General features: G+C 48.0%; 33 protein-coding genes, 11 tRNA genes and 2 rRNA genes (2 of these 46 only partly in view). 11 read left to right on the forward strand and 35 right to left on the reverse strand.

Annotated elements, in window-relative coordinates:
- A protein-coding gene (locus ACEN86_RS17205) for an alkaline phosphatase (RefSeq protein WP_495631761.1) crosses the window boundary here: on the forward strand, positions 1–364 show its final stretch. It extends 1013 nt beyond the left edge of the window; the window shows 364 of its 1377 coding nt (coding positions 1014–1377); its start codon lies beyond the left edge, outside the window; the stop codon is at positions 362–364.
- A 555-nt stretch (positions 365–919) separates the two neighbouring features.
- Positions 920–1315 carry a MerR family transcriptional regulator gene (locus tag ACEN86_RS17210; protein WP_495631762.1) on the forward strand — a complete coding sequence of 132 codons (396 nt, stop codon included), beginning with the start codon at positions 920–922 and terminating at the stop codon, positions 1313–1315.
- A gap of 19 nt (positions 1316–1334) precedes the next feature.
- On the opposite strand, the gene ACEN86_RS17215 is transcribed toward ACEN86_RS17210, so the two are convergent.
- The 3 genes from ACEN86_RS17215 to ACEN86_RS17225 all read right to left on the reverse strand — a co-directional run bounded on the left by ACEN86_RS17215 (position 1335) and on the right by ACEN86_RS17225 (position 6340).
- The gene (locus tag ACEN86_RS17215; RefSeq protein ID WP_495631763.1) at positions 1335–3020 is read right to left on the reverse strand and encodes a methyl-accepting chemotaxis protein; all 1686 of its coding nucleotides are present in this window, start codon (positions 3018–3020) and stop codon (positions 1335–1337) included.
- 203 nt (positions 3021–3223) lie between these two features.
- On the reverse strand, positions 3224–5803 hold the full coding sequence (locus ACEN86_RS17220) for a cadherin-like beta sandwich domain-containing protein (protein ID WP_495631764.1): 2580 nt from the start codon (positions 5801–5803) through the stop codon (positions 3224–3226).
- Positions 5804–5908: 105 nt separating this feature from the next.
- A complete protein-coding gene (locus ACEN86_RS17225; RefSeq protein WP_495631765.1) occupies positions 5909–6340 on the reverse strand; it encodes a MarR family transcriptional regulator in 432 nt (143 codons plus the stop codon).
- Between the two features lie 122 nt (positions 6341–6462).
- On the opposite strand from ACEN86_RS17225, the gene ACEN86_RS17230 reads away from it, so the two are divergent.
- Together ACEN86_RS17230 and ACEN86_RS17235 are read left to right on the forward strand one after the other, a co-directional pair.
- Positions 6463–7050 carry an NAD(P)H-dependent oxidoreductase gene (locus ACEN86_RS17230; protein WP_495631766.1) on the forward strand — a complete coding sequence of 196 codons (588 nt, stop codon included), beginning with the start codon at positions 6463–6465 and terminating at the stop codon, positions 7048–7050.
- 421 nt (positions 7051–7471) lie between these two features.
- The gene (locus ACEN86_RS17235) at positions 7472–7639 is read left to right on the forward strand and encodes a hypothetical protein (RefSeq protein ID WP_495631767.1); all 168 of its coding nucleotides are present in this window, start codon (positions 7472–7474) and stop codon (positions 7637–7639) included.
- A gap of 77 nt (positions 7640–7716) precedes the next feature.
- On the opposite strand, the gene ACEN86_RS17240 is transcribed toward ACEN86_RS17235, so the two are convergent.
- The 4 genes from ACEN86_RS17240 to ACEN86_RS17255 all read right to left on the reverse strand — a co-directional run bounded on the left by ACEN86_RS17240 (position 7717) and on the right by ACEN86_RS17255 (position 17990).
- Positions 7717–13422, reverse strand: coding sequence for a fibronectin type III domain-containing protein (locus tag ACEN86_RS17240; protein ID WP_495631768.1), 5706 nt, complete (start codon positions 13420–13422; stop codon positions 7717–7719).
- 242 nt (positions 13423–13664) lie between these two features.
- Positions 13665–16040 (reverse strand): carbohydrate-binding protein, encoded by a 2376-nt coding sequence (locus tag ACEN86_RS17245; protein WP_495631769.1) that lies wholly within the window; start codon positions 16038–16040, stop codon positions 13665–13667.
- A gap of 285 nt (positions 16041–16325) precedes the next feature.
- A complete protein-coding gene (locus ACEN86_RS17250) occupies positions 16326–17318 on the reverse strand; it encodes a YiiG family protein (RefSeq protein WP_495631770.1) in 993 nt (330 codons plus the stop codon).
- A 72-nt stretch (positions 17319–17390) separates the two neighbouring features.
- Positions 17391–17990, reverse strand: coding sequence for a TetR/AcrR family transcriptional regulator (locus ACEN86_RS17255; RefSeq protein WP_495631771.1), 600 nt, complete (start codon positions 17988–17990; stop codon positions 17391–17393).
- A 136-nt stretch (positions 17991–18126) separates the two neighbouring features.
- Between ACEN86_RS17255 and ACEN86_RS17260 the strand changes: the two genes are divergently transcribed.
- The 3 genes from ACEN86_RS17260 to bglS (ACEN86_RS17270) all read left to right on the forward strand — a co-directional run bounded on the left by ACEN86_RS17260 (position 18127) and on the right by bglS (ACEN86_RS17270) (position 21377).
- Positions 18127–18849: an MBL fold metallo-hydrolase gene (locus tag ACEN86_RS17260; protein ID WP_495631772.1), complete on the forward strand. Its 723-nt coding sequence runs from the start codon at positions 18127–18129 to the stop codon at positions 18847–18849.
- A 139-nt stretch (positions 18850–18988) separates the two neighbouring features.
- Complete coding sequence (locus tag ACEN86_RS17265) at positions 18989–20551, forward strand: extracellular solute-binding protein (protein WP_495631773.1); 1563 nt, start codon at positions 18989–18991, stop codon at positions 20549–20551.
- Between the two features lie 88 nt (positions 20552–20639).
- Complete coding sequence (gene bglS / locus ACEN86_RS17270; RefSeq protein ID WP_495631774.1) at positions 20640–21377, forward strand: beta-glucanase; 738 nt, start codon at positions 20640–20642, stop codon at positions 21375–21377.
- A gap of 130 nt (positions 21378–21507) precedes the next feature.
- Here the strand turns inward: bglS (ACEN86_RS17270) and ACEN86_RS17275 are convergent, their stop codons facing one another.
- The 5 genes from ACEN86_RS17275 to ACEN86_RS17295 all read right to left on the reverse strand — a co-directional run bounded on the left by ACEN86_RS17275 (position 21508) and on the right by ACEN86_RS17295 (position 28449).
- Positions 21508–22365, reverse strand: coding sequence for a carbohydrate ABC transporter permease (locus tag ACEN86_RS17275; RefSeq protein WP_495631775.1), 858 nt, complete (start codon positions 22363–22365; stop codon positions 21508–21510).
- On the reverse strand, positions 22362–23339 hold the full coding sequence (locus ACEN86_RS17280; protein ID WP_495631776.1) for a carbohydrate ABC transporter permease: 978 nt from the start codon (positions 23337–23339) through the stop codon (positions 22362–22364). Before ACEN86_RS17280 ends, ACEN86_RS17275 begins: the two co-directional genes overlap by 4 nt.
- Before the next feature lie 81 nt (positions 23340–23420).
- A complete protein-coding gene (locus ACEN86_RS17285; RefSeq protein ID WP_495631777.1) occupies positions 23421–24794 on the reverse strand; it encodes a sugar ABC transporter substrate-binding protein in 1374 nt (457 codons plus the stop codon).
- A gap of 348 nt (positions 24795–25142) precedes the next feature.
- Positions 25143–26753, reverse strand: a complete 1611-nt coding sequence (locus tag ACEN86_RS17290) for a response regulator (RefSeq protein WP_495631778.1) — start codon at positions 26751–26753, stop codon at positions 25143–25145.
- Complete coding sequence (locus tag ACEN86_RS17295; RefSeq protein WP_495631779.1) at positions 26731–28449, reverse strand: sensor histidine kinase; 1719 nt, start codon at positions 28447–28449, stop codon at positions 26731–26733. Before ACEN86_RS17295 ends, ACEN86_RS17290 begins: the two co-directional genes overlap by 23 nt.
- A gap of 271 nt (positions 28450–28720) precedes the next feature.
- Here ACEN86_RS17295 and bglS (ACEN86_RS17300) point away from each other — a divergent pair, with 271 nt between their 5' ends.
- On the forward strand, positions 28721–29449 hold the full coding sequence (gene bglS / locus ACEN86_RS17300) for a beta-glucanase (protein ID WP_495631780.1): 729 nt from the start codon (positions 28721–28723) through the stop codon (positions 29447–29449).
- A 133-nt stretch (positions 29450–29582) separates the two neighbouring features.
- Here bglS (ACEN86_RS17300) and ACEN86_RS17305 read toward each other — a convergent pair whose 3' ends face one another.
- From ACEN86_RS17305 to ACEN86_RS17315, 3 genes are all read right to left on the reverse strand, one after another.
- Positions 29583–30188 carry a carboxymuconolactone decarboxylase family protein gene (locus tag ACEN86_RS17305; protein ID WP_495631781.1) on the reverse strand — a complete coding sequence of 202 codons (606 nt, stop codon included), beginning with the start codon at positions 30186–30188 and terminating at the stop codon, positions 29583–29585.
- A 138-nt stretch (positions 30189–30326) separates the two neighbouring features.
- Entirely contained in the window at positions 30327–31004 is a 678-nt protein-coding gene (locus ACEN86_RS17310) for a CGNR zinc finger domain-containing protein (RefSeq protein ID WP_495631782.1), read from the reverse strand.
- Positions 31005–31315: 311 nt separating this feature from the next.
- The gene (locus ACEN86_RS17315) at positions 31316–31642 is read right to left on the reverse strand and encodes a hypothetical protein (RefSeq protein ID WP_495634341.1); all 327 of its coding nucleotides are present in this window, start codon (positions 31640–31642) and stop codon (positions 31316–31318) included.
- Between the two features lie 232 nt (positions 31643–31874).
- Here ACEN86_RS17315 and ACEN86_RS17320 point away from each other — a divergent pair, with 232 nt between their 5' ends.
- The 3 genes from ACEN86_RS17320 to ACEN86_RS17330 are packed head-to-tail and all read left to right on the forward strand — an operon-like array spanning position 31875 to position 34939.
- Positions 31875–32597, forward strand: a complete 723-nt coding sequence (locus tag ACEN86_RS17320) for a response regulator transcription factor (RefSeq protein ID WP_495631783.1) — start codon at positions 31875–31877, stop codon at positions 32595–32597.
- Complete coding sequence (locus ACEN86_RS17325; RefSeq protein WP_495631784.1) at positions 32594–33679, forward strand: sensor histidine kinase; 1086 nt, start codon at positions 32594–32596, stop codon at positions 33677–33679. The genes ACEN86_RS17320 and ACEN86_RS17325 overlap by 4 nt, the downstream gene beginning before the upstream one ends.
- A gap of 18 nt (positions 33680–33697) precedes the next feature.
- A complete protein-coding gene (locus ACEN86_RS17330) occupies positions 33698–34939 on the forward strand; it encodes a molybdopterin-dependent oxidoreductase (protein ID WP_495631785.1) in 1242 nt (413 codons plus the stop codon).
- A gap of 338 nt (positions 34940–35277) precedes the next feature.
- Here ACEN86_RS17330 and glmS read toward each other — a convergent pair whose 3' ends face one another.
- From glmS to ACEN86_RS17430, 20 genes are all read right to left on the reverse strand, one after another.
- On the reverse strand, positions 35278–37110 hold the full coding sequence (gene glmS, locus ACEN86_RS17335; RefSeq protein WP_495631786.1) for a glutamine--fructose-6-phosphate transaminase (isomerizing): 1833 nt from the start codon (positions 37108–37110) through the stop codon (positions 35278–35280).
- A gap of 614 nt (positions 37111–37724) precedes the next feature.
- Positions 37725–39065 carry a phosphoglucosamine mutase gene (gene glmM / locus ACEN86_RS17340; protein ID WP_495631787.1) on the reverse strand — a complete coding sequence of 447 codons (1341 nt, stop codon included), beginning with the start codon at positions 39063–39065 and terminating at the stop codon, positions 37725–37727.
- 79 nt (positions 39066–39144) lie between these two features.
- Complete coding sequence (locus tag ACEN86_RS17345; RefSeq protein WP_495631788.1) at positions 39145–40521, reverse strand: CdaR family protein; 1377 nt, start codon at positions 40519–40521, stop codon at positions 39145–39147.
- Complete coding sequence (cdaA, locus tag ACEN86_RS17350; RefSeq protein WP_495631789.1) at positions 40514–41344, reverse strand: diadenylate cyclase CdaA; 831 nt, start codon at positions 41342–41344, stop codon at positions 40514–40516. The genes ACEN86_RS17345 and cdaA overlap by 8 nt, the downstream gene beginning before the upstream one ends.
- Before the next feature lie 196 nt (positions 41345–41540).
- Positions 41541–42158, reverse strand: a complete 618-nt coding sequence (locus tag ACEN86_RS17355) for a zf-HC2 domain-containing protein (RefSeq protein WP_495631790.1) — start codon at positions 42156–42158, stop codon at positions 41541–41543.
- 163 nt (positions 42159–42321) lie between these two features.
- The gene (gene sigW, locus ACEN86_RS17360) at positions 42322–42894 is read right to left on the reverse strand and encodes an RNA polymerase sigma factor SigW (protein ID WP_495631791.1); all 573 of its coding nucleotides are present in this window, start codon (positions 42892–42894) and stop codon (positions 42322–42324) included.
- Positions 42895–43146: 252 nt separating this feature from the next.
- A complete protein-coding gene (ppc, locus tag ACEN86_RS17365; RefSeq protein WP_495631792.1) occupies positions 43147–45942 on the reverse strand; it encodes a phosphoenolpyruvate carboxylase in 2796 nt (931 codons plus the stop codon).
- Between the two features lie 376 nt (positions 45943–46318).
- Positions 46319–46392, reverse strand: a tRNA-Gly gene (locus ACEN86_RS17370).
- Positions 46393–46406: 14 nt separating this feature from the next.
- Positions 46407–46483 (reverse strand) — tRNA-Pro (locus tag ACEN86_RS17375).
- Positions 46484–46529: 46 nt separating this feature from the next.
- Positions 46530–46606: transfer RNA gene (locus tag ACEN86_RS17380), tRNA-Arg, on the reverse strand.
- Positions 46607–46612: 6 nt separating this feature from the next.
- Positions 46613–46687: transfer RNA gene (locus ACEN86_RS17385), tRNA-Gly, on the reverse strand.
- Between the two features lie 3 nt (positions 46688–46690).
- Positions 46691–46774, reverse strand: a tRNA-Leu gene (locus ACEN86_RS17390).
- A gap of 36 nt (positions 46775–46810) precedes the next feature.
- Positions 46811–46886 (reverse strand) — tRNA-Lys (locus ACEN86_RS17395).
- A 4-nt stretch (positions 46887–46890) separates the two neighbouring features.
- Positions 46891–46965, reverse strand: a tRNA-Gln gene (locus ACEN86_RS17400).
- 43 nt (positions 46966–47008) lie between these two features.
- A tRNA-Val gene (locus tag ACEN86_RS17405) sits at positions 47009–47084 on the reverse strand.
- 215 nt (positions 47085–47299) lie between these two features.
- A tRNA-Glu gene (locus ACEN86_RS17410) sits at positions 47300–47374 on the reverse strand.
- Positions 47375–47414: 40 nt separating this feature from the next.
- Positions 47415–47490, reverse strand: a tRNA-Thr gene (locus tag ACEN86_RS17415).
- 2 nt (positions 47491–47492) lie between these two features.
- Positions 47493–47568, reverse strand: a tRNA-Asn gene (locus ACEN86_RS17420).
- 12 nt (positions 47569–47580) lie between these two features.
- Positions 47581–47697: ribosomal RNA gene (gene rrf, locus ACEN86_RS17425) — 5S ribosomal RNA — on the reverse strand.
- A gap of 88 nt (positions 47698–47785) precedes the next feature.
- A 23S ribosomal RNA gene (locus ACEN86_RS17430) occupies positions 47786–49658 on the reverse strand (it continues 1054 nt past the right edge of the window).

The following is a 49658-nucleotide window of genomic DNA, read 5'->3' on the forward strand; positions in this document are numbered from 1 at the left end:
CTATGACGCCAGCCCGATCAAAGCTGCCAAACGCACACCTGACTTCATGGCAGCTCAAATCTTCGGTGGCGCTGATGTAGAAGCAACTCTGAAGCAGTACATCGCTCTGGATCTGACTGCTGAAGAGATTCAAGCTGTTAAAGATGCGGCAGCTAAGAAGGATAAGGATGCTACCGGCATTGATAACGCGATTGAAGCCATCTTCAATGCAAGAACGAATACAGGCTGGACTACAGGCGGCCACACCGGTGAGGACGTACCTGTCTACGCCTTCGGCCCGGGCAAAGAGAGATTCGCCGGCCTGATCGACAATACCGACAATGCCAAGATTATTTTCCAAATCCTCAAGAACGGCAAAAAATAAACTATACTATATAATCTCCAGAATCATTTCATACTCTTGCCTATAAGTAATTCTTTAAATCCAACTTATATATTCACACAACAACAACAACAACAACAACAGCGGCAGCCTGGACGATTATGTCCAAGGCTGCCGCTGTCTTTATTAAAGCAGGTCCCAGCTATGTGTGATCCCGCATTAGAGATACAGATAGCTTGTCACCTCTCTATTTTGCGGTTCAGCTCTACATCAAGCTCCTTTCGTACTGCACGAATTACAGGTGCAGCCTGTTGTAGCGCAGGACGATCTTGTGACCTTTCGTCTTTGGTATAGGACGACTCCTATGATTATGAACATCAGAGCAAGCCCCGCCAGAACGAGCGGATTCAAGAAGATGGACGATACGCCTAGAATAGTAATTCCTCCAAGCAAAGGCAGTGCGCAGCATAAAGCACATGCTCCCAATAATCCGAGACCTGTCAGCCATTCCCCTTTTTTCATTTACATCACCTTCCAATTGAATTTATAATCTTATCATAGAACTTAAAGTTAACTTTAAGTCAAGGAGGTGTTGTGATGTCAGGTCTAAGCATTGGTCAGCTTGCGGACAAGGCTGAAGTGAACGCGTCTACGCTGCGGTTTTATGAATCTGTCGGCCTGCTGCCAGCTCCAGAGCGGAAGAATGGCCGACGCCAATATGATGAGCGAATTCTGGATCGCATCCATTTTATCAAGATTGCTCAGCAAACCGGCTTTAGTATCCAGGAAATTATTATTTTGCTGGAAGGCTTTGAACCAGGCGATTCACTTTCGGATCGCTGGGAGCAGATGGCAAGGCAGAAACGCTCCGAACTGCAAGAACGTAAGAAACAGCTTAATTCCATGATCCGAATACTAGAAAGCGGGCTTAGCTGCAAGTGCATGACTTGGTCGGAATGCAAGACTCGAATAGAAACGGATGGCTCGTGTTAGGAGAGAATGCGGATCTCTCCTATATTTTAAATTTATCCACCTGGGACTGCAGGTCCTCTGATAATGCCGCGAGGGCATCAGCTGAACTGGATACCTGCTCCACCATAGCCAACTGCTCCTCAGAGGCTGAGGATATGGTCTGGGTTCCTCCTGCTGCCTGCTCGGCCAGCTGCGCAACATACTGGATGGAGGTCACGATCTCTTCAGCGCTCGCCGACATCTCTTCTACAGCCGCAGATACCTCCTCTACCTGGGAAGCGACTCCATTTACCGACTGTTCAATACTCTCGAACGAGGCTCCCGCCTGGGATATGATAACCGAGCCCTCCTGTACATCCCGAATGCTCAATTCCATGGAGTGAATGGCCTCCGACGTGTCTGACTGGATGGCTCTGACGAGTTCCGTGATTTGTCCCGCAGAGATTCTGGATTGCTCAGCCAGCTTCTTAACCTCATCTGCCACTACCGAGAATCCAGATCCGTGCTCTCCAGCCCGGGCCGCTTCAATCCCCGCATTAAGTGCCAGCAGATTCGTCTGTGAAGCGATCTCGGTCATAACGGAGATAATCTTATCAATCTCGCCCGAACGGGCATCCAGCCCCTTCACCACTTCAGATAGACTGTGAATAGACTGGGTGATGGAATCCATTTGCCTAATAGCACTTTGAATCGATAAGCTACCTTCTGAAGCCAGCGATAAGGAAATATTCGAAGACTGGGACACGCTCTGTGTATTCATCGCGATCTGCTTGATTCCTGTCGACATTTCACTCATTGTTGCCAGGTTATGCTGAAGTGCACTCACCTGCTTCTCCGTCCCCTCAGCCACCTCCTCAAAGAAATACGTAATCTGCTTCGCAGCCTCCCGGGTCTGATTGGAGCCTGACTTCAATTCTTCCGAAGAAGCTGCAACTTGATAGGTCGAGGCACCAACCTGTCCAATTAACGAGCGCAGATTCCCAAGCATCAGATTGAAATATCGGGCGAGCTCGCCAATCTCATCCTTCGAGGTAACCTGAATCGTCTGGGTCAAATCGGCTTCTCCCTCTGCAATTTCCTTGAGTTGCTTGTTCACCTGCTTAATGGTTCTGGCCATTTTACCCGAGATAAAAGTAGCGATGAGAAATCCAAGTACCGTTGTGATGATGGTTACGGATATAGTCAATTTGGAAGTGAGGCTGAATTCGCTGTCCATCTCATCCTCTAGCTTCGCAATGCTCGCCGCTGTACTCTGGTGCAGTGCCGCCAGTGAAGAGATATCTACGGATGCCTTGGTGTAAGCCGCTTGTGCCCCTGTCACGTCGCCCTGCTTATAAGCTGACATCATTTGATCGATCTGATCAAGATAGAGATTCCACTGCTTTTTGAATTTGTTGATTACCTGCTTCTCGCTCTCAGAGGCAGTCTTTTCAGTAGTGCTCATTACTTCTGACATCTTGGTCACATTATTCTGATACTGCTCTAGAAGATTGTCGCTAGTCTGAGTATCCTTACTAAGCAAATAAGCCGCCGCACTTTGCTGGGTACTAAAGATGGATAATCCCAAGGATTCTACAGTCACCAGATTAGACTTTTGCTGACTTAACGTCTCACTCAGGGTATTCAGCTGGGTCTGACCATAGGTCTGGCCCATAATAGCTACAAGGAACAAGGCAATAATTACAGCTATACTTGTGAACAACTTCATACGGATTGACTTTCTCATTATGTATTCTCCTTCGGTGTGTGCGTCATTTAGTTACCCGCTAAATGCTGATAGACCGAGTATAGTTGTCCAAGCTGAATGCTTACTGAGGGGAAGCTGAGTGAACGTTGAAAGTGGCGAAGGGGCTGAGGCATCAATAATTCTATTGAGCACAAAAAAACAAGGCTGCTTTGAATTTAACTTCAAAACAGCCTTGTATAGGATTACTTCTGCTTGCTCATATGAGCCTGCAATTTAAGAAGAACGGTTACAGCCTCTGCTCTTGTTGTTCGATCAGCCGGAGCGAATTCATTGAGGCCTTTGCCTTGAATAAGGTTAAGCTGTTTCAGTGACGCCACTGCGCCTTTCGCCCAAGCGGGAATGTCCTTGTCATCCGCGAACCCCGTGGATGAGACAGCTTCGCCAGATAGACCTAATACTTTCGCGACCATCGCGGCCATTTCCGGACGTGTAATTACGGCATCCGCACGGAATGTGCCATCCTCATAGCCGCTCACAATACCTGCCTGCACTGCTTGCGCGACTGCTTGCTGTGCCCAGACGCTGATCTTTCCGGCATCCGTGAACGTCAGCGGCACACCTTCTCCTTGCGGCTTCAACATATTCATCAGCATAACTGCAAATTCCGCACGCGTCACGGCTTGATTCGGCTTAAAGGTCCCATCCTGGTAACCACGTACAATTCCGCTGTCTACCGCTTGCTGGATATTGGTTTCAGCCCAGTGACCCGAGATATCTCTTAGCTTGACCGTCCCTGATGTTTGAGTTACAGCCAATACCGCAAATTTTGTAAAATGATTGACCTCTACGGTAATCTGATTACCGTCTACCTTGCCGCCAACTTCTACCCATTTCTTCTGGGACTCATCATAATAAAACACAGACGGCTTTGCTCCATTCAAGCTTGCCGGATTGAACGAGAAGCTTAAAGTTACCGGCTTGCTGAAATTCTCCGGGAAGTTCTTCATGAGCTCATAGACCGGAGTAGCCAGAACCTCGCTACCCTTCAGCAGGGCCGCTGTGTTCCATACTTTCTCGATCGTTAACTTCAATTCTTTGTCAGCAGCGCCTGCCGGAACAGCGACAGAGATCGCATTGTCCAAACTGACCAATCCGCTCTTCCCAGCAGGGAGGGTTAGCTTGCCATCGGTGGAGACGACTGGCGCGCTGTCGCTTGGCGCTGTCACGGGTGATGAACTTCCCCCGCTGCTTTCAGGTGCTCGCGTTACTGTAATCGTGTAGGTCTTCGTTGTACCATCTTGTGCCGTCACAACGATGGAAATCACGTTATTGCCCACATTCAAGTTGATGGCTTGGCTTGCATGACCACTGGCAACCATGGCTCCATTCACAGTCGTTGTAGCGTGGCTGTCTGCAGTGCTCGGCGTTACCTTAATGCTGGACACTTGGTAAGCCGCTGCAGCGCTATAAGAGGTTCCCCCCGGTGTGAACACGGGAGTCAGCGTGCAGCCCTGATCCAATGCCAAGTCTGACAGATTGGCATTGGTAGAATGCCACTGGGCATAAAGTGTAATATTACTCATGCCTACCGGGAATGTTGCGTCCGGATTATAACGGGTTCCGATGCCATCCGCCGTCGTACTCCAGCCGGCGAACGTGTAACCTGGCTTGATCAAATTCCCGGTGTTGCCGGCCACAGTAACCGATGCTCCTTCTTCATAACTATTACTGTCTGTCGGTACACTGCCACTGGTCGCCCCATTTCCATCATAGGTTATGGAGTAGACCGATTTGGTAGTAATAGACTGCATGGTATAAGCGGTTTTATTCCCGTCTGTATCCTTGACGATTACATTGAAGTAATAGGTAGTTCCCGGTTCAAGTCCTGCCACCTGGTATGTGCCAATATCCGCCGTAGAGCCTCCGAGTTCAGTTCCGTTCAATTCTATATTGCTCACTGTATCTATGTTGGGGCTGGCTGAGCGATACACCTGATACTGCAGGCTGCTGCTCAGGCTAAGGTTATCGGTTGCTTTTACCCAGTTCAAAGTCACGCCGTGGGTGGTTAAAGAGTCAGCATTAATCGTTCCGCTGCTAAGCGTAGGACCTGTAAGATCCTTATCCCGAGTTATATTGACTATGTACTGCTTGGGATTCGTGCTGATGCTGGAGAGTGTATCAATCTTTACCACATTACTGCCCACATCCAAAGGGATTGCCGCACTGTCCGTACCGCTTCCTGTCGTCACCCCTTTCACCTGCATGGAGCCTGCCCCATCGTTCAGCTTGGCCTTTATTGTCAAAGAGGACGTAGTATAGGGCACGTGGACTTCATAGGAATAGGTATCCTTGTCAAAGGCAGGTGACAGCGTACCCGCCGAAGGTGCCAAATGCCTCAGATCTGAATCCGAGGGTAGCGGAGAATGGACATGCAAGTTAATGATCCGGGATGCTGAACCATCAGGCGAAGTAATTCGAATTTCTACCAGGTTGGTTGTTCCCTGATTAATGAGGAAGTAACCAGAAGAAGTCCAGTCCCCAATATTAATCCAACCACCTCCATTAACCTGATAGGCCCTGGTTTGATTCGGATCCTGAGACATCACTGCGAGATAGTACATATTGGAAGCACTCGAATCCATGTACACATTATAGTCATTAGTCTCATTTGAAAACTCGGGAGAGTGCTCCGTTCCCGTTGGAAAATTTAAAGCCAAGATATTCACGTTGTTATTCACAGCTTCCGCATTAGCTACTCTCCCTAAAGAGACGGGCAATAGCAGACATACCGCAATAAGAATCAAGCCTACTTTTTTCAACATTTGATTTCAACTCCAGGAAAGCAGAATAGGATACTATTATTATTTCAATAACAAATGTATCACAAATGTTGATATTGTCGGATAATTATATGACAAAAATTTTCCTCAGCGAAAAATCGTAGATTCCAGAACCCCCATCGCTTCCGAAATCTTGACAAGCTCTGTATCGGACACCTGCTCGATCCTTTGCATAAATATCTTCCTCATATGCTCATAGGCCGCCGAAATCCGTTCCTCTCCTAATGAGGATAACCTGATATACTGCTTTCTTCGATCTTCGGCATCCTCAGTTCCTTCGCAAAGCCCTTTTAACCGCAGCTTTCGGATTTCCCGGCTCATATTGGGCATGGAGATGCCTTTGCACTCGCTGAGCTCACTTATAGTGATGGGCTGCTTCACAGACAAGAGCTCCAGAATTTCGTACTGTAGCGGGGTAATGTCGTCCATCGGTATATCCTTCGTGAAATCGTAGTGCAGTTGATGGGTTGAGGCAATAAGAGAAGCCAACTGCTGAAACAATACTTCTTTGCTCACCATAAGACCCGTCCTCCTTTGGCAGGTATATATCCTCTTAATTATTATCAAAATACAATTATCATTTGACAAGTATTTTCGGTCTGTGCTAACTTATTATCAAATGATAACAAAGTAGGTGCGATATGAAAATCCTGATTATCTACACTCACCCGAACCATCAAAGCTTATCCTATTCTTTTCTCCAGTCCGCAATTCAAGGCTTGGGCAACAACCCGAACAAACACGACATTGAAGTAGTGGATTTATACGCCGAGGCATTCGATCCGCTTCTCGTGTTCAATGAACACAAACGGAGAAGAGATATGCATCTCGATCCCAACCTGGAGAAATACCGCAACCAGCTGCTTTGGGCCGAGAAAATCGTGTTCATCTACCCGATCTGGTGGGGGCGCCCTCCTGCTATGCTGCTTGGCTATATTGACCAAATGTTTGCTTCAAATTTTGCTTATCGCGACAAGGGAGGTCTTCTCCCGGAAGGATTACTTAAAGGTAAATCTGTCGTCTGTATCTCGGCCATGAAGGGACCCGCCCTTTATCCGCTATTCTGGCTTAATAATGCCCACAAAACTCTGATGAGAAAAGCGTTATTCCGCTTTGTCGGAATTAAGAAAGTCAAATTCTTTGAGTTTGGAGGCATGGAGAAGACTGGTGGTAAGCAGGCGAAAAAGCTCGAGCAAGTTCATCGGTATTTCCAGACTATCACACAATGAAATGGAGAGTAAATGCGCAGTGACAACCGGAAATAAGCTATTCTCACAAGGAAGAATCGCTGTCTTTCTATTTTCTCTGGCCATACTTGCTATGCTCGTCATAAACTTGTTACCCCTACCGAATTCTGTGTCTTATATTCAAAGGGTATCCCATTCCGGGGCCTCTCTCCCCGATACGTTATTCTATTATAACAGTCATCGGCTGTATGGAGTCCTTGACTCCCTTGGAGCCTCAGGCAGGGCTGCTTACCGGACCTTCTTACTAACCTTAGATACCGGATTCCCCCTCCTCTACTCCAGTGCTTTAGCACTGAGTATCCGGGTGCTCCTCCGCCTCGCTGCACCCAAGTTAGCCCGCGCGTCCATTCTTTATCTGCTCCCCCTACTTGCCGGGCTTTTGGATTACATGGAGAACGTCTCCATGCTGCTAGTATTGTCCAACTACCCAGGACGCTTAGACACTATAGCCGCAATCGCAGGCTGCTTAACATCAGGGAAATGGTCCCTGTCCTTCATCTCGTTAACGATTCTAGCCATAGCCGCCGTTATGGCGTTATGGAGAAGGCGGGGTCAACTATTTAATTACTAATTTAATGTACCCAACACAAACATGGCTCTCCGGTTTATACGGAGAGCCATGTTGTACTTTCATTAACTTATGCGGGGTTACAGGAACCCGATATATTGCAGCAGCCTTCTAATCAAAGTGACTGCTTCCGCTCTGGAAGCATCCGCCCGTGGATGAAATTCACCATTTGGGTAGCCCTGCATCAAATGGGCATTTACCAACCCAGCAGCTGCAGTGGTGAACGAATCCATAATCTGATCCGCATCCTTAAAGCGTCCCAGACCGGATAAACTTGTATCCAGGTTAATCTCTGGGAATTGCCCCTTAATCACTCTAAATATCATGGCGGTCATTTCTTCCCGGCTTATACTCTGGTTCGGTTTGAAAATCCCTTTCCCATATCCCTCTATAATACCGGATAGAGCCGCCGACTGAATCTCTTCATAATACCATTCGCCTGAGGACACATCCTGAAATTGCTGCTCCGGCGAAGCCTCATCCACCAGACCAAAGATACGTACCAGCAAAGCTGCAAATTCCGCTCTCGTTACAGACTTATCCGGACTGAATATATTCTCATCCTCACCAATCACGATTAACTTCGATGCCATGTTTTCAATATCGCTTTTGCCCCAACTGGTGCGGATGTCATCAAAAGTTTTCGTGTACTGAATCACGCCGGAAATGCTGTTATTGCGCGATATGAACAAGTGGTAGGAGTCCGATCCCGGTGCTGTCATACGCCATGGCGCATAACTCAAATGACCTTTTAAAGTTAATACTGCCCCGGTCGTTTGAACGAACTGTCCCTTTACTGCGGGTGAAGCCAGTCTCAGGACTCCTTTTCCAGTCTCAAAACGGTATAGGATACGTTTCTGCTGTACGTCCGTATAAATGGAGAACTGTGTAAACGGTTGAGTCACGGTGAAGTCTTTTGCCTGCCGTTCGGAAGATATCGCCTTGTTCTCTTGATCATTTGTAGTCCGGATGTGATACGTCAAATTATTCGCAGAATCGGCTCCAAGTCTACGATTAATCTGGGAATCGGAAACAATACCCCATGGGATTTGGTAGCGCTGATCTGTCATCTTGATCTCGAAGTTTATTCTCTGCTGTATACTGTAATGCCGTACTATGGACCAGGGAATTTGGATATTGTACTCGTCTGCTTTCACAACGATATCAAATATAATTTGATCATATCCTTCCTCTCTTAGAACCTTATCAAGTTGATCGTCCAGCACATTCGTCCCCAAAGTAACTTCAACCGCCCGGCGGGACTGGTTGAGACATCCATCAATGATAATGCGATTGGCATCCCTGTATACTTTGCAGTTCGCATTAGCTGGACTCTGCGGGTTATCGGCCGGCAATGTAGGCCCTGGAAGTCCAATTGGCGGTGCTGACGGAGTACCGGTTGGACTTGCTGTATCCAAGGTTCTTACCTGATAAATCGGACTAGGCAACGACCAATTCCCTACCGCGTCCCCTGCCCGGACTCTCATGCTGTAGATTGTCGACGGCGACAGGCCGCTTACGTTCATGCTCGTTCCGCTTACCTTACCAAGCGATACGCCGTCTCGGTATACCTCATACTGCGTTACTCCAACGTTGTCCGTCGATGCGTCCCAACTTAAGATGAATCCACTGTCGGTGATGCTCGAAGCATGCAGACCGCTCGGGATGCTCGGGCCGCTTGAGTCGCTAGTTGGGACCTGCGTGCCTGGATCGGACGGAGTGCTCGGAATGCTCGGGACGGGCGGATCGCTTGGGATGACCGGAGTGCTTGGAGTGCTTGGGCCAGACGGATCGCTTGGAGCGACCGGGTCGGACGCATTCGCCGGGTCAGGACTTGACGCGGCATCTGCTGCTGTCACCGGATAACCGCTGCTCTGTAACGACCAATTTCCTGCCGAATCCCCCGCTCGCACTGTCATGCTGTAGATTGTAGACGGCGACAGGCCGCTTACGCTCATGCTCGTTCCGCTGACCGTTCCGAGCGATACTCCATCTCGGAACACCTCGTACTGCGTCACTCCGATGTTGTCCGTAGAGGCATCCCAACTTAGGACGAATCCGGTGTCTGTGATGTTCATTGCATTCAGACCGGACGGAATGCTTGGGGAGCTTGAGTCACCCGGAGTGCTTGGAGTGCTTGGGCCAGACGGATCGCTTGCGACGACAGGGTCGGACGGATTCGCCGGGTCAGGACTTGATGTGGCATCTGCTGTTGTCACCAGATAACCGCTGCTCTGTAATGACCAATTTCCCGCCGCATCCCCCGCTCGCACTGTCATGCTGTAGATTGTAGACGGCGACAGGCCGCTTACGCTCATGCTCGTTCCACTTACCGTTCCAAGCGATACGCCGTCTCGGAATACCTCGTACTGCGTCACTCCGACGTTGTCCGTAGATGCGTCCCAACTTAGGACGAATCCGCTGTCGGTGATGTCCGTTGCATTCAGTCCGGACGGAACACTTGGGGCGCTTGAGTCACCCGGAGTGCTTGGAGTGCTTGGGCCAGACGGATCGCTTGGGACGACAGGGTCGGTCGGATTCGCCGGGTCAGGATTTGACGCGGCATCTACTGTTGTCACCGGATAACCGCTGCTCTGTAATGACCAATTTCCCGCCGCATCCCCCGCTCGCACTGTCATGCTGTAGATTGTAGACGGCGACAGGCCGCTTACGCTCATGCTCGTTCCACTTACCGTTCCAAGCGATACGCCGTCTCGGAATACCTCGTACTGCGTCACTCCGACGTTGTCCGTAGATGCGTCCCAACTTAGGACGAATCCGCTGTCGGTGATGTCCGTTGCATTCAGTCCGGACGGAACACTTGGGGCGCTTGAGTCACCCGGAGTGCTTGGAGTGCTTGGGCCAGACGGATCGCTTGGGACGACAGGGTCGGTCGGATTCGCCGGGTCAGGATTTAATGACGCGGCATCTACTGTTGTCACCGGATAACCGCTGCTCTGTAATGACCAATTTCCCGCCGCATCCCCCGCTCGCACTGTCATGCTGTAGATTGTAGACGGCGACAGGCCGCTTACGCTCATGCTCGTTCCACTTACCGTTCCAAGCGATACGCCGTTTCGGAATACCTCGTACTGCGTCACTCCGATGTTGTCCGTGGATGCGTCCCAGTTCAAGGTAAATCCGCTGTCGGTAATGCCGGTTGCATTCAACCCCGTGGGTACACTTGGCGATGTGCTATCTGCCAGCGTCTTCACAGTCACCGCACTGCTCTCAGCCGACCAGTTCCCTGCGGCATCTACCGCCCTCACCGTAATATTATAGCTGGTCGATGGCTCCAGACCGCTTACGTTCATGCTCGTTCCACTTACCGTCCCAAGCGATACGCCATCTCGGAATACCTCGTACTGCGTCACTCCGACGTTGTCCGTCGCTGCGTCCCAACTTAGGACGAAACCGCTGTCGGTAATGTCCGACGCATTCAACCCCGTGGGTACACTTGGCGATGTGCTATCTGCCAGCGTCTTCACAATCACCGCACTGCTCTCAGCCGACCAGTTCCCTGCAGCATCTACCGCCCTCACCGTCATACTGTAGCTGGTCGACGGCGATAGTCCGCTTACGTTCATGCTCGTTCCACTTACCGTTCCGAGCGATACGCCGTCTCGGATTACCTCGTACTGCGTCACTCCGACGTTGTCCGTCGCTGCGTCCCAGTTCAAGGTAAATCCACTGTCCGTAATGCCCGACGCATTCAACCCCGTGGGTACACTTGGCGATGTGCTATCTGCCAGTGTCTTCACAATCACCGCACTGCTCTCAGCCGACCAGTTCCCTGCGGCATCCACCGCCCTCACCGTCACGCTGTAGCTGGTCGACGGCGATAGTCCGCTTACGTTCATGCTCGTTCCGCTGACTGTTCCAAGCGATACGCCGTCTCGAAATACCTCGTACTGCGTCACTCCGACGTTGTCCGTCGCTGCGTCCCAACTCAGGACGAATCCACTGTCGGTAATGCCCGTTGCATCTAACCCCGTGGGTACACTTGGCGATGTGCTATCTGCCAGCGTCTTCACAGTCACCGCACTGCTCTCAGCCGACCAGTTCCCCGCGGCATCTCCGGCTCGCACCGTCACGCTGTAGCTGGTCGACGGCGACAGACCCGATATATTCATACTCGTCCCCGCTACCGTTCCGAGTGACACTCCATCTCGAAATACCTCATACCGCGTCACCCCGACATTGTCCGTGGATGCATCCCAGTTCAAGATAAATCCACTGTCGGTAATGCCCGACGCAATCAACCCCGTGGGTACACTTGGCGATGTGCTATCTGCCAGCGTCTTCACAGTCACCGCACTGCTCTCAGCCGACCAGTTCCCTGCGGCATCTACCGCCCTCACCGTCATGCTGTAGCTGGTCGACGGCGATAGACCACTTACGTTCATGCTCGTTCCGCTTACCGTTCCAAGCGATACTCCATCTCGGAATACTTCGTACTGCGTCACTCCGACGTTGTCCGTAGAGGCGTTCCAGTTCAGCTTGAAGCTGCTTACCGTAAGGTTAGAAGCACTCACCCCCGAAGGCACAGACGGACGTGTTATGTCGCTTGTCGTTGTTACGTCTACTTGATTGGAATTTCCCGAATTGCTGCCGCCAGTTACAACCAATCGGAAATGGTAGGCCGTGCTCGGTGTCAAGCCGGTGACAGTCGCACTAACCGCATTACTGGCAATTGCCCCTGTATTAGCAGGTGCCCAGTTCACACCATCACTCGACTGCTCAATCATAATGTTTGTAGCCCCGCTAACCGCAGGCCAAGTGAATCCTATACTTGTATCCTGAATCGTATTTGCAGCAAAACTGCTCACTGGTACCGAACTAGACGTAGTAACAGTCTGAATGGAAGACGATCCCGCATTGGTTCCCCCAGTAACAACTAATCGGAATTTATAGGTGGTGGCAGGAGTGAGCCCCGTAACCTTGGCCGCAGTGGAAGATCCCGTTATCGACGAAGCTGTGGTCGAATTGGTCCAGGTCGATCCTCCATCTGTAGATTGTTGTATCTTCACGGAAGCTGCATCCGGGCTGCTGTTAAAAGAAAAACTTGCCGTATTCCCTGTAACTGCTGTGTTCTTGAAATTATAGTCTACTTGCGCCAAAGGCGCCGAGTTGGAAGTCAGGTCGAATTCACTAAAATCTGAAACATTCCTTTTGTATCCATCCACGAATGCATCGGAGGGATAGGCTGCCCACATTCTTTCATTCATACTTGTCTCCTCTAACATAAAGGAAGCAAACTGAATCGTTTTGGGATTCCCAATATTCGCTAATGGGATCTTATATTTTACCATCTCATTATTGAAACCACGGTAAGTGGTCATATTCCACCCTGCATCTACCCACGAAGAGCCATTATACATCTGGACATTGGTGTAGGACTCATCTACCTTCCAGCGAAGATGATATTTTGCCTTAAAAGGAAGCGTAGGTTGCTGAGAGTTATACATAGCCCCCGTAGAGGTACCCCCAGAGCCGCCAATGTACATTTGAACCCATTTGTTGCTCTGATTGGTGTAAGTGGTATTGTCTTTATTTACCTCAGCACCATAATAAGCTACGTATAAATAAGAACTATCCCAGGTTATATACGTGTAATAATTAGAAGTCGATGTTGTAAATATCTCATCACCATTAAAATTCGTTCCATTATCCATTGGAATGGTGTGCGTATATGCAGCCGAAGCCGAATTGACATAGGACAACATTAGGACAAGAATCAGCAGCATAGAAGTTATTCGTTTGGAGTATTTCGCGTTCAGCTTCATCTTTCTCCTCTCTTAATTTTCGAATCGCCTTTGTTCGACTGTATTCGACAAATTTTCGACATTCCCTCCCCTATTTAGTTATTTTACTAACTATTATTTTTTACGGCTTTTTCTCTGATAATAATTAGTATTCTTAGGCAATCCATTCTATTAAAAATTACCTATCTCCCAGCACGCCATATAAAAAAGGAGATGCTCGCTTTAAAAGCAAGACATCTCTTTTGAGTTGAACCTAGTATTAATTATTGAGCAACAGAGTAGTTGAAGTCCTTGGAATTATTGCTGTCCCAAGTACCTGCATTATTCTTGAATGCCATGTTGAGTACATTGGAGCCGGAAGGAAGTGTGATCACACCGGTCCAGGTCCCATTCGATTGTTTGGTCATGGTCACATCTGCTGGAGATACCCAACCATTGGTTCCCCAATGAAGTGTCAGCGATGTTGCACCCGCTGCTAAGCTTCCGTTATACGTAATCGTTGTCTGCTTGCCTGCTACCGGGGCTGGATTTGCCAGAACAGGATTGCTTGTGGACCATACGTTCAGATTCCAATCCTTGCTTCCGTTGTTATCCCAACTGGTTCCATTTGTAAAATCAAAGTTCAGCACAGTTGCCGATGTTGGAATTGTGATCGTTGCCGCCCAGAAACCATCAGATCTTTTGGTCATGGCCACGTCGGTTGTACCTGTCCAACCATTGGTTCCCCAATGCAGCTTGACTTGTGAAGCGCTTGCAAGAGACCCGCCGTAGTAGACGGTAAAGCTCTTGCCTTGCACTAAAGTGCTGCTGTCATAATCGACCTTGTAGCCCGCATGAGGAGCATAGGCTGTGGTTCCCGTAGTTCCCGTATTGTCTGTGGTTCCGGTATTGCCAGTGCTTCCCGTACTTCCTGTTGTCCCACTGCTGGCGGTTACAGGAATACTCCAGTTAGCGGAGTTATTGTTATCCCAAGCCGAGCCGTTAGTGAAGACTACGTTCAGTGCGCTCTTAGCCGCTGAAGGGGTCGTGATTGTTGCTTTCCAGATGTTATTACCAGAAGAGGTCATTACCGTATCCGTAGTTCCATTCCAGCCATCATATCCCCAGTGAAGCTTCATGCTGGAAGATCCCTGCAAAGAGCGACCAGTTGCATTATAGGTTATTGTTACAGTCTGACCTGCTACTGCAGTGGAAGGATCGCTGCTGACAACCGCTGTAGGCGTAGGTGTCGGTGTAGGAGTCGGTGTTGTAGTTGTATCATTATACAGCACAATGATAGAGTTCGCCGGAATATTGCCGCTGATCGTTCCGTTCGAAACGGACAAAGTCGCTGAGGCGCTGCCATGGTTGCTGTAAGTACCATTTGCCAAATTAGTTGGCGAATTGATATAAGTGCTATTTCCATAGTTAACGATTACGGTTCCTACTGTACCACGGTCGATCAGCATAGTAGAGTTGTTATTTGTCCAGCGTAAATATTCATTTTGACCGGCCATTGCATTATGGAACTGGTTAATGGCTACGACATCTGTATCATGCCACTGCCCATCCCCTGCAGAACCGATGCTGCCGACAGGTCTGTTGAAGAATAGCGGAGTCGCGCCAGCTCTGGATGCAACTATTGCCCAGCCTGCTTTTCTTTGCCAGTCAGTCAAGTTCTTGCTGGTCCCGTCTTCGTAAGTATCATGTGTTTCAACAAAATTAACTGCTTTAGCCGGATCTAAGCCGCCCATTCCGCTCGCAGAAGATAAATTGCCGGAGCTAAGAGCATTTCTAACCGATCCGCCAAAATTGCTAGCGGTTACATTCATGAACGAGGCATAAGCGTTAACATTATCCGCCGTTCCATCCTGCAGAATTTCTCCATATACGAACAGGTTCGAGCGATTATGGACGTTACCAAGTACATTAGTCCAATAGTTCCCGGCCCAAGATTGGTTAGCATCTAGCCCTGTGTTTGTTTCAATATGTTTGGCTGCATCAAAACGGAATCCACCAGCACCTGCATCCGCAAGCTGGTTCAGGAACGTAAGCGCTTTACCTTGAACGGCAGAGCTTTGGGTATTTAAGTCAGGCATCCCTATTCCTTTTTGTGTGATCTCCCAGCGGTTACTCCAGTTAGCAGCCTGCCCCAAATTGTGATATAGGCTTGGATCTTTGAAGCTCGCATCAACCGTGGAATCCAGCTGATCCGCGTTACCGTTATTAGCCATATGATTCATTACAACATCGACAATGATTTTAATGCCGTAGTTATTGGCCTCACTGCATAGGGCCTGGAAATCGGCCAAGCTTCCGAGCTGCGCATTACCAACCGATTCATTCGTTGGCTGGTATAACAACCACCACTGAGCAGGATCTGTACTGGAACTCTTGGTTCCTTGAACAGGGGACACTTGAATGGATTTATACCCCGCTGACGCAATTTGCGATAGATTGGCACGTATCGTATTGAAGGACCAGTCGAATGCATGTAGCATAACGCCATCTTTTGCGTTCGCCGGCAGTGCTGGAGCAGCATACGCTTTCTCGACCGAGAAGACCTTTGTAAACACACTAGCCGGAGTAAATGCCGATGCAGCTAACATCGCTCCTGCCAAACCAACAGACACCATTCCTTTAATCCACTTTGACCGCAATCCTATCTACCTCCTCAAAATGTAAGCGCTTATATGGATTATGTGACATAGTTCAAACGTTTGCAACGCACTAGATAAGGATGAAATTACATATATATTCACCAATAGGATATTTATGGATTATTTTTAACTAAAATTTTACATATTTCATCAAAAATAAGTCTTTAGTCCTATTAAAAAATCCATTCAAACGTTTGCAGATTATCCAGTAAAACATGAAAACGCCAAGGAGACCGAACCTCCTTGACGTTGATTCAACTACACGACCTCAATCTTTAGATAAGCTTAATTCATTTCATTATAGCGTTCGATTGCCTTACTTAGCTTATAATTGAAATTCTCAGGTGTGCCGTCCGTCGTGTTCAGGAACTGACCGTTCAGGTCAGAATCAGATACGGCTTCTTTCTTATTGATGCGTTCAATGATTTTCGAAGCAGCTGCTTTTGCCTCAGTGGCTGAATCCACATAGTTCTGGATACCGAAGCTGTTTATGCCTTCTTTTTGTATTCTTTTCTTGTCCTTTGTGATGGTGATCAGCTCATTCATATCTGCAGTCATGATGTCGTATTTGGCTTTAAACTTCTTCATATCCAGCTTCAGCACATTGCCTGCAGTGATTCCCTGCTCGTCCATTTCAATGGCCACAGCCTCGGCATCGATCAGAAACTTTAGGGCATTATACCTGATTTGCTGGTCTGCATCCTTAAGCTTTTGCAGTTCAGCCAGACGCTGCTCATTAGCCAACTTCTGCAAAGCAGTATAGTATCGCTTGGCGACAGTCTCATACGCGAGATTGGCACTTACCAGTCTGGTATGCAGCTGCTTACCTTTTGCAAAATTATCATCTACGTAGCCTTTTGAATCATAGTAAGCCTTCTGATCATCCAGGACGGACAACAGATCTTTGATGACAGGAGTCAGCTTGATCACTACAGGGTCCACATCTGCAAAAGCGGGTTGGCTTGCAGTATAGCTGTTCGCTTTATCAATAACCTCCCGTTCACTATCTGCAATCCCCAGCATGATAAAGCTGAGGTTTTTCTCCATTACAGGCTGTTTATCCACTCCGAATTTCTCGAAGTAATGAACCAAGACCTCATTAATTCGGCCTGTCATCAGGTTATTCAGCCCTACATACGCATTGTACTTCTCGATTTTTTTGCTCTCTCCTGGCGTAATGCTTGCAGCTGCTTGATCCGCAGCGGGTGTGCTGGCTGAACAAGCGGACAACATTGTACCTAACATGATAATGGCCATGATCCATGATAACTTTTTCAAAATAGGGATTCCTCCGACTGAGTAATTTATCGTGCCACCTGTCTATTCTATGTATCTGCAGATCTGAGACTCCTATTTCTGTTTTTGATACGCTGTAAGAGTCAGCCTGATCTGCTGAATCACGAACTGAACGTGCTTGTTGTCCCGGGTTAACCGGCTGGCCATAACCCCGCCTTCCAACGAAGAAACCACGAATGACGCAACGGCCTCCGTATGGAGGTCTGATGACAGTTCACCTGTCAAAATCCCCTTATCCAATATGCTTTGAATAAAAGCTACGAACTGACCATGGGCAAGGACCGCCTTCTCTCTGAGGGGAAGATATCCGTCATCTGCCTCTACCGCCGTATTGAATAAAGGGCAGCCACCCTCAATTGGAGAATGGTTGACCGGATCTTCGTACACCTTGCATACCGCTATGATCTTATCAATCCCTGTCACGGCCGCTTCTGAAGCCTTCAAAAAATTCTCCATCGAAATTCGCATGGCATAATCGAACGCTTCGAGCGCAATTTCGTCTTTCCCGGAAAACGTCCGATAGACACCGCCTTTAGTCAATCCCGTGACTTGTATAATGTCTTGTATTGAAGAGCCTGCATACCCTTTTTGATTAAACAGTTCGGCAGACTTTTCAATAATATGCTGGCGTGTCTTCTCACCCTTCCTCCGCATTAACGGCAACCCCCTAGTTACGATAAAATATCTTTTTTCATTTTAACATTCCTATAGCTTATTTGAGAAACCTTTGGTAATATATAAAAAAACCGAACCGTTCGGTATTTTTTTATTAAAAGGGGGACTCCTACTTATGACCCAAGTGAAGATAATCCGTATTCCTATTCTGCCTTTGAGCATGGTGAACGCCTATTTGCTTCTTGGACCGGACGGCTGTGTGCTGGTCGATGCCGGCATCCCGGGATCCGAGCATAAAATAGGGAAAGCTCTTGCCAAAGAGAAGCTGACCTTCAAGGACATCAAGCTCATCATTATCACCCATGCTCATGTCGATCATGCCGGCAGTGCGGCAAGATTGCGTGAACTTACAGGGGCTCCTATCCTCGCCCATGAAGGAGATGCCAAGCACTACAGCCGGGAAGAGGAGATGACTTTCTGTCCGACGAGTCCTTTTGCCCGTATGTTCTTCAAAACAGGGTTCATTGTACAGCCTTATGAGGGTTTTACGCCAGACTTATTGGTCTCCGGAGAACAGGGTATTGATTTACAGCGTTTCGGTGTTCCCGGCACGGTTATCCACACACCTGGGCATACCCTGGGTTCTATTTCGGTTGAACTGGAATCGAAAGAGGCCATGGTAGGTGATCTATTGGCCTCTGGTATTCTACTCGGCGGCATTATGCGGAGGAACCACCCTATACGCCCGCCATTTGAAGACGATCCTCACCGGGTAGCTGAAGAGCTCCTGCGCCTGATCTCATCCGGCCACCAGACGTTTTATTTGGGCCACGGCGGCCCGCTGGGGGTAAATGAAGTTCGCCGCCATGTCGATTATCTAAGAAATCTACCTAATTAAGCTAAATCTCCTAATTTTTATTTTTTATACAACTACTATTTAGCTTTTCAACCTATCTGTTAACTTGTTTGTCCCTTCGGATCACACTCGTGTTCAAAAGCCGATAATTTCCGTGTACAATGACTTCGGAGGGATAACGATGAAAAAGATATGGTTCATACCAGCACTGCTAATTGTCCTGATCGCAATATTCGGATTCTATCAATACGGTCAATGGATTCAATCCTCAGAACCATCCGGCAACCAGAGCGAACCGGAAACGCTGACCACCGTATTTAGCTTGCGGCCCTCTCTACAATTCAAAAATGGCGAGACCATTGAGGATAACGTGCATACCCGGTTAGTCCGGGATAAGTTAGGTATTAATCTTCGATACTTATGGACGGCTCCTGATACCACCTTCTCTACCACATTGAAGCTGCAGCTGCTGAACAAGCGGGAGATGCCCGATATTATTCCCGTAAGAACGGATGTGGTTCACCAGTTGATCGATTCCGGTCAATTTGTGGCCGTGGACGATCTGTTTGAGAAGTACGCCTCCCCGGTATGGAAAAAGGCGATGAACGAGAATTCCTCCGTCTGGGATCCTTACGAAAGGAACGGACAGCACTATGCTATTCCGATTCTCGATTATGATTATAATTCGGACCCGATGATGTGGATCCGGAAGGATTGGCTGGATAAGTTAGGCTTAAAGCCCCCTACCACGCTTCCGGAGCTCGAAAAGGTTCTTGCTGCGTTCACTTATAGAGATCCCGACGGTAACGGAAAGAACGACACCTACGGCCTGGCTGTCAGTCTGGGCAACGCAATCAGTACCTGGATGGCGGACATTAGTTGGGTATTTGGCATGTACGGCAGCCTCCCCGAACAATGGAATTTCTACGAGACCCCGAATCGGTTAGAGTTCGGTTCAGTTCAGAACTCAGTAAAGCAAGGATTGATCAAGCTTAGAGAATGGAGAGAAAAAGGGTACTTTCCGAACGAGGCCTTATGGCAGGATGAAGAGACAGCCGCCAGGTTATTTTCCCAAGAAAAAGCAGGCATTGTCGTCGGACCTCATTGGATGCGGTTCTGGCCGCTTAATGGGTTAACGGACAAGAACCCGAAAGCTGAGTTCATCGCCATTCCGTTTCCCAAAGGACCTGCCGGCAAATCGTATCACCGCGCTTCCCCGCCTAGAAATGGTGCCGTACTAATCAACAAAAACAACAAGAACCCTCAGACTTTTTTTCGGTATATGAACGATTTGTATGACACTCAAGGCTTAGGTAAGGGAGAATATTCGTACGGGATGGCAAAAGATTACGACTACGCCATAGTTAATGGCATACCTTCCAAAAACCGCAATCTCATACCCGGGGGTTATGTTGATGTATCGGCCTACACCCTCACCTATGACGGCGCGAGAATTCCGTCCCATTGGACTGAGATGGTAGCCGAGACCGAGAAACCGGTCCTCGCCAAATTATTATCCAGCCGCATGCCCAGCTTATATCAGGGTCCTCCGACACCAACCATGCAGGAGAAAGGGGATCAGCTTCAACAAACGGAGCATGAGACATTCTTGCAAATTATTTATGGCAAAAAAGATATAGACTACTTCGATAAATTCGCTGCCAACTGGAAAGCAAACGGCGGAGACCAAATCACCACAGAGGTCAACGACTGGTATCGATCGGTCCATGGAACAAGTAAATAATACAGTAGCCTTATTGAAAGATTGCTCTTTAAGCACCACCCTACGCCCTTATAGAATGAAGAAAGACTAACCGAAGGGTGGATGTTAAATGAATAAGAAAATCGCCTTATTTGCCGTATTAATCGCTATTTCCACTTCTGGCTGTTCAGAGAGAACGGCTACCAAAGAGGCAAAAGCTGAAGAAGGCACCTGGGTTCAACCATTTGCCAAGCACGATCCGAAGAAATGGGAAATATCCACGGGTTATTCCAACGGAGCTCCTTTCGACTGTGTATGGTCCTCTGATAATATTCATTTCGACGGCAAGAGAATGGAACTATCCCTTACGAAGAACAAGGCTGGAGACAAACAGGGTTCCGAGTATAAGTCCTTGGATACTTATCATTACGGAAAATATGAAGTCCGCATGAAGGCAGCTCATAATACCGGGATCGTCTCCTCCTTCTTCGTGTATACGGGACCTTCCTTCGGAACACCATGGGATGAGATCGACATCGAATTCCTGGGCAAGGATACGACAAAGGTTCAACTCAATTATTACACTAACGGGATTGGCGGCCATGAGAAGCTGATTGATCTCGGGTATGATGCCTCAAAGGAATTCCACAACTACGCCTTTGAATGGAAAAAGGACGCCATTAACTGGTACATTGATGGCCAGCTTGTCCATACGGCCACGGATAATCTTCCTGTAACCCCTGCCAAAATCATGATGAACCTATGGAACGGCACCGGTGTTGACTCATGGCTTGGACCTTACGACGGAGCAGCGCCGATCACAGCTTCGTATGAATGGGTTAAATTCACTCCTTATGCGGAGAAATAAGTAACACAAACCGAGCTCACAAATAAAATCAGGGACCGCCTTTTGGGCGGCCCCTGATTTTATTTGTCCTTACTGCATTTGTACGGCAGAGTCAGATCCAACAGTTGGATCCCCTCGTTCTCTGTCCAGACTACCCTTTCACTGCGCCGGCTGTCATACCGCTGATAAAGTATTTTTGCGATAAGAAGAATGTAATAATAACCGGCAGCGTAACGACGGTCGCCGCTGACATCAACAAATCATAACGGTTGGTATATTGTCCGACAAACAGTCTGATCCCTACAGGAATCGTCTGAACTTCCGGAGTCGTTGTGAGAACCCAGGCAAACATCAACTCATCCCAAGCCGTCAAGAAAATATACACACACATGGCGATAATACCAGGCAAAGAAAGGGGCAGAATTACTCGCACAAACGCCTGTATCCGGCTGCAGCCGTCGATACGTGCTGCCTCTTCCAAATCTTTTGGAATAGATACAAAAAAGCTTCGAATGATCCAGATACTCATAGGCGTATAGAATGCGGAATACACCAATATCATTCCCCAATACGTATCCACCATAGGTATGCCAAACACTTCTTTGATTTTTAAGAACATTAAATAGATTGGCAGCAGAAACATGATACCCGGTATCATCTGTGTCCCAATGACACTCATACTGAACAAACCGGAACCTGGGAACTTGTATCTGGCAAGTGCATATCCCGCCAATACAGCCAGGAAGCTGGAAACTACTGTTGTGGATAGGCAAATAATCAAGCTGTTCTTAAAGTATTGACCGAAATTGATCGTCTCCCAGAGATCTTTGTAGTTATGCCATTGCGGATTAGGGATCGGGAGTGTAGTGATCCCCTGTAATATCTCGCCATTCGTATGGAGAGATACCTTAACCATCCAAAAGATGGGAAATACAACTAATGCAACGATCACCCAGGTTAGCGTATTTAGGGAGTAATACTCCATTTTTTTCTTGATTCGAGTACTCATTCCACTCTCAGCTCCGATCTAAAGAATCGATACCATATACCGACAACGATTAGCATAACTCCCATCAGGAGGAAAGATGCTGCTGCGCCGACCCCGAAGGACCAATATCCAAAGGTTTGTCTAGTCAAGGCCGTCATAAGCAGATCACCCCATTTTCCAGGGTAGCCCGAGCCGTTGCCGAACATCATGGCGACGATATTGTAAGAGTACACGTTGTTGATAATCTGGAACAAAAGCTGGACGGCAATAATCGGCTTGAGCATCGGAAGCGTAATCAAAAAGAATTGCCTAAATCTATTAGCCCCGTCAATTTTGGCAGCCTCGTATAGATCATCAGGAATCGTCTGGAGCCCTGCTAGAAAGACAACCATCATGAAAGGCCAGCTTCTCCATACGGTGGGAATAATAATCGCCCAAATCGTATTCTGCCCGATAAGCCAGAAAGGTTTATCTGACATCAAATGCAGGATATCCACTAGAATATAGTTGATGATCCCATCCTTTTGCCACATGAAACCCCAAAGAACCCCGACAACATAGGAAGGGATAACCCAAGGAAGCAGCATGGCTGCTCTAGCTATTCCTCTTCCCGGGAAGTCCCGGTTCAACAGCATCGCTACCAGCAAACCGATAACCATTACGCATGCGGTTACGACTACGCTATAGATCGCTGTATTACGCAGCGCATATCCCAAACCTTGACGGACAGGATTGTTTTCATTGAAAAGAAGATCCAAGTAATTTTTGATTCCAGTAAAAGGAGCACTTAAATACTGACTTAACGTAAACTGATTCAATTTCAAGAATGACATCACGAATCCCTGAATCATAGGAAACACGTGCACAAGGATCATAAACAGAAAAGTGGGAAGAATGAATAAATACGCTATGCGGTATTCCTTAAACCCCTTTTTGAGCCGGCTTCCAAACGTATTAGCGGCTTTAGGCGTCTCGGGGATTCTTGATATTTCCACGGTGTCTCACTTCCTTCTAATGAAGTGTGCTATCAAGCCAGCGCTTGATAGCACACTCATTGATTATTCTTGTATTACCATTTACTGATTCAGAATGGCATTGACCTCGTTAGCCGCATCATCAAGCTGTTTTTGAACTGTTTCTTCACTATAATTTCCTGCAACTCCTGCTACGATATCCCAGATATTACCGAAGTATTTTACTAGAGCCGTCTCGCAAGGTCCCCACTGTGGAATGGAAGGATACGACATGCCGTATTTCGTAGCTTCCACCAATGCTTTATAACCTGGATCCGTGGTTAGGGAATCCATGACTGACTTCTGAGCGGGCAGCTGGCCGGATAACTTGGAATAAGCAAGCTGTGCTTCCTTAGTGGACAAGTACTTAATGACGTCCCAAGCCGCATCTTTATTCTTCGAACCTTTAAAGATCGTCAAGTGGCTGCCGCCGATAAAGGTTGAAGATCCTGAAGGTCCTGCTGGAAGTGCAGCAACGCCATAATTTTTCGCCGCGGGTTTTTCAGCCACACCGCCATCTTTCGAAGGGGTTGCGAAGTTCTTGATCATCCAGGCACCACTCATAATGACTGCGGTTCTACCATCAGAGAAGTCGCTCTCAATCTGAGATGAATTCTTCTCGAGAGATGCTTTATCTACAAGACCATCGTTAGCCAGTCCAGTGTAGTACATAACCCCTTTTAGAGCCGTTTTGTCATTAAACATAGCCTTCGTATTGTCTTCGTTGAAGACTTTGCCGCCGGCAGCCCAAATCCATGGGAATATATTGTGAGGAACGTTCCAGTCGTTTTTACCCGGTACGCCGAAGGCTGTCATCTTCTGGCCTCCGATTTTGACACCGTTTAATTTGCTCAATGTTTGCTTAAAGGTATCCCAGTCTTTGAATGCCGTTGCTGGATCCAATCCCGCTTGGGCAAGGGCATCCTTGCGATAGAAGAGCGCGCGGGCATCTACAAACCACGGTACGCCATATACCTCGGACTTCCCGTCGATCATCGTTGTTTTCCAGCTGGCCGGTAGGTAATTGTCAGCACCTCCTACTTCGCCGACGCGGTTCGTCAGGTCTTCAATTCCGTCCATTGCAGCAATGGCCGGCACCCAAGTCGTGCCCAATTGAAGGATGTCAGGGCCTTGACCGCTAGTTGCAGCGGTTGTGACTTTCGTCCAAGCCGAACCCCAGTCCAGGACCGTAACATTGACTTTTACATTTGGATGCTGATCCAGGTAAGGCTTAAGGGTAGTCAGAAAGTCTTTATCAGGCTTTGGGCTGTTCGGCATGATCCATGCAGTCAGCGTCACGTTCTCTTTCGAATCGGTTGCCTTAGTGCTCTTTTGATTTTCTGAATTGCTGTTACTGCTGCCTCCACATGCCGATAAAAACATGCTGCACAACATCATGATCGACAGCAGTATCAGACTTGCCCGCCTTTTGTTCATTTTTGTCCCCCCGTTTTTTCGTGTCAAAAGAATGCCCCGCGCAGGTTTTGGAGATGTTGGACGCTGTTCTCTTTGCAATCTGCAGTATTACTCGGAAGTACGCTTCCATGAATTTCAAATTCCCACCTGCGTTGTATCTTTATTTTACGGAGAACCAGGCGCGGCCAAAATAACTCGTTTTCAACATACCTATAATTTTATTGACTTACCTTACCTTCACCAATTTGGATGAAGCTTAGAAAAAATTGAGATCACTAACAAATTAACAATGAATATAACAAAAAATAAACAGCTTCCCCTACTCGAAGGCAGCCTGCGGCGATCCGAGCGGAGAAGCTATCTCTAATTCTATATCTGTTCCCTAAATTCATTTGGAGTCATGCCGAATTCTTCCCTGAATAACTTGCTGAAATACGCCGCATTTTTAAAGCCCAACTGTTCTGAAATTTCATAGATTCTCAAGGCGTCGTCTTTCAGCATCTCCGCTGCCTTCAGCATGCGCTGCTTGTGGATATATTCGCTGACCCCTTCCCCAGTCTCCGCTTTATAGAGCCGGGACAAATAAACGGGATGAAGGTAGACCGCATCCGCTATCGTCTGCAGCGATGCCGTGCTCAGATTACTGTCGATGTAGTCCCTTATTTTGAAAATCATTTTATCTTTGGAGCTTCTCTGCTCTGCCTGATCGCTGTGCCGAATTTTATCAAGCATGTAAAGCGTCCATTCCGATAACTGCTGAACGGAATGCACGACCCGATTCAGGACAGTCTTACCTCCGACAAGATCGCAGAGCAGTCGATTGTGTTTGTGCGCGTAATAATAGAACGAACCGACCACTACGGTATAAACCTCACGTACATGCTCCTCCGACAAGGTCTCAGCCTGTCTCATGTCATGAATAACCTTCTCCAGCTTATCCTGGTATTCTGCCCATCTGCGGTTCTCAAGTAAATGCTGAAGTGTAGGTGTTTCGTATAAGCGATGCAGCGGCTGCGGATCCACTCCTCCTTCAGTCAGTTCACCGGATAAGAAGCAGCCGGATTCGTTAGCAAGCTTACTTCGAATATGCTCGACAATATGGTTGTACAGCATACCGATATCTTCGGGAAAACGTCCCCACTTACTGACAATAACGGAGACGACTCTTTTCAGATATAATCCAATATTTCGCTGCAGCTGCATAGCGAGCGAATCGAACTTCTTATGATGCTCCTCCGGAAGCGTGTTCTCATCTCTGCCTGACTTTTCACGGGCAAGCAGAACCAGACAGCCATTAGCATCCTTGCATGCCCATAGGTCATGGGTATCTCCAAACATCTCGACCGCTATATTGATAACGGCATATTCCAGCAGGAAGAAGTCGCGCTCGTTATATTCCGGTAAGGTTTCCTCCATCCGAATGACCATAATGCATATCTCATCACCGTAACAGAAGGGAATCTCGTACAATTCCAGAAGGTAGCGTAGTGAGTTTTCATTTACCCCGCCTGTTAACATCTCGTTCAAGAGCTTATCTTTTAGCACAGGCAGGCTTTCCTTCAAGGTAAGAACAACCCGTCTCTGGGATACGATTTCCTGCCATTCCTCCCTGATCTTTACTACGATCTTGCCTATCACCGCGATAAGATCTTCGTCGGACACGGGCTTAAGTAAGTAATCAGATACGCCATAATTGATGGCTTGCTTCGCATAGGCAAATTCGGCATGACCCGAGAGCAAGACACATTTCACATGCCGATATTGCCGATAAATCTGTCCAACCAGTTCAATCCCCGTCATGCGGGGCATATTAATGTCCGCAATTAGAATATCAACTGCATTCTCCGATAGAATCGATAGAGCCTCATTTCCGGAGTAGGCTTTATACACCGTTAATATCCCTATTTCCTCCCAGTCAATGGTAAATGCTAGTGTATCGACAATCGTCGGTTCGTCATCAACAATCAGCAAACTTAACATGAGGTTCCTCCTGATGGTTAGTCATACAGCGAATGGTAACCCTGAGCCCACCCAGACTAGAATAATCGAATTCCAAGCCAGAGCCCGCCGCATACAGATTAGCTACCCTTTGATGGGTATTCCACAAGCCGCATCCTGTTTGGGGAGAGAGGGGAAGCGCCATTTTTTCGTGAAGTTCCTTAAGGGTGTTCGAGTCAATGACTTCTCCAGAGTTTTCTACGCTGATTACGAAGCCGCCGGAAATATAATCGCCCTTGATCTGGATTTCGCCTGGTTTTTCACTTTTTTCGATGCCGTGAATGATTGCATTTTCAACTAGGGGCTGAATCAACAATCGGGGAATGGATACCTCCAAGAGGTCTTCCGCAATCAGAACTTCGTAGGACAAAGGTTTCCGAAAGCTATGTATATTCAAATAGCTCTTCAGGTATTTAACTTCCTCCCCTATCGTGGTCATCGGATTCTCTAGACGCGTTGTATAACGGTAATATTCCCCGAGATTCAGCGCCATGGCTATAACTTGTTCATCTTCCCCCATCTTGGCCATATTTTTGATATAGAACAGGCAGTTATACAAAAAGTGCGGGTTGATTTGAGATTGCAGCTGCTTCAGTTCAGCCTCTTTCCATCTAAGCTTCTCCTCATACACCTTTTCTATTAGCTCCTGAATACGCTCTGCCATGTCATTAAAACCAGAGAAAACATCCTGAAACTCATCACGGTGCTTTGCTTTCAAGCGGGAGGATAGGTTTCCTGATCGGATATCCTCCAGCTTCGTGACTAGTTCGTTGATAGGATGCTGAATTTGCCTGTACATAAGAGCAGTGATCACCACGCCAATCGCTAACATCACAATAATTCCAAGTATGAAAAATTGACTGCTTTCCTTCACCGGGAGTACTACCTTTTCAAGCGGCACCAAGTCAATGATGACCCAGCCCAAGCTTTCCACCGGAGCGTAATTGAGGAGCAAGCGATGTTCCTTATAATTGAGAATCCGGTTGCCCGGCTGCTTCAGCGTATTCCAGTCCAGCTGCTGCTTCCAATCTCCCAGTTCTAGAGGGGGATTCCCGATAAAGCCGTATTTCGGATGATAGAGCATGGTATACCGATTGGAATTTTTCTGAAATTTATTTAACATATCACGAATATAAGTGTCGGATAGCCGGGCAATGATGGTATATCCCGGGGTCGATCTAACCATGGTAAAGTGATTCTCACTGTTGCCCTGACTTGGCTCGTACACCCATAATCCATTGCTGGGGTCTACCTTGGGGATAGCTGCAAGGTCCTTATACGTCACATCCTGCCGGGTAGAGATCACTTCCTGCTTAGATTTCAAGAACACGCTGATCTCTATAGGCCAGTTGGATGAAGCGCTCTGCAGCTTAATCCTTTCAAGCATATTGAACCGAAGCTTATTAGAATCGAACAGATCTTTAGGTGCGGTCGTATTCATGTATTGTTTCATGATCGAGTCCTCTTCCAGCTCGAGCAGGTTAGAGGCCACATTATCCACCTGATTGTCCAACTGAGATAGAAAGAATCTTAACTGCTCGTAGTAAGTGCCCTGAATATCACTTTCTATAACATGTATGCTTACCTTATAAGAGCGGCCATATAACGCAACCGCAATACTCAATAGAACGAACAACACGATCGAGAACTTTAACGATAGCGTAAATTTGATTTTCATTTTCCTTTTGTTCCATACCATCCATCATCACCCAGGTTAATTATACTTTTATAGTGAAGAAATTAAATACGATGACCCTGAAAAATCGACGCTTTTTTCGTATTATTGATATAAAGTTGAGAAACAGTTATGTAAGTTAAAATCCTGATATACAGCTTAAACACCTTTCAATTTTGTTACCTATATTTATTTTTTGCTATAGAGATGAGCAGGTATGCGGGATATGATGAGGTTGAAATATGAAAACCCTTACAAGGAGGTTTACAGTCTTATGAGAACATTTAGAAAATTTTGGCTTTCCTGTTTGGTTACCGTAATTTCTTTGACCCTACTCGCCACCTCAGTATCTGCCCAAGGGGTATTTTGGGAGCCTCTCACGTATTTCAATTCCAGCACCTGGGCAAAAGCAGATGGTTATTCCAACGGGAATATGTTCAACTGCACATGGCGAGCGAACAACGTATCGTTCGTGGGAGATGGTAAAATGCGACTAGCGATCACAAGTCCCTCCTCTAACAAGTTTGACTGCGCCGAATACCGTTCGACTGGCAAGTACAGTTACGGGTACTATGAAGTCAATATGATGCCGGCCAAAAATACCGGGATTGTCTCCTCCTTCTTCACTTACACCGGGCCTTCTGATGGTATGCCTTGGGACGAAATCGACATCGAATTCCTGGGTAAAAATACGACGCAGGTCCAATTCAATTACTACAAAGACGGAGTCGGCGGTCATGAGAAAGTCATTAATCTGGGCTTCGATGCATCAGTCGGCTATCATACTTACGCCTTCGATTGGCAGCCGAACTATATTAAATGGTATGTGGACGGTCAGCTGAAACACACGGTCACCGGCAGCCCCTTCACTTTACCTTCCCACGCCGGCAAAATCATGGCCAACATCTGGAACGGTACTGGCGTGGACGGCTGGCTTGGTGCTTACAATGGCGCTAATCCGCTGTACGCCTACTATGACTTCATCAAGTATACGAGCAACTAGGTAATACAATACAGCAATAGGAAAAAGACCGCAGTTCTAGAGCTTCGGCGGCAGCCGAAGAATCTGGAACCAGCGGTCTCTTTCCTGTTTGCTTCCAATCATTCTTTTGCTAATTTATATTACTCCGTTCGTATTACAGTTTAACGACCGGCCAGTCGTTCTGTACATTGGCGAGCGTATTAAAGTAATTGGTAAGTACGTTGAGGGCTAAGTTAGCGACAACCTCACCGATCTCTTGATCGGTTACGCCGGCATTACGGGCGTTCTGAAGCGTAGCTTCATCGACAGCACCTGCGTTGTTGGCGATTTCGTTCGAAAGTTTTAAGAGTGCTGCAATATGGGGATCAGCCGACTCCGCATGGCGGGCTGCGTCCAATTCAGCGACATCTACCTTTGCAATGTTATCTCCTATGTAGGTGTGTGCCGAAAGGCAATACTCGCAGCCGTTCAGCTGAGCAGTGGCGATTGCCAGTCGTTCGCGAACTCCCGTCGACAGTACACCCTCGCCGACAGCACCGGCAAGTGCAAGGTATCCCTTTAACAGTGCAGGACTGTTCACCATGACCTTCGTCATGTTCGGGATTAAACCAAGCGTCTTCTTGACCTGAGTAAGCAGTTCTGCGGCCTGCCCAGTTGCACCTTCGAGTTCGATCGGTGTGAAGTTTGACATTGTAAATTCCTCCTGAGTTACCCGTTCTAACGGGTTATTTATTTGTTTCCCGTTAGAAATGTAACACATATTTCTAACGGTTGCAACACGTTTTATCCGTTATTTTTAGATTTATGAACGGCAACCTCTTTTTCTGCAAAAAAAAAGAGACCCTCGAAGGGTCTAGAACGGACGGATGAGAATATAGGGTAAATCACGTATTGCTTCTTAGGAGTCTCGTGAGGGCGCATGCGTACGCACCCGCTCGTAATGCCGCGCAGCTCTCACCCGATTGCCGCAAGCCTCTGAGCACCACTCCCGACGCGCATGCGTTTTGAAATAATAAAGGACGCATCCCGGCGCTTGACAAGCGCGTAATTGTGAGGCCTTTGGCTCCGTAAACAGACCTATTGCCTCATCCGCGATGGTTGCGAGGCCAGCACTAGTCGGCGATGCAAGGGAATCTTCCGCGCGCACAAGTTTTCCATTCAAATGGATTAGCTTCTCTCTAGGTAAGTCTGCGGCGGCGTCATTGACTTGTCTGATGGCTTCTGCTACACCCTGGATCGGGGATGCAGCGGCCAGCCTCGTATCTTCTGTGATGAATGCCGCAAGCTTCCGTAAGGAGTCGCGCAACTGACGGGCGCGCGCATGTTCCTCTCCAGTGACGGCCTCTATCTTGTAATCCGAGATGACGGCGGCCAACCAGTCGTGCAAATCCAATGGAAAACCGAGATCATCATGGATCCCGTTTTTATCGGCCCAAATGGTATTCATAAATCGTACCGCGATGGGTTCTTCCGGAAGTACCCATGCGCGGAGCTCTGTTCTTCTCCCCGCATCATCGCTTATCGGATCGTCTCCGGCATCTTTATGAAGTTCATCCGACGAATATTTCCGGCTCAATTTCTACACCATCCTTTCGTTTCATCTATCGCTCACAGGGTCGTTGTTGAGCGTTATACCCGTACCTCTATTACCTTCATCATACACGAAAGTAACGCCGATTTCCTGATTAAATGCGGAAAGGCCGTTCATACTTTCGTAAGAAAAAGATAACCTGCACGCAAGGCTTTCGTTGCAGGCGGGTTATCTTTATGTCGTAAGCTGGGTTTATCAACCGAAAGGGGAAATTAACTATGTGGAAAAAAAGCAGTATTTTTGTCATGATGATCGCATTGTCTGCAACACTGGCGGCATGTGGAGGAGACAATGGTTCATCCGGGAATAACTCGACCGGCGGCACGTCTGGAGAAAGCCAAATGAAAAGTAACGACATGATGAAGGACAACATGGCGAAGGACGACATGGCGAAGGACGACATGATGAAGGACGACATGGCGAAGGGCAACATGGCGAAGGACGACATGATGAAGGGCGACATGGCGAAGGACAACATGGCGAAGGACGACATGATGAAGGACGACATGATGAAGGGCGACATGGCGAAGAACGACAGGATGAAGGACGACATGGCGAAGGGCAACATGGCGAAGGACGACATGATGAAGGACGACATGATGAAAGGTGACATGGCGAAGAATGACATGATGAAGGACGACATGGCGAAGGACAACATGGGTTCAAAGTAACGCGCTTCAGCATGAGGTCGGAGTGACCGTTCGAACTCTCTTAATGAGGCCGCAGGACTTTGAGCCGTATTGTCCGGTACGGACAGAGACTGCTGCCGAAGAAGTTGAATTCTTTCGTTTCCAGGGGTACTGGGCTATAATCAGTTTGGCAGGTAATGGAAGAATTGGCCAAAGGGGGCAAGTTATGAGTACGAAAATTCTCATTGCGGACGATGAACGAAATATTACGGACGTTTGCAGGCGGTACTTGGAACGGGAAGGTTACGCTGTACATATCGCCCACAACGGGGCGGAGGCGCTTCGGTTATGGGAAAGGCATCGACCAGACTTATTGATACTCGACATCATGATGCCGGAGGTGGACGGCTGGGACGTATGCGAGACTGTGCGTCAGGAAGGCAGCACGCCGGTCATTCTGTTAACCGCTCGCGGAGAAGAGCCGGACCGTTTGTTCGGTCTTGGTCTCGGTGCCGACGATTACGTGACCAAGCCGTTCAGCCCGCGCGAGCTGGTACTTCGCGTGCGCAATGTGCTTCGGCGCACAATGAGGACAGCTGGCGTTGGCGGCACGGAGGCACGGGATGGCCGGAGCCCACTTCGTTTCGAAGGCATCGTGATTTACCCGGAGCAGCGCCGTGTGGAGCTGAAAGGCACATCGGTTGAACTGACGATGAAGGAATTTGATCTGCTATACCTGCTCGCAACTTCGCCTGGACGGGTGTTCTCGAGAAGTCAGCTGCTGGACCACGTATGGGACACTGCCTTTGAGGGTGATACGACGACCGTGACGGTGCATATCCGGCGGTTGCGCGAGAAAATCGAGCCGAATCCGTCGGAGCCTGAACGCATCCGGACGGTATGGGGCATTGGCTACAAGTTTGAGGGAAGGACGGAAGCCGTGATATGAAGCTGCGAACATATCTTCTGTTGGCCGGAGCAGCGAGCATCGCCGTGCTGCTTCTGATGCTGCTTGTCAGCTACCGCCTTATGCTGCTCAACGCTTCACAGTTCTTTTGGCTGTCCGGAGCGGCATTGCTTGCAGGCAGCTTATCCTTCCTTCTCCACATTTTGCTCGTAAGACCGGTAGAAAAAGCGGTCTCGCTCGTGGCGGAGGGCGCAGAACGGATCGCGGCGGGCGATTTTCGCGCGATGGTTCCCGTTGTAGGTCCTGCCGAGATGAGAGAGCTGGCGCGACGGTTCAACAGCATGGGCACGGAGCTCGATCAAAGCTTCGCGCGTATTGTCCGAGCGGAGGCCGCGCGCCGGGAACTGGTGGCCAACTTAGCACACGATCTCCGTACGCCGATGGCGTCCGTCCTTTCTTATGTCGAAGCGCTGGAGGATGGTATCGTGGCTGATGAAGAGTCCTTCCGGCGCTATCTGTCCACGATCCGTTCTGAAACGGAACGGTTATCCCGACTGGTCCGCGATCTTTTCGAGCTGAGCGCCTACGATGGAGCTTCGTTGCCGCATGCCATGGAAGACATCCCACTGGAGACACTCCTCGTGGACAGTCTGCAGACCTTCGAGCTTCCTGCGTCAGATAAAGGGATCGAGATACGCGTCAGCTTGTCCGAACCTCCGGGCACTGTCCGATGCGTGCCGAAGCAGATCGTACGCGTTCTCCAGAATCTGCTGGAGAACGCGCTGCGTCATGCGCCGGCTGATTCCGTAATCCGGGTAACGGCCGATCGGGACGAAATGGGCGGCATACGCATGGCCGTGGAGGACAGGGGACCGGGAGTTGCGGAGTCCGACCGGGACCGAATCTTCGAGCGATTCTTCCGATCGGACCGATCGCGCAGTCGGGAGAGCGGTGGGACCGGGATCGGACTTTCCATCGCCAAAGCCATCGTGGACCAGCACGGCGGGGTGATCGGGTACAAGCCTCTTGTAGGCGGCGGTAGTTGTTTCTGGTTCAGCCTTCCTGAAGGACAGAACCGGAATGAATCTCATTTAGAACCAATCGGCCTACGTACAACGGGGTAGAGAAGGAGGAATGTGCGGATGAGCGCATGGTTGGAGAGTGTGCGCAAAGGCTATGGTCGAAAGCTGAAGACTTTGCATTCTGTGAACGGATGGATCGTGACCCTTCTCGCCATTTCGGGGCTCATCCTGGCGCTGGGATTTTGGCGGGGCGTGCTCGGCGAAGGGCGGGTTTGGTTGAAATGGGTGCATATTTGCATCGGTCTCGCCTCCATGAGCCCGGTGATCTTCTATCTGCTCCTTGCGGCGAAGCACTGGAAGCAACTGCGTGGCAAGCCGTTGCAGCGATTCAACGTGCTGGTCGTGCTTGGACTGCTCTTGGGCTGGCTCGGCTCAGGCCTGCTGCTCTGGCAGTTCCGCGGGGTCGGACCCGTTTGGTCTAACAGGGCACTACAGATTCACGATTTGCTGACATGGATCGGACTACCTTATATTATTTATCATTCTATTACCCGTTTGAAATGGCTCAAAGAGCCGGGAAAGCAAACTGTCCGCCCAAAACGGGGGCAGGTCGTGGAAGGCAGATCAGCGCCGGAGAGGCCGCAGTCGGTGATGACACGAAGAATGTTTCTTCGTTCAGGAATTGCGGCAGGACTGCTGCTCATATTCGGACCCTCCCTTCTCAAATCACTTGGCAGCTTTGGCGGGTTGAACAGCGGCGTTAAGCCGGATCAGCTCGCCGGGACGGACGTTAATCGGTTCGTCCCGAAGCCCAAGCCTCTTCCCGCCTCATCCCCGCCGATCGGCGGCGGTAGCAAGGGTAACTTTCGCGTCTATACAGTAACGCCAATTCGCCCGCTTACGAACAATACCTGGTCATTCACGATAGACGGACTGGTAGAACGGCCGGTAACCTACGACTGGGAGGCCTTTGTTAAGCTAAAGCGAACGGTGCAGGTAAGCGATTTTCATTGCGTAACGGGCTGGTCCGTTTATAAGAACACCTGGGAAGGGCTTTCGCTGAAGCAGCTGCTGGAACAAGCGGGAGTCAAGTCCAGCGCAACCCATGTCAAATTTTACTCTGCTGACGGCGTGTATACTGATTCACTTACACTAAAGCAGGCTCGCATGGACGATGTCATGGTAGCCATGCTACACGACGGCATCCTTATCCCTAGCGAGCTTGGCGGTCCAGTCCGGCTTGTCGTACCCAAAATGTACGCGTATAAGTCGGTCAAGTGGCTGAACCGGATCGAGCTGATCGACATGGATCACGTCGGCTATTGGGAGCAGCGCGGCTATTCGAAGGACGCCTGGGTTTAGAATGGAGCGGCGCTACTGAAATTGTAGAGTGTATTGGGAATGTACCATGATTCAGGAGATACAGACTCTTAACGTTTACCTCCGACGGGTTACTATTTCCCATTGCAATATCGCTCAGATTTCCTTAAGAAATGCCTGAACTTTTCACAAACTGAATATGGTTTAAATTGTTCTCTTCCGGATACAATTGATTCTTAAGACAATATCACTCAATAACTTCCCACCTAACCTACCGTGAAGTCTCGTATATAATTAGTTTTTTATACAAATTAAAAGGGAGCCTCGAGTCTTTCCTCGGGCTCCCTTTTTGATCTATTAACTCTTATTAACCTACTCTCTTACTCTACAGTTACACTCTTCGCCAGGTTACGTGGTTTATCCACATCGTGGCCAAGGGCTAGTGAAGCGTAGTAAGACAACAATTGCAAAGGCACTACCGACAGAGCCGGTGTGAACAGTGGCAATGTCTTAGGGATGGCGAAAGCTTGATCCACGGATTTCAGAAGGCTGGCAACATGCTCTTCATGCGTAATTACCATTACGTCAGCACCGCGAGCTTTCACTTCTTTGATATTGCTTACTGTTTTCTCAAGAACAGCGTCTTGAGTTGCCAGAGCAATTACCGGAATACCCTCTTCAATCAGGGCAAGCGTTCCGTGCTTCAACTCACCTGCAGCATAGGCCTCAGAGTGAATATAAGAGATCTCTTTCAGCTTCAGAGAACCTTCTTGGGCAACGGCATAATCCAGACCGCGTCCGATGAAGAACAAATGCTGATTATGAGAAATCTGCTCTGCATATGCTTTGATGGCATCGGAGTTCTCGAGCATGCTTTCTACCTGCTCAGGCAGAGCCTGGATGGCAGAGATCATGTGAGCAACTTGATCTTCCGTTTGTGTACCACGAACTTGTGCGAGGTACAAGCCAAGCAGATAGAACGCGATCAGCTGGGAAGAGTACGCTTTAGTTGAAGCTACAGCAATCTCAGGTCCAGCCAGTGTTACTAGCACATCATCAGCGTCACGAGCGATAGAGCTTCCTACCACGTTGGTTACTGCAAGGACATGCGCTCCGTTGCTCTTTGCTTCACGAAGTGCAGCAAGTGTATCTGCAGTTTCGCCAGATTGGCTCACCACGATAACCAGAGTTTCAGGAGTAATCAATGGTGAACGGTAGCGGTATTCAGAAGCAACATCATTATACACAGGAACACGAACCAGTTGTTCAATTACAGTTCCACCTACCAGACCAGCATGGTAAGCCGTTCCGCATGCAACGATATGAACGTTCTGAATCTGTTTGATACGCTCTTCTGTCAAATTCAGATCCTTCAGCACTACCTTACGGCCGGACTCGTCAACACGTCCCCGGATCGTATCACGGTAAGCTTTAGGCTGTTCATGGATTTCTTTCAGCATGAAATGATCAAATCCGTTCTTTTCTGCTGTCACAGCATCCCAATCGACATGAATCATTTCCCGAGAAATAAAGTTCCCCTCAATAGTCATCAGTTCGACAGAATCTTCTGTCAGAACTGCCATTTCACCATCGTTAAGGATATAAACGTTTCTTGTATATTTGAGAATAGCGGGAATATCAGAACCGATAAAGTTCTCCCCTTCTCCAAGTCCGATAATAAGCGGGCTAGCTTGACGTACAGCTACCAGTTTGTGCGGCTCATACTCAGTTAACACACCAAGGGCGAACGCTCCGCGCATGTAGCTAATCGCTTTTTGAACAGCTTTCACGATATCGCCGTCATATTCACGAGCAACCAGGTGAGAGATAACTTCAGTATCTGTCTCCGATACAAATACATGTCCTTGACCGATCAATTCCTCTTTCAGCTCCAGATAGTTCTCAACAATACCGTTATGAACAACGGAGAACTTCTCACTGTTATCTGTGTGAGGATGGGAGTTAACATCCGAAGGCTTACCATGAGTTGCCCAGCGTGTATGCCCGATGCCCGCAGAACCAACCAGCGGTGCAGCTTCAAGCTTGGACTCCAAATTAGCCAGACGGCCAATGGATTTGCTGATTTGCAGACCTTGCGGTGTGAATACAGCGATTCCGGCAGAGTCATAACCACGGTACTCAAGCTTCTTCAGACCCTCGATCAGAACTGACTGTGTATCTCTTTTCCCAATATATCCGACAATACCACACATTTTATAAAATCCTCCGTTTCGTTATCTATCAATTTTAAGGTCGATGGACGTAAGGAACCGGAAGACTGCGCAGCAGTCTGGAGTCGATGTATTTTATTTTATAATGAAAACTTTCTGATAAAGCCAATTATTTTCATGAATGTACATTCTTCTCCACTACTACGAATCAACCGCAAATCTCCTTACGTACATTCACAAATTTATATCGAACACTCTTTAATATTAATGGCATCGGTCGGCAAGTTTGTTAGTAGGGTCGCCCCTACCTTTTGCTTATCCGACTTTCGGTTAGATGCAATTACCGGGAGGCCCCCGCCGAACATTTCGAACACCTCCACCTCGTCAGCTTCGATTGCCGTGGATATCCGCAAGCCTTAAATGCGGTAATCCTTCCCGCGCGAATCCGAAGCTCTGGCGCTTATTTCAATTAGAACCTTACTACCCTCTCTTTCTTTCTAGGAATAATGTTATTATATGCACCCCACTAGCAATTTGCAATGGCATGAGGACCCATCCCGTGAAAATGCGACTTTCCTACCCATAAAAAAACCGCTAGAACAGGAAAACCATTCCAGCGGCCTAATTACCCATTAATTTAGTATGATTTCTTGGTCCTACACGAGTTCCCGCTCAACCACTTTAGTAATCTGGGATACGTATTGTTCAAGTTCAGTTTTATCCGGCCCTTCAGCCATTACACGGATCAATGACTCCGTACCTGATGGGCGAACCAGCACCCGTCCGTTACTACCAAGCTGTTGTTCTACAACGGTAATCACTTCTTCAATCGCCTGGTTGCCATTGTACTTGCTCTTATCCTGAACACGAACATTTACCAGCACCTGAGGATACTGGACCATCAGCTTCTTAAGCTCACTAAGAGGCTTGCCTGCCTTCTTCATGGTATCCACCAATTGAATTCCAGTCAGAATGCCGTCTCCGGTAGTATTGTAATCCAGGAAAATTACATGCCCGGACTGCTCACCGCCCAGGTTGTACCCGCCGCGCAGCATTTCAGCCATGACATAACGGTCACCTACGGCTGTTTTTGCTGTATTCAAGCTAAGCTTTTCAGTTGCCTTGTAGAAGCCAAAGTTACTCATAACCGTAGAAACAATCGTGCTTCCGTTCAGTTTACCCGCGCGGTTCATGGCCTCTCCGCAAATACAGAGGATATGGTCTCCGTCTACTTCCTCGCCCTTTTCATCAATAGCAATCAGGCGGTCAGCATCTCCATCAAAAGCAAGACCGAGGTCTGCTCCCAGACGTACTACTTCTTCCTTAAGCAATTCCGGATGTGTTGATCCGCAGTGATCGTTTATATTAAGCCCTGTTGGCTCAGCAGCAATCGTATACACCTCTGCTCCGAGTTCACGGAACAGCTTGGGTGCAAGCTCATAAGCAGCGCCATTCGCGCAGTCCAGTACAATTTTCAAGCCTTCAAAGTTTGAAGAAATTGTCGTCTTAAGGTGCTCTAGATATTTATACTTGGATTCATTGTCTACGGTAACACTTCCCAGCTTACCGCCGATTGGACGAGGAAGCTCATCCAGTTCTTTATCCAGAAGGTCTTCAATTTGAAGTTCTGTCTCATCGGACAGCTTAAATCCATCACTGCCGAAGAACTTAATTCCATTGTCCTCTACCGGGTTATGAGAAGCTGAGATCATTACACCCGCATCCGCATTTAACACACGGGTTAGATAGGCGACAGCCGGAGTGGAGACAATCCCCAGACGAATTACGTCTGCTCCGATAGACAATAAGCCTGCTACAAGTGCGGATTCAAGCATTACACCCGAGATACGAGTATCCATACCGATAACAACCTTTGGCTTCTCTACTTGTCCTGCCAGTACATACCCGCCGGTACGGCCAATTCGGTATGCAAGCTCAGCAGTCAATTCCTTATTCGCTACACCACGTACTCCGTCTGTTCCAAAATACTTCCCCACAATTACTCACTCCTCCAGATAAATGGTTTCTCATCCATAACTTACATGTTTTTATTTTACTTTAATCTGTCTGCTGCTTCTAAGGTTCTTTCCCTGTCTGATCTGAGTTAGTGCCTGTTACCCCGGCAGACCCATCTCCCCCAGTTCCCGGGTCAGTTCCTGAATTCACATCCTGCCCATCACTACTCTCCGTATTCGTATCTGAGGGAGTCGAAGTCACAGGCTTAGCATTAGTCTTAACTTCGATTTCGACCTTCAAATTAGCAGGACTTGCCAAAGATACAAACTTGGGAAGCGTAATAGTCGGGGTAATCTTGTGAATCCCTTGTCCAAGACCGGATACATCAACACTGATTGCAAAGTCCCCTGCTTCTATAGACTTTAGCACTTCATCTGAACCCTGCACCGTCAGAGACATTTTTCCATTTGCCGGGCTTAGAATCTTTACTGTCGTCTTCTCGCTCTGATTTTTGATCGTAACCGGAATGTCATTCACTGTCTTTTCACCTAGAGGCGCAGCTTTGACAACGACCTTTACAGAGCTCGGCTCGATTTTCTCAGAACCTTTCGGCGGAGTCAAGTCCAATGAGTATTCAGTCGCGGTTGGACCCTTGAATTTACTTAAATCCACGCTAACAGAGTAGGAATCTATCCCCTCTAGCACATCTTTAGTCCCATACACTGCAACACCTTCTACGTCTGCCTGAACTTCAGACAGAGCGTACCCTTGGGGTAGCTTTCCTGTTTGCTTAATTTCTATGGGCACCGTTTTGTAAAGCTTGTTCATAGGTACATCGACCTGTATGGACGAAGGGCTGATCTCGGCATCGGGAATCTCCCGTCCATTCTTATCGTATGCCTTTAGCTTTACGGATTTGCCTTCTACTGAATCCTGCGCTCCACCAACATCCAGGGTTCCTTCCACTTTATGGACTCGCTTGAGCTCACTTTCCGGGAGTGTCACACTAACTTTCCCATCGTTCTCCATAATGGGAGTCCCCATTTGCAGGCCGCCATCCGGAACCCCCTTGAGTACGATGCTCGCGCTGTACGTCTTCGTCTGTTTGGCTTCAATTATTACCTTGGCTGATGAGGGATTCTTGGATACCAGCTCAACTCCATAAGGAAGTTCAACGGTTAGTGGTACCATAGTCGTACCCGGACCTACATCTTCCAAGTTCAATTTCACTCTATAATCGGTAAATACGGAGGTGATATTAGGACGTTTCCCTTTAACTTCCAGACTCACAACCTTAGGATCCATATCCATTAGAACATAAGATTTGTCATCAAAACCAACCACTTCCACTTTGACATCATTGATTGTCTTGGTATCGATTGAAGAACCCGAGGTACTCGGCGTACTGCTGTCGATATGAACCATGGCCCACAGAAGAATACTAATGCAGAGTGCCAAAATCTTGGCAATCGTGTTATTGTTGAACCATTTATCCATGCCGGCGCCCCCCCTTCATCTTCCAGAATGGGGCCTTCTTGTCCTTATGCGCTGTGCTAGGACTAAGCTCTTCATAAAGCTTGGAGATGAGGGACTCCTCATTAATGCCCCGCACCACCTGTCCGTTAATCGCGAGTGAGATTTGACCCGTCTCCTCTGATACGACCACGGATACCGCATCACCGACCTCACTGATTCCGATGGCAGCGCGATGTCTGGTCCCAAGCTCCTTACTGATGAACGGATTCTCAGATAAAGGCAGATAACAAGCTGCCGCCGCAATCCGATGCTCTTGAATAATAATGGCTCCATCATGAAGTGGAGTATTAGGTATGAAGATATTTATCAGCAGCTCAGAGGTAATAACCGACTGGGTTGGAATTCCCGACTCTTTATATTCATTAAGACCCGTATTCCGTTCAAATACAATTAATGCTCCAATCTTTCCACGTGATAAATAATTAACTGCTTTAATAATCTCGCCGATCTCCCGGCTAAACTCTTCCTCATCCGCAGTTGTACGGCCGAATAGTTTGCCTCGCCCAAGCTGCTCCAGCGCTCTTCTAAGCTCAGGCTGAAAAATGATAAATACAGCAAGTACACCGAACGTGAACATTTGATTCATCAGCCATTTGAGCGTATAGAGATCGAACCAGGTGCTTGCGGCCCATATTACTACCAGCACGAGGATGCCCTTAAGCAGCTGAACTGCCCTAGTTCCCCGTACAAGTAAAATCAAATGATAAATAATATAAGTTACAATTAGGATATCTATAGCATCTTTAATGGACTCCTGCCATGTTAAGTCCGAAAAATAATTCATACGACAACCCCCGGTTTTCCCTTTTAGCTAGCTTATCAGTGTTATGTTGTCCCTAAACTCTAGGTTATAACGATCGAACTTCAGTTGCAAGCTTCTTTGTCTCATGCCGACTATAATATGTATATTCTACCAGTTTAATACAATAAAAGGCGCCTCTCTATAGAGTGGCGCCCTTACTTTGGGTTAATATCTCCAATTATCGATAGGCGACTTCAGTCAACGTATTTGTGATCTTATACCAGATCCAATCAAGCGCCTGATCAATACGTTTCACATCACCAGATATTTTAGCCGTTGAAGCTTGATACAATGAACCATCAATAACGGTAAGATTTCCATTCACTTCACCATAGATCTGGGCCTTTCCATTCTCCACGGTTAGATCTCCGGCAATCGTCTTTCCGCTTGGAACAATGACCGTTCTTCCTTCAATCACAACTTGATCCAGCCCGGCACCTTTGACAATTAACTGGTCATCCGCTTTCCAGAGTGACATCGAGCTAAAGAGCATAACGAAGATAAACATGGCCACTGCGGTAAGGGCTGGGTGCCTCTTGATCCATTTTATCCACACACGCTGTCCGCGTTTCCTTGGAAGCTCTCGCATAATCCGATCTACCAGTTCATCTGAAGCGGATGGAACAGAGCTCTTAACAGCATGGAAAAGCATCATCTCCGTTTGTTCCAGCTCTTGAAAATGCATATTGCAGGATGGACATAGTACAAGATGTTTCTTCAGTTCCAAGGCTTGTGCTTGGTCCAAATCGTCATCCAGATATTGATGCATTAAAGAGGCAGCTTGTTTGCAATCCATATGAGCCAATCCTTTCAGTTGAAATCTGCATGGAATGAACGCTAATCCCTAAGCCATTCCATTTATATAGACATTGTCCTTGCAATTAAGTGGCAAAGCATTCAGGTATACACTTTAAATACGCTCTACTATGTATATCGTTTCAACTTTTTTAGCTGAGCCGTCAAATGTGTTTGTTCTCCAATCTTTTGCGCAAAAATTCACGCCCTCTGTGTACACGGGTTTTGACCGTCGTTACGGGCATGCCCAGCACATCACTAATCTCCTGCAGAGACAACTCCTGCAGATACCTGAGGATCATAACCGATTTATATTTTAACGGAAGGCTTTCGATTGCAGAATGAATGGTCTCGCGGGTCTCTGATACCAGATACTCACTTTCCGGAGTTCGATTGTCCCCTGGAATTAGCGTATATCCATCCATACCTTCCTGGTCATTCATCTCGGCATCCAGCGAATAACTTGGCTTTCTCTTCCTTAGTCGATCTATACACAAATTCGTAGCAATACGGTAGATCCATGTAGAGAATTTTTGATTCTCATCGTATCGCATCCAGTTCTTATGTACTCTTAGAAAAGTTTCCTGCACAATATCCTCGGCCTCATGACGGTTATTCAGCATGCGGTAGGCCAAGTGGAACAGTTTGTCTTTATATAGATCTACAATTTCTGCAAAAGCACCTTGATCACCCTTACGGGCTAGCTTTATGAGTCTCGCATCATAATTGTCAGTCATTTCATTTTCCCCCAGATCCGCCAAAACGGTCTCTTGCCGGTTCCAAAGCCATGCAATATGGATAATCGTGCGGTTGGACCGCAAAAAGAACGGACGGTATTGGCATGTCCCGGCGCTTCATTCAAATGGTAATTCAACTGCTCGCAAATTGCAAGCATACACATATACTCTATAATCCAAGATTAATAAAAGAACCGTGTCTTGAAGCGACACGGTTCTTATGCATTCTAGATGTGTAATTGGACCGATCAATCAGCCTGTATTTCTGAGTCCTGCAGCAATACCGTTAATAGTAAGGAGAACTTCACGAAGCAGGATAGGATCATCTCCACCCTGTTCTCTGATTGTACGTAATTCTGACAACAATTGTACCTGTAAGTAGCTAAGCGGATCTACATACGGATTACGCTGACGAATAGATTCTTGAAGAGTAGGCTCATTATCAAGCATTTCCTGCTCTCCTGTAATCTTGAGAATTAAGCTCTTCGTCAGATTGAACTCCTCTTCAATTTGCTTGAAGATGCGGTTCTTTGCCGTTTCATCACTGCACATATTAGCATATTCTGATGCAATAATCAGATCTGCCTTAACTACTGCGAACTGCAGCGTATCAATCAAGGAACGGAAGAACGAGAAGTTGGCGTACATTTCCTGAAGAACCTTCAGCTTCTCTTCATCGTTATCGTAGAAATCTTGAATTCCAGTACCTGCTGCATACCAAGCCGGGAACAGATAACGGCTTTGTGTCCAAGCGAATACCCATGGAATCGCACGCAAATCTTCGAACCGGTCACTGTTCTTCCGCTTGGAAGGACGTGAACCGATATTGAGTTCACCTACTTCACCAAGTGGAGTAGATTCTTTGAAGAATTTAAGGAAATCAGGTTCACGGAATACTAGTTCCTGATACTTATTCAGAGATACCTCAGACATTTGTCTAATGATATTTTCCCACTTTTCTTCATCTAGATCGCTTTGCTGAGGCTGACGAGCAAGCACTGCCTGGGTTAGCAAAGCAGAAGTTGCTTGTTCAAGGCTGCGGTAAGCAATCCCTTTTAAGGAATATCTGGATGAGATTACTTCACCTTGTTCCGTAATCTTGATCCCTCCGCCTACAGTATGCGGCGGCTGAGCAAGGATACTACGGTTCAGAGGCATGCCTCCACGTCCTAGAGCGCCTCCGCGCCCGTGGAAGAACTTCAGCTTCACGCCGAACTCTGCGGCTACCGCTGTAATTCCCTTCAGGGCAACGCGCAGCTCCCAGTTAGCTGTCACGACGCCACCGTCTTTGTTACTGTCCGAGTAACCCAGCATAATTTCCTGCAAGTCGCTCATTGCTGCTACGGACTGACGGTAGATCGGCATTTCGAACAACTGACGCATAATAGCTGGTGCGGCATGAAGATCATCAATAGTCTCGAACAAAGGAACCGATTGAAGGGTGCAGACTACAGTACCATCAACCTCTTTGCGGAACAGTCCAACTTCCTTAGCGAACACCATAACCTCAAGGACATCACTGGCCGCTTCAGCCATACTAATCAGGTAGCTGCTGATACAGTGCTCTCCAAATTCCTGCTGCGCCAAGAACACGGTACGGTAGACATTCAAGCATTCCGTTGTGCTCTCGCTGTATTCTTGGTAAGGCGAAGTCAAAGGACGAGGATCATTAAGGATACGCTCTAGCAATTCCACCTTAGCATCTTCACTAAGCTCACCATAGTTCTCTGTAACATTCATATGAGCAAGGATTTCAGTCATTGCATTCTCATGCTCCTGACTGTGCTGGCGAATGTCCAGCTTCGCTGTGTGGAAGCCAAACAGCTCCACCTGGCGGATCAAGTAACGGATATGTGTGTCGGCTACATAATCTGCATAGTGATGACGGAGACTGCGATCTATTACATTAAGATCTTCAACCAGTTCCTCTACGCTGTTATATCGTTCAACCGAATCCTTCTTGGTGTCATCAATGACATTGTGCAGCTTTTCTGTCATATAAGTGAGTTTCACCCGGTAAGGTTCCTTTTCATTGCGCCATTGAGGCGTTTTGTTCAGAACCACAGTCTCCCGGTCTTTTTGAATTGATGCTTGAAGCTCATCAGTAACATTGACGATAGTTGTACTGAAGCTTAAATAACGGAACAATTCAGCCAGTATACGCTGATATTCACGCACAGCCAGCTTGCGCTGCATTAACAAAGTCTCCCAAGTTACTTCCGCTTTTACGGAAGGATTACCATCACGGTCCCCACCGATCCAAGATCCAAAACGGAGATAGGTCGGAACATGCCAGTTATGCTCAGGATAATATTTGGTCAAGCAGCGTTCAAGTTCCTGATAGACATCAGGGAGTACATGGAACAAAGTCTCGTGGAAATAATACATTCCATTCCGCACCTCATCGAGTACGGTAGGCTTACGATCTCGTAGTTCATCCGTCTGCCATAGCGTAATGACTTCATTCAGCAGCTTCTCACGCAGCTGCTCGCGTTCTCTGAATGTCAAAGTAGGATTATCCAGCTGCATCACATCATCTGCAATCCGTTTATGAATATCAAGAATCGCACGACGCATCGCTTCCGTTGGGTGAGCAGTCATAACAAGCTCCAGAGACAAGCCCTGCAGAATCTCCTGTACTTCATCATAGGAGAAGCCGCGTTCCTTAAGGTCCCTAACCGAATCTTCGATAGATCCAGGCTGTACGGTCTCACCGGCAGAACGCTCATAGTCACGTTTGCGGCGAATACGATGGTTCTGCTCCGCAATATTAACTAGTTGGAAATAAACAGCGAATGCCCGAATGACTTGATGACGGATATCCGGCTCAAGTGTATTAATGATCTGTTTAAATTCCTCATGCAGTTCAGGTAAAAATACCGCTCTAAGTGACTTGCTGGCTTCACGTATCTTTTCGACAATATCTAAGAGTTCATTACCGCCTTGATGTACAAGGACTTCTCCTAATATATTGCCCAAAAAACGAATATCACGCCGCAGCAGGTTGTTGGAATTACTTTTGTTGGCAGTTACCGCTAGTTCTGTCATGCTTCTCCTCCCACTTCATCCTGTTTCCGTCTTTATAATGCCTTTTTCCATCATACAATAAACTGTGCATAAAATCTTTACTTTATTTATAAAAACAAGGCTGTAGAGGCAGCCAAAGAGGTAAACACACTAAATATTTAATCATTTATTTGTATTATTATAGCTCATAGTTAAAGCTAAGCTACCCACTATAATGCATAAAAAAAGTGGATTAAGGCCCTTTCGGAATAGATGTACATTATACAATACATGTATAAATAGCCATATTAACATTTAATCAATGCGTTGACACGTCAAAGCAGTAAAATCAATGGGTAAAAATAAAACCCATTATAACAAAAAACACCATCGTTACGATGATGCTGTTGGTGAATTATGGAGCGGGTGATGGGAATCGAACCCACGCTATTAGCTTGGAAGGCTAAAGTTCTACCATTGAACTACACCCGCACCGGAGAAAATAATGGTCGGGACGACACGATTTGAACATGCGACCCCCTGGTCCCAAACCAGGTGCTCTACCAAGCTGAGCTACGTCCCGAGATATGGTGCTGCTTATGAGATTATCAATTGCAAAAGCAAGAAAATGGCGCGCCCTAAGAGATTCGAACTCCTGACCTTTTGATTCGTAGTCAAACGCTCTATCCAGCTGAGCTAAGGGCGCAAATTATGGAGCGGACGACGGGAATCGAACCCGCGACCCTCGCCTTGGCAAGGCGATGCTCTACCGCTGAGCCACGTCCGCAAATGGTGCGCGTGGAGGGACTTGAACCCCCACGTCAAAGACGCTAGATCCTAAGTCTAGTGCGTCTGCCAATTCCGCCACACGCGCACAAGTAACACTGTTCACCCTGACAATCAAGGTAAATGGTGAGCCATGAAGGACTCGAACCTTCGACACCCTGATTAAAAGTCAGGTGCTCTACCAACTGAGCTAATGGCTCAAAATGGCTGGGGATATAGGATTCGAACCTATGGGTGACGGAGTCAAAGTCCGTTGCCTTACCGCTTGGCTAATCCCCAATGTCTCACAATGGACAACTTGTCCTCTGTTAAAAAGAAACTATGGTGGAGGCTGAGGGGATCGAACCCCCGACCCTCTGCTTGTAAGGCAGATGCTCTCCCAGCTGAGCTAAGCCTCCATATTTAAGTGAATAGTTATGGATACTTCGGCAAGACAATAGGATATAGTATGTACTGACATCACTCAATTGATTCTAGCCATAATCCAAAAAAATAATGGTGACCCGTAGGGGATACTCGTTCTTCGAACGAGACTGCGATGTATTCCTATCGAAGCGGATGCTCCGACGAACCCTCGTGGGTTCTCATCCCCATATGAAGCAAATAATGATAGTGGTGACCCGTAGGGGATTCGAACCCCTGTTACCTCCGTGAAAGGGAGGTGTCTTAACCCCTTGACCAACGGGCCTTATAGTAAGTATGCATAACTTCCATTTAACCAGAAGTAATGGAGCTCTCAACCGGGATCGAACCGGTGACCTCATCCTTACCATGGATGCACTCTACCTACTGAGCTATGAGAGCAATGGCTCCCCGAACAGGACTCGAACCTGTGACAACTCGATTAACAGTCGAGTGCTCTACCAACTGAGCTATCAGGGAATAAAAGTGTTCGCTTGGCGGCGTCCTACTCTCCCAGGACCCTGCGGTCCAAGTACCATCGGCGCTGGAGGGCTTAACGGTCGTGTTCGGGATGGGTACGCGTGGAACCCCTCCGCCATCGCCACCAAACGGAATTCTCTTCAGGCTTGATCGCCTGAAAACTAGATACGAAACGAATCTGCGTATGCTCTTCTTGGACTACGTCCTTCCGAGCTTGTTGGATAAGCCCTCGACCGATTAGTACTGGTCAGCTCCATGCATTGCTGCACTTCCACCCCCAGCCTATCTACCTCGTCGTCTTCAAGGGGTCTTACGAATTGGGAAATCTCATCTTGAGGGGGGCTTCACGCTTAGATGCTTTCAGCGCTTATCCCTTCCGCACTTAGCTACCCAGCTATGCTCCTGGCGGAACAACTGGTGCACCAGCGGTGCGTCCATCCCGGTCCTCTCGTACTAAGGACAGCTCCTCTCAAATTTCCTACGCCCACGACAGATAGGGACCGAACTGTCTCACGACGTTCTGAACCCAGCTCGCGTACCGCTTTAATGGGCGAACAGCCCAACCCTTGGGACCTACTTCAGCCCCAGGATGCGATGAGCCGACATCGAGGTGCCAAACCTCCCCGTCGATGTGGACTCTTGGGGGAGATAAGCCTGTTATCCCCAGGGTAGCTTTTATCCGTTGAGCGATGGCCCTTCCATGCGGTACCACCGGATCACTAAGCCCGACTTTCGTCCCTGCTCGACTTGTCAGTCTCGCAGTCAAGCTCCCTTATGCCTTTGCACTCTTCGAATGATTTCCAACCATTCTGAGGGAACCTTGGGGCGCCTCCGTTACTCTTTAGGAGGCGACCGCCCCAGTCAAACTGCCCACCTGACACTGTCCCCATACCGGATCACGGTACCAGGTTAGAACTCCGATACGATCAGGGTGGTATCCCAACGTTGCCTCCACAGAAGCTGGCGCTCCTGCTTCTTAGGCTCCCACCTATCCTGTACAAATCGTATCAAAGTCCAATATCAAGCTGCAGTAAAGCTCCATGGGGTCTTTCCGTCTTGTCGCGGGTAACCTGCATCTTCACAGGTATTAAAATTTCACCGGATCTCTCGTTGAGACAGCGCCCAAGTCGTTACGCCATTCGTGCGGGTCAGAATTTACCTGACAAGGAATTTCGCTACCTTAGGACCGTTATAGTTACGGCCGCCGTTTACTGGGGCTTCGGTTCATAGCTTCGGGTTACCCCTAACCACTCCCCTTAACCTTCCAGCACCGGGCAGGCGTCAGCCCGTATACTTCGCCTTGCGGCTTCGCACAGACCTGTGTTTTTGCTAAACAGTCGCTTGGGCCTTTTCACTGCGGCCCCCTCGTGCTATTCACACTACCGGGGCACCCCTTCTCCCGAAGTTACGGGGTCATTTTGCCGAGTTCCTTAACGAGAGTTCTTCCGCGCGCCTTAGAATTCTCTTCTCGCCTACCTGTGTCGGTTTGCGGTACGGGCACCTTCTCCTGGCTAGAGGCTTTTCTTGGCAGTGTGAGATCATGACCTTCGCTACTGTAATTTTCGCTCCCCATCACAGCCCAGCCTTACGGTGTGCGGATTTGCCTACACACCAGCCTCACTGCTTAGACGGACATCCATCAGTCCGCGTCACTACCCTACTGCGTCACCCCATCGCTCATAACGGATTACGGTGGTACAGGAATTTCAACCTGTTGTCCTTCGACTACGCCTTTCGGCCTCGCCTTAGGTCCCGACTTACCCTGAGCGGACGAACCTTCCTCAGGAACCCTTAGGCTTTCGGCGGATCAGATTCTCACTGATCTTTTCGTTACTCATACCGGCATTCTCACTTGTATGCTGTCCAGCGCTCCTTACGGTACACCTTCAACCTACATACAACGCTCCCCTACCCCTGATGCAATGCATCAAGCCATAGCTTCGGTGGTGTGTTTAGCCCCGTTACATTTTCGGCGCAGAGTCACTCGACCAGTGAGCTATTACGCACTCTTTAAATGGTGGCTGCTTCTAAGCCAACATCCTGGTTGTCTGTGCAACTCCACATCCTTTCCCACTTAACACACACTTGGG

The organism is Paenibacillus sp. Paensp111, from assembly GCF_059492195.1.

Coding starts and splice junctions, on each gene's coding strand:
- ACEN86_RS17210 (WP_495631762.1), top strand. CDS start 920: ATGTCAGGTCTAAGCATTGGTCAGCTTGCGGACAAGGCTGAAGTGAAC.
- ACEN86_RS17215 (WP_495631763.1), bottom strand. CDS start 3,020: ATGAGAAAGTCAATCCGTATGAAGTTGTTCACAAGTATAGCTGTAATT.
- ACEN86_RS17220 (WP_495631764.1), bottom strand. CDS start 5,803: ATGTTGAAAAAAGTAGGCTTGATTCTTATTGCGGTATGTCTGCTATTG.
- ACEN86_RS17225 (WP_495631765.1), bottom strand. CDS start 6,340: ATGGTGAGCAAAGAAGTATTGTTTCAGCAGTTGGCTTCTCTTATTGCC.
- ACEN86_RS17230 (WP_495631766.1), top strand. CDS start 6,463: ATGAAAATCCTGATTATCTACACTCACCCGAACCATCAAAGCTTATCC.
- ACEN86_RS17235 (WP_495631767.1), top strand. CDS start 7,472: ATGCTGCTAGTATTGTCCAACTACCCAGGACGCTTAGACACTATAGCC.
- ACEN86_RS17240 (WP_495631768.1), bottom strand. CDS start 13,422: ATGAAGCTGAACGCGAAATACTCCAAACGAATAACTTCTATGCTGCTG.
- ACEN86_RS17255 (WP_495631771.1), bottom strand. CDS start 17,990: ATGCGGAGGAAGGGTGAGAAGACACGCCAGCATATTATTGAAAAGTCT.
- ACEN86_RS17260 (WP_495631772.1), top strand. CDS start 18,127: ATGACCCAAGTGAAGATAATCCGTATTCCTATTCTGCCTTTGAGCATG.
- ACEN86_RS17265 (WP_495631773.1), top strand. CDS start 18,989: ATGAAAAAGATATGGTTCATACCAGCACTGCTAATTGTCCTGATCGCA.
- bglS (WP_495631774.1), top strand. CDS start 20,640: ATGAATAAGAAAATCGCCTTATTTGCCGTATTAATCGCTATTTCCACT.
- ACEN86_RS17275 (WP_495631775.1), bottom strand. CDS start 22,365: ATGAGTACTCGAATCAAGAAAAAAATGGAGTATTACTCCCTAAATACG.
- ACEN86_RS17285 (WP_495631777.1), bottom strand. CDS start 24,794: ATGAACAAAAGGCGGGCAAGTCTGATACTGCTGTCGATCATGATGTTG.
- ACEN86_RS17290 (WP_495631778.1), bottom strand. CDS start 26,753: ATGTTAAGTTTGCTGATTGTTGATGACGAACCGACGATTGTCGATACA.
- ACEN86_RS17295 (WP_495631779.1), bottom strand. CDS start 28,449: ATGAAAATCAAATTTACGCTATCGTTAAAGTTCTCGATCGTGTTGTTC.
- bglS (WP_495631780.1), top strand. CDS start 28,721: ATGAGAACATTTAGAAAATTTTGGCTTTCCTGTTTGGTTACCGTAATT.
- ACEN86_RS17305 (WP_495631781.1), bottom strand. CDS start 30,188: ATGTGTTACATTTCTAACGGGAAACAAATAAATAACCCGTTAGAACGG.
- ACEN86_RS17320 (WP_495631783.1), top strand. CDS start 31,875: ATGAGTACGAAAATTCTCATTGCGGACGATGAACGAAATATTACGGAC.
- ACEN86_RS17325 (WP_495631784.1), top strand. CDS start 32,594: ATGAAGCTGCGAACATATCTTCTGTTGGCCGGAGCAGCGAGCATCGCC.
- ACEN86_RS17330 (WP_495631785.1), top strand. CDS start 33,698: ATGAGCGCATGGTTGGAGAGTGTGCGCAAAGGCTATGGTCGAAAGCTG.
- glmS (WP_495631786.1), bottom strand. CDS start 37,110: ATGTGTGGTATTGTCGGATATATTGGGAAAAGAGATACACAGTCAGTT.
- ACEN86_RS17345 (WP_495631788.1), bottom strand. CDS start 40,521: ATGGATAAATGGTTCAACAATAACACGATTGCCAAGATTTTGGCACTC.
- cdaA (WP_495631789.1), bottom strand. CDS start 41,344: ATGAATTATTTTTCGGACTTAACATGGCAGGAGTCCATTAAAGATGCT.
- ACEN86_RS17355 (WP_495631790.1), bottom strand. CDS start 42,158: ATGGATTGCAAACAAGCTGCCTCTTTAATGCATCAATATCTGGATGAC.
- sigW (WP_495631791.1), bottom strand. CDS start 42,894: ATGACTGACAATTATGATGCGAGACTCATAAAGCTAGCCCGTAAGGGT.
- ppc (WP_495631792.1), bottom strand. CDS start 45,942: ATGACAGAACTAGCGGTAACTGCCAACAAAAGTAATTCCAACAACCTG.